Annotated in this window: 50 protein-coding genes, 1 tRNA gene and 1 other RNA gene; 39 read left to right on the top strand and 13 right to left on the bottom strand. The window is 64.6% G+C overall.

Annotation, left to right across the window (positions count from 1 at the left end; genetic code table 11):
• Positions 1–40: 40 nt before the first annotated feature.
• Genes G015_RS0111535 through G015_RS0111525 form a run of 3 tightly spaced genes read left to right on the top strand, consistent with a single transcriptional unit; the run spans position 41 to position 3577 of the window.
• On the top strand, positions 41–1171 hold the full coding sequence (locus tag G015_RS0111535; protein WP_018139699.1) for a ChaN family lipoprotein: 1131 nt from the start codon (positions 41–43) through the stop codon (positions 1169–1171).
• Between the two features lie 13 nt (positions 1172–1184).
• Entirely contained in the window at positions 1185–3161 is a 1977-nt protein-coding gene (locus tag G015_RS0111530; protein ID WP_020146758.1) for a M1 family metallopeptidase, read from the top strand.
• The gene (locus tag G015_RS0111525; protein ID WP_020146757.1) at positions 3158–3577 is read left to right on the top strand and encodes an HIT domain-containing protein; all 420 of its coding nucleotides are present in this window, start codon (positions 3158–3160) and stop codon (positions 3575–3577) included. Before G015_RS0111530 ends, G015_RS0111525 begins: the two co-directional genes overlap by 4 nt.
• 6 nt (positions 3578–3583) lie before the next feature.
• Here G015_RS0111525 and G015_RS0111520 read toward each other — a convergent pair whose 3' ends face one another.
• Positions 3584–4234, bottom strand: a complete 651-nt coding sequence (locus tag G015_RS0111520) for an OmpW family protein (RefSeq protein WP_018139702.1) — start codon at positions 4232–4234, stop codon at positions 3584–3586.
• 92 nt (positions 4235–4326) lie between these two features.
• Complete coding sequence (locus G015_RS0111515) at positions 4327–5031, bottom strand: SDR family NAD(P)-dependent oxidoreductase (protein ID WP_020146756.1); 705 nt, start codon at positions 5029–5031, stop codon at positions 4327–4329.
• 60 nt (positions 5032–5091) lie between these two features.
• Between G015_RS0111515 and G015_RS0111510 the strand changes: the two genes are divergently transcribed.
• The 4 genes from G015_RS0111510 to G015_RS0111495 all read left to right on the top strand — a co-directional run bounded on the left by G015_RS0111510 (position 5092) and on the right by G015_RS0111495 (position 8705).
• Positions 5092–6612, top strand: a complete 1521-nt coding sequence (locus tag G015_RS0111510) for a DUF1538 domain-containing protein (RefSeq protein WP_018173906.1) — start codon at positions 5092–5094, stop codon at positions 6610–6612.
• Positions 6609–6956 (top strand): hypothetical protein, encoded by a 348-nt coding sequence (locus G015_RS0111505; RefSeq protein WP_018173905.1) that lies wholly within the window; start codon positions 6609–6611, stop codon positions 6954–6956. Before G015_RS0111510 ends, G015_RS0111505 begins: the two co-directional genes overlap by 4 nt.
• Before the next feature lie 13 nt (positions 6957–6969).
• Entirely contained in the window at positions 6970–7362 is a 393-nt protein-coding gene (locus tag G015_RS0111500; protein WP_018995311.1) for a CBS domain-containing protein, read from the top strand.
• A gap of 68 nt (positions 7363–7430) precedes the next feature.
• The gene (locus tag G015_RS0111495) at positions 7431–8705 is read left to right on the top strand and encodes a sensor domain-containing diguanylate cyclase (protein WP_018649555.1); all 1275 of its coding nucleotides are present in this window, start codon (positions 7431–7433) and stop codon (positions 8703–8705) included.
• A 78-nt stretch (positions 8706–8783) separates the two neighbouring features.
• Here the strand turns inward: G015_RS0111495 and G015_RS0111490 are convergent, their stop codons facing one another.
• Positions 8784–9545 carry a class I SAM-dependent methyltransferase gene (locus G015_RS0111490; protein WP_026182236.1) on the bottom strand — a complete coding sequence of 254 codons (762 nt, stop codon included), beginning with the start codon at positions 9543–9545 and terminating at the stop codon, positions 8784–8786.
• 183 nt (positions 9546–9728) lie between these two features.
• On the opposite strand from G015_RS0111490, the gene G015_RS0111485 reads away from it, so the two are divergent.
• Together G015_RS0111485 and G015_RS0111480 are read left to right on the top strand one after the other, a co-directional pair.
• Entirely contained in the window at positions 9729–11075 is a 1347-nt protein-coding gene (locus G015_RS0111485; RefSeq protein ID WP_020146755.1) for a phosphomannomutase/phosphoglucomutase, read from the top strand.
• A 5-nt stretch (positions 11076–11080) separates the two neighbouring features.
• Entirely contained in the window at positions 11081–12511 is a 1431-nt protein-coding gene (locus G015_RS0111480) for a mannose-1-phosphate guanylyltransferase/mannose-6-phosphate isomerase (RefSeq protein ID WP_018994314.1), read from the top strand.
• 21 nt (positions 12512–12532) lie between these two features.
• Here the strand turns inward: G015_RS0111480 and G015_RS0111475 are convergent, their stop codons facing one another.
• Positions 12533–15667 (bottom strand): error-prone DNA polymerase, encoded by a 3135-nt coding sequence (locus tag G015_RS0111475; protein ID WP_020146754.1) that lies wholly within the window; start codon positions 15665–15667, stop codon positions 12533–12535.
• Positions 15668–15780: 113 nt separating this feature from the next.
• Between G015_RS0111475 and G015_RS0111470 the strand changes: the two genes are divergently transcribed.
• Positions 15781–16392 (top strand): bifunctional 2-polyprenyl-6-hydroxyphenol methylase/3-demethylubiquinol 3-O-methyltransferase UbiG, encoded by a 612-nt coding sequence (locus G015_RS0111470; RefSeq protein WP_020146753.1) that lies wholly within the window; start codon positions 15781–15783, stop codon positions 16390–16392.
• A 297-nt stretch (positions 16393–16689) separates the two neighbouring features.
• On the opposite strand, the gene G015_RS0111465 is transcribed toward G015_RS0111470, so the two are convergent.
• Positions 16690–17868 (bottom strand): trypsin-like peptidase domain-containing protein, encoded by a 1179-nt coding sequence (locus G015_RS0111465; RefSeq protein WP_020146752.1) that lies wholly within the window; start codon positions 17866–17868, stop codon positions 16690–16692.
• Positions 17869–18907: 1039 nt separating this feature from the next.
• Between G015_RS0111465 and G015_RS0111460 the strand changes: the two genes are divergently transcribed.
• Complete coding sequence (locus tag G015_RS0111460) at positions 18908–19507, top strand: hypothetical protein (protein ID WP_083925137.1); 600 nt, start codon at positions 18908–18910, stop codon at positions 19505–19507.
• A 96-nt stretch (positions 19508–19603) separates the two neighbouring features.
• On the opposite strand, the gene ubiG is transcribed toward G015_RS0111460, so the two are convergent.
• The 3 genes from ubiG to G015_RS0111445 form a co-directional block, all read right to left on the bottom strand.
• A complete protein-coding gene (gene ubiG / locus G015_RS0111455; RefSeq protein WP_018173895.1) occupies positions 19604–20362 on the bottom strand; it encodes a bifunctional 2-polyprenyl-6-hydroxyphenol methylase/3-demethylubiquinol 3-O-methyltransferase UbiG in 759 nt (252 codons plus the stop codon).
• A 392-nt stretch (positions 20363–20754) separates the two neighbouring features.
• Positions 20755–21108: a hypothetical protein gene (locus G015_RS14480; RefSeq protein WP_020146750.1), complete on the bottom strand. Its 354-nt coding sequence runs from the start codon at positions 21106–21108 to the stop codon at positions 20755–20757.
• A 607-nt stretch (positions 21109–21715) separates the two neighbouring features.
• Positions 21716–24007, bottom strand: a complete 2292-nt coding sequence (locus G015_RS0111445; RefSeq protein WP_020146749.1) for an EAL domain-containing protein — start codon at positions 24005–24007, stop codon at positions 21716–21718.
• A gap of 453 nt (positions 24008–24460) precedes the next feature.
• Here G015_RS0111445 and G015_RS0111440 point away from each other — a divergent pair, with 453 nt between their 5' ends.
• The 4 genes from G015_RS0111440 to G015_RS14145 all read left to right on the top strand — a co-directional run bounded on the left by G015_RS0111440 (position 24461) and on the right by G015_RS14145 (position 25882).
• The gene (locus G015_RS0111440; protein WP_020146748.1) at positions 24461–24742 is read left to right on the top strand and encodes a type II toxin-antitoxin system RelE/ParE family toxin; all 282 of its coding nucleotides are present in this window, start codon (positions 24461–24463) and stop codon (positions 24740–24742) included.
• Between the two features lie 12 nt (positions 24743–24754).
• Positions 24755–25069, top strand: coding sequence for a HigA family addiction module antitoxin (locus G015_RS0111435; RefSeq protein WP_018173892.1), 315 nt, complete (start codon positions 24755–24757; stop codon positions 25067–25069).
• A 290-nt stretch (positions 25070–25359) separates the two neighbouring features.
• A complete protein-coding gene (locus G015_RS0111430) occupies positions 25360–25638 on the top strand; it encodes a type II toxin-antitoxin system Phd/YefM family antitoxin (RefSeq protein WP_018139190.1) in 279 nt (92 codons plus the stop codon).
• Positions 25613–25882 carry a Txe/YoeB family addiction module toxin gene (locus tag G015_RS14145; RefSeq protein WP_019024210.1) on the top strand — a complete coding sequence of 90 codons (270 nt, stop codon included), beginning with the start codon at positions 25613–25615 and terminating at the stop codon, positions 25880–25882. The genes G015_RS0111430 and G015_RS14145 overlap by 26 nt, the downstream gene beginning before the upstream one ends.
• A gap of 37 nt (positions 25883–25919) precedes the next feature.
• Here G015_RS14145 and G015_RS0111420 read toward each other — a convergent pair whose 3' ends face one another.
• The 4 genes from G015_RS0111420 to G015_RS0111405 form a co-directional block, all read right to left on the bottom strand.
• Complete coding sequence (locus G015_RS0111420; RefSeq protein WP_020146746.1) at positions 25920–26870, bottom strand: PDC sensor domain-containing protein; 951 nt, start codon at positions 26868–26870, stop codon at positions 25920–25922.
• A gap of 466 nt (positions 26871–27336) precedes the next feature.
• A complete protein-coding gene (locus G015_RS0111415) occupies positions 27337–27600 on the bottom strand; it encodes a Txe/YoeB family addiction module toxin (protein ID WP_018994998.1) in 264 nt (87 codons plus the stop codon).
• Positions 27597–27839, bottom strand: a complete 243-nt coding sequence (locus tag G015_RS0111410; RefSeq protein WP_018139194.1) for a type II toxin-antitoxin system Phd/YefM family antitoxin — start codon at positions 27837–27839, stop codon at positions 27597–27599. Before G015_RS0111410 ends, G015_RS0111415 begins: the two co-directional genes overlap by 4 nt.
• Positions 27840–28239: 400 nt before the next feature.
• On the bottom strand, positions 28240–29142 hold the full coding sequence (locus tag G015_RS0111405) for a complex I NDUFA9 subunit family protein (protein WP_020146745.1): 903 nt from the start codon (positions 29140–29142) through the stop codon (positions 28240–28242).
• A 234-nt stretch (positions 29143–29376) separates the two neighbouring features.
• Here G015_RS0111405 and G015_RS0111400 point away from each other — a divergent pair, with 234 nt between their 5' ends.
• The 24 genes from G015_RS0111400 (at position 29377) to G015_RS0111290 (ending at position 56474) form a co-directional block, all read left to right on the top strand.
• Positions 29377–30162: an HNH endonuclease gene (locus G015_RS0111400; protein WP_018994996.1), complete on the top strand. Its 786-nt coding sequence runs from the start codon at positions 29377–29379 to the stop codon at positions 30160–30162.
• A 177-nt stretch (positions 30163–30339) separates the two neighbouring features.
• Positions 30340–32319: a class I SAM-dependent DNA methyltransferase gene (locus G015_RS0111395; protein ID WP_020146744.1), complete on the top strand. Its 1980-nt coding sequence runs from the start codon at positions 30340–30342 to the stop codon at positions 32317–32319.
• A 197-nt stretch (positions 32320–32516) separates the two neighbouring features.
• Complete coding sequence (locus G015_RS0111390) at positions 32517–33422, top strand: Abi family protein (protein WP_020146743.1); 906 nt, start codon at positions 32517–32519, stop codon at positions 33420–33422.
• Between the two features lie 11 nt (positions 33423–33433).
• A complete protein-coding gene (locus G015_RS0111385) occupies positions 33434–34786 on the top strand; it encodes a restriction endonuclease subunit S (protein ID WP_020146742.1) in 1353 nt (450 codons plus the stop codon).
• Complete coding sequence (locus G015_RS0111380; protein ID WP_020146741.1) at positions 34783–35733, top strand: GIY-YIG nuclease family protein; 951 nt, start codon at positions 34783–34785, stop codon at positions 35731–35733. Before G015_RS0111385 ends, G015_RS0111380 begins: the two co-directional genes overlap by 4 nt.
• A 149-nt stretch (positions 35734–35882) precedes the next feature.
• Positions 35883–36146, top strand: coding sequence for a BrnT family toxin (locus G015_RS0111375; RefSeq protein WP_020146740.1), 264 nt, complete (start codon positions 35883–35885; stop codon positions 36144–36146).
• Complete coding sequence (brnA, locus tag G015_RS0111370; protein WP_018139201.1) at positions 36136–36405, top strand: type II toxin-antitoxin system BrnA family antitoxin; 270 nt, start codon at positions 36136–36138, stop codon at positions 36403–36405. The genes G015_RS0111375 and brnA overlap by 11 nt, the downstream gene beginning before the upstream one ends.
• Positions 36406–36552: 147 nt before the next feature.
• Positions 36553–39747, top strand: a complete 3195-nt coding sequence (locus tag G015_RS0111365; protein ID WP_020146739.1) for a type I restriction endonuclease subunit R — start codon at positions 36553–36555, stop codon at positions 39745–39747.
• Positions 39748–39971: 224 nt separating this feature from the next.
• Positions 39972–40769, top strand: a complete 798-nt coding sequence (locus G015_RS0111360; RefSeq protein WP_020146738.1) for a hypothetical protein — start codon at positions 39972–39974, stop codon at positions 40767–40769.
• A 470-nt stretch (positions 40770–41239) separates the two neighbouring features.
• Entirely contained in the window at positions 41240–42472 is a 1233-nt protein-coding gene (locus tag G015_RS0111355; RefSeq protein WP_020146737.1) for a DUF6361 family protein, read from the top strand.
• Entirely contained in the window at positions 42472–44274 is a 1803-nt protein-coding gene (locus G015_RS0111350; protein ID WP_020146736.1) for a phospholipase D family protein, read from the top strand. Before G015_RS0111355 ends, G015_RS0111350 begins: the two co-directional genes overlap by 1 nt.
• Positions 44261–47401 carry a helicase-related protein gene (locus tag G015_RS0111345; protein ID WP_020146735.1) on the top strand — a complete coding sequence of 1047 codons (3141 nt, stop codon included), beginning with the start codon at positions 44261–44263 and terminating at the stop codon, positions 47399–47401. Before G015_RS0111350 ends, G015_RS0111345 begins: the two co-directional genes overlap by 14 nt.
• A 172-nt stretch (positions 47402–47573) precedes the next feature.
• A tRNA-Val gene (locus tag G015_RS0111340) sits at positions 47574–47650 on the top strand.
• 136 nt (positions 47651–47786) lie between these two features.
• A complete protein-coding gene (locus G015_RS0111335; RefSeq protein WP_020146734.1) occupies positions 47787–49349 on the top strand; it encodes a phospholipase D family protein in 1563 nt (520 codons plus the stop codon).
• 37 nt (positions 49350–49386) lie between these two features.
• On the top strand, positions 49387–49857 hold the full coding sequence (locus tag G015_RS0111330) for an SgcJ/EcaC family oxidoreductase (RefSeq protein ID WP_019592541.1): 471 nt from the start codon (positions 49387–49389) through the stop codon (positions 49855–49857).
• Positions 49858–49880: 23 nt separating this feature from the next.
• Entirely contained in the window at positions 49881–50438 is a 558-nt protein-coding gene (locus G015_RS0111325; protein ID WP_020146733.1) for an RDD family protein, read from the top strand.
• Positions 50439–50574: 136 nt separating this feature from the next.
• A complete protein-coding gene (locus tag G015_RS0111320; protein ID WP_018139212.1) occupies positions 50575–51579 on the top strand; it encodes a class I fructose-bisphosphate aldolase in 1005 nt (334 codons plus the stop codon).
• A 475-nt stretch (positions 51580–52054) separates the two neighbouring features.
• Positions 52055–53788 (top strand): thiosulfohydrolase SoxB, encoded by a 1734-nt coding sequence (soxB, locus tag G015_RS0111315; protein WP_020146732.1) that lies wholly within the window; start codon positions 52055–52057, stop codon positions 53786–53788.
• A 96-nt stretch (positions 53789–53884) separates the two neighbouring features.
• Positions 53885–54979: a 23S rRNA (cytidine(2498)-2'-O)-methyltransferase RlmM gene (gene rlmM, locus G015_RS0111310; RefSeq protein ID WP_020146731.1), complete on the top strand. Its 1095-nt coding sequence runs from the start codon at positions 53885–53887 to the stop codon at positions 54977–54979.
• Between the two features lie 18 nt (positions 54980–54997).
• Positions 54998–55358, top strand: a transfer-messenger RNA (tmRNA) gene (gene ssrA / locus G015_RS14135).
• A gap of 118 nt (positions 55359–55476) precedes the next feature.
• On the top strand, positions 55477–55722 hold the full coding sequence (locus G015_RS0111305; protein WP_020146730.1) for a hypothetical protein: 246 nt from the start codon (positions 55477–55479) through the stop codon (positions 55720–55722).
• A 32-nt stretch (positions 55723–55754) separates the two neighbouring features.
• A complete protein-coding gene (locus G015_RS0111300; protein ID WP_020146729.1) occupies positions 55755–55967 on the top strand; it encodes a hypothetical protein in 213 nt (70 codons plus the stop codon).
• Between the two features lie 91 nt (positions 55968–56058).
• Positions 56059–56283, top strand: a complete 225-nt coding sequence (locus G015_RS14130; RefSeq protein WP_083925135.1) for a carbon storage regulator — start codon at positions 56059–56061, stop codon at positions 56281–56283.
• A complete protein-coding gene (locus G015_RS0111290) occupies positions 56280–56474 on the top strand; it encodes a hypothetical protein (RefSeq protein ID WP_020146727.1) in 195 nt (64 codons plus the stop codon). The genes G015_RS14130 and G015_RS0111290 overlap by 4 nt, the downstream gene beginning before the upstream one ends.
• A 473-nt stretch (positions 56475–56947) precedes the next feature.
• On the opposite strand, the gene G015_RS0111280 is transcribed toward G015_RS0111290, so the two are convergent.
• Positions 56948–57671, bottom strand: a 724-nt coding sequence (locus G015_RS0111280; RefSeq protein ID WP_020146725.1) for a phage major capsid protein, incomplete at its 5' end; no start/stop codon positions are given.

The raw sequence follows: 57671 nt of genomic DNA, 5'->3' as shown, positions 1-57671 counted from the left end.
GGAGAATTGCATGCAAGGCAGAGTAATCCGACGGCATGGCATGGGCGTGATGCTGGCCGCGATGCTGGCCGCGCCACTGGTGCCCGGTGTGGCCAGCGCGGCGTGTCCGGCCCCGGGGCAATGGGCCACGCCGGCCGGCGAGGAGCTGGATCGCGCGGAGCTGTTCGCCGAGTTGGCGCAGGCGGATGCGGTGCTCCTGGGCGAGCGCCACGATCGCATGGATCACCATCGCTGGCAGCTGGGAACACTGGCTGCCCTGCACGGGCAGCGCCCGGACATGGTTATCGGCCTCGAGATGCTGCCGCGCTCCGTGCAACCGGTGCTGGATCAGTGGGTGGCCGGCGAACTGGACGCGGATGCATTTCTGCGCGACAGCGACTGGTATACCCACTGGGGCTTCGATCCGGAGCTGTACTGGCCGATTCTCCATTTCGCCCGTGTACATGACGTCCCGCTGGTGGCGCTGAACGCAGAACGTGCGCTGGTGCAGCGGCTCGGGCAGGAAGGCTGGGACGCGGTACCGGAGGACGAGCGCTACGGCGTCAGCCAACCGGCTGATCCGCCCGAGGCCTACCGCGAGTATCTGGTGGAGGTGATGGAACGCCATCCGGCGGGCATGGAGCGCGACTCCGACCGGTTCATCGGGTCGCAGCTGGCGTGGGACCGCATGATGGCCGCCGGCATCGCCGAGGTCCTGGAGGCTTCGGACGAGCCGCCGCTGGTGGTCGGGATCATCGGTTCCGGCCACCTGCAATATGGCCATGGCGTGCCGCATCAGCTGGCCGATCTGGGCTATGAACAGGCCCCGGTCCTGCTGCCCCGCGAGTACCGGGAGGACTGTTCCGCGGCCGATCCGGGCCTGGCCCGGGCGGTATTCGGCATCACGGATGGAGATCGCTTTGACCGCGCTTCACCGATGCTCGGCGTGCAGCTGCGCGGCGACGAGGACGGCGGCGTGACCATCCAGGGTGTGCAGTCGGGCTCCGTGGGTGAGGCCGCGGGCCTGGAGGGGGGCGACCGAGTCCTTCGTGCCGGCGACCAGCCAGTGGAGCGCCCGTCGGATCTGCAACGGATCGTCCAGCGTGTGACACCGGGCACCTGGCTGCCGCTGGAGATCGAGCGCAACGGCGAGGCCGAAGAGCGCGTAGCCCGATTCCCGTACGCCGATTAAACGAGGGGGCAATATGCGCGCGGCATGGTGGATCTCGATGGGCCTTCTGGCGTTGCTGGGCTTCCCGGTCGCTTCGACGGCCGGTAACGATTACGTCGAACCCGATTCCGACTTCCCGCTCGGCCTGAGCGTGCACCTGCACCCGGGCGAATCGACCTTCGACGGGCGTCTGGCGCTGGATCTGGAGCTCCTGGACCGGGACCCGCCGAGCCGATTGCGCCTCGATCCCGCCATGGGAGTGGATGCCGTGACCCTGGATGGTGACTCCATCGAACACGAGCTGACCGAGTCGGGCTGGCTGGAACTGGGGAGCGCGCTGTCCGATCGCGATGCCGGGCTCCTGGTGATCGCGTATGGCGCTCGGTTGTCGCGGCCTGATCAGGCGCGTCCCGGCTCGGGATTCCTGGGCGAGGAAGCCGGGTTTCTGCCAGCGGGGGCGGGCTGGTATCCCGCGCTGGAGGACGAGCCCGTGCCCATGCGGATTCAACTGACGGTGGACGGTGGCCAGAAGGCCGTGGTCTCCGGCTCGCTGATCGATGACACGCGCGAGGGCGAGCGCTATCAGGCCCGTTACGAACACCCCGCTGCGCGCCACCTGGCGCTCGCCTCCGGCATTTGGGAGTTGGGCGTGATCGAGGGCGACGGGTGGCAGGTGCGTACCCTGTTCCCGCAGTCGCTACATGAGGCCTTTGGCGAGACCTACCGCGAGAAGACCGTCGAGTACATCGAGCGTTTCGAATCCGAGATCGGACCGTATCCGTACAGCAGCCTGACCGTGGCGGCCTCGCCGCAGCCGGTGGGGCTGGCGTTCTCCGGTTTTACGCTCTTGGGCGAACAAGTCATCCCGCTCCCGTTCATTCCGCATACCTCGCTGGGGCACGAGGTCCTGCACATGTGGTGGGGCACGGGGGTCTATGTCGATCGCTCGGGCGGCAACTGGTCGGAGGGGCTGACCACCTACATGGCGGACTACCAGTTCAAGCGTGAGGCGGGTGAGGGGCGCGAGGAGCGAGCCCAGTGGCTGCGCGACTACGCGGCACTCCCGGCGGACGAGGGTCGCGCCCATGGGGAGTACCAGGGCGGCAACCAGGGCGCGTTGCGCATCGCCGGCTATCACCGGGGCGCGATGATCTGGCGGATGCTGGAGGACTGGATCGGGCGCGAGGCGTTTCTGGAAGGTGCTCGCACGCTCTACAACGACTGGAAGGGGCGTGAGGCGGACTGGGATGCGCTGATCGCGGCCTTCGATTCCGCCACCGACGAGGATCTGGAACCGTTCTTCCGCCAGTGGGTTGATCGGCGCGGTGCGTCGGCACTTGAACTGGCCGATCTTGCCGTCGAACAGGAGACGAATGGGTGGACGCTGTCGGGTACGTTGCGTCAGTCCCGTGATGACGACCCCTGGGATCTGCGTGTACCCCTCGTGGTCGAGACCGAACAGGGGGCGGAGACGTTCTGGATTGCGCTGGCCGACCGTGAAAAGGCGTTCGAGGTGGATCTGGATGCCAAGCCGCTGCGCGTCGCCGCCGATCCCGACTGGCGGCTATTTCGCCATCTGGCCGAAGGCGAATCCCCGGCGATCCTGCGCCGCGCCGCACTAGACCCGGACACACAGGTGATCGCACTGGGCTCGGCGCGGCCGGTCGAGGTGGCGCCCTGGCTGGGGCGCGCACCCGAGCAGAGCCAAAACATGGAAGGGACCCGCATCGTGCTCGGCGAGCCGGACTCGGTCCGCGACTGGCTGCGCGCCCGCGACTGGCCGGAATCGCCGGCGGCGATCGACAGCGACCTGCCAGAGTCCCCGGACGCCGCAGCCTGGGCCGTGCCCGGCGAGGATGTGATCGTGATTGCGGGCTCGGATGCGCAGCAACGCCGTGCGCTGGCGGGCGAGCTGCGCCACCGGGCGCATTACAGCTATGTCCTGCTGGAAGGCGAAGAGCGCCGCACGGGGCACTGGGCCACGCCGGGGATCTGGAAGGAACTGCAATGACGGCGGCGTTCGAGCTGGATGCGCGCCTGCACGCGGATACCTGGTTCGTCGCGGACTGGCCCCTGTCGACGCTGCTGATGATGGATCATGCGGCAATCCCGTGGTTCATCCTGGTCCCGCGCCGTGCGGACCTGCGCGAGCTGCATGACCTTGGGTCCGACGATGCGGCAATGCTGGCACGGGAGTCTTTGGTCCTGGCGCGGGCGATGCAAGCGGCCTTCGAGCCGCAGACGCTGAATGTGGCCAAGCTGGGCAATATCGTCGGGCAGCTGCACCTGCACCATGTCGCCCGTCAGCCGGGCGACCCGGCCTGGCCGGGCCCGGTCTGGGGTGTCCCCGCCGAGCGGGGCCTGGAAAAGAACGAGGCCGAGGACCGCATGCAGCGGGTCCTCGGCCTCGTGGAACGACTGGGCTAGGCCGGCTTAGAAGCGGTAGCCGACGTTCATCCCGAAGGTCCACGGGTCGATCTCGACCGTCCCGATACGCTGGCCGTCGAGACGCGCGGTGCTCTCGATGTCGATCCAGCGCACCTCGGTGTTCAGGAACCAGTTGTCATCCAGCGCGATGTCGATCCCGGCTTGCAGGGCGACACCCCAAGAGTCGTCGAGCCGCAGGCGGCTGTCGGACAGCGCACCGCGGGTGGTCGTGTCAAAGAAGTGGGTGTAGTTCACGCCCGCCCCCAGGTACGGGCGGAACGCCGAGCCGGTGTTGAAGTGGTACTGCAGGCTCAGGGTCGGCGGCAGGTGTCGGGTGTAGCCGACGTTGCCCAGACCTTCCAACGCGATGTCGTGCTTGAACGGGATCCCGACCAGCAGCTCCAGACCCAGGTTGTCAGTGAGCATGTAGGTCGCAGTGCCGGTCGGGCGCGTGCTGGAACCGACGTCCACGCTCAGGTCATCTCCCGTCAGTTCGCCGTTGTCGGACTTCGGCGAGATGTAGGTCAGGCCGCCGCGCAGCAGCCAGTCGCCGGCGGAGACATCCGCGCTGGCGGCGGCCGCTTGGGCCGGGATGAGGGCCGCCGGGGCCAGCAGGCCGGCCAGGGCTAGGGCACGAAAGGTCAGGGTACGGCGCATGTTCGGTTCCTCCGACAATGTGATGGTTCAGAGGTACTATTGCCCGCCTGGTATTAGCACTTGTTGATGCAGATCACGAGCGACAATAGTTTTCAGAACGGCAGCCGCTGGCCCTCGAAGTCGTAGAAGTTCCCGGAGTCCGATGCCTCCAGACGATCCAGCACCTTCAGGAGTTCGCCGGTGGCGTATTCCGGCGCGAGCACTTCCGGGGCGCGGGCCCGATAGGGCTCCGACAGGCGGGTCGCACAGGTCCCCGGCTGCAGGGCGATCACCGCGGCCTGGCGATGGCTGAAGCGCAGCTCCAGCGCCGTCGTGCGGACAATCTGGTTGAGAGCGGCCTTGGAAGCGCGGTAGCTCACCCATCCACCCAGCTGATTGTCCTCGATGGAGCCGACTCGGGCCGATAGGGTCGCCAGGATGCCCTTGCGCTGACGCGGCAACAAAGGTGCCAGGTGTTTGAACAGCAGGGCCGGGCCGATGGCATTGATGGCAAACGAGCGCGCCATGATCGCCGGATCGAGATCGCGCAGACGCTTCTCCGGGCCGTGGCCGTCGATGGTCAGGATGCCGGTGGCGTCCAGGATTAGATCCCATTCGGGCGCTTGTTTGCTTAGCCAGCCAGCGGCGCGTTCGATGCTGGTTTCGTCGAGGAGATCGACGGGCGGTTCGCTGTGGCGGCCAAGTGCCACTACGCACCCGCAGTTCGGGTCGTCTTCAAGATGCTCAACAAACGCGGCGCCGAGCCCGCCCGTGGCACCGACGACCACGGCGCGATAGGGTATCTGCAGGGATTCCATACTGCCTGCGACCACGGCGCGGGGAATTGATTCCGGGGCCATGCCTCGGCAAGGGAGCGCATGAACTTTCTCCACACGCTGGGCCATGCGGCGCGCAATCTTGCGCCCATCGTGATCGTGGTTGCGGTGTTCCAGGCGCTGGTGCTGCGTACGGTGCCGGATGGCCTGCTGTCCATGGTGATCGGGCTGGCCATCGTGGTCTTTGGCGTGGCACTGTTCCTGCAGGGCCTGGAGATGGGGATCTTCCCCATCGGCAAGAACCTGTCCAACGCGCTGGCCCGGCGCGGTTCGCTGCTCCTGCTGATGGCGTTCGGCTTTACCCTCGGCTTCGCTACCGTGATCGCGGAACCGGCCCTGATCGCTGTGGCGGAGCAGGCGGAGCTGATCAGCGAGGGACGGATCGAGGGCTTGGTCCTGCGCCTGATTGTCGCGTTGTCCGTGGGTGCCGTGGTGGCGCTGGGCATCCTGCGCACGGTCATGGGCCATCCGCTGCACTGGTACATTCTGAGCGGCTACGTGCTGGTGGTGCTGGTCACCTTCTTCGCCCCCGAGGAGATCGTCGGCCTGGCCTACGACTCGGGCGGGGTGACCACGAACATCGTGACCGTCCCGCTGGTCGCGGCGCTGGGCCTCGGCCTGGCGGCCTCGATCAGCGGGCGCAATCCACTGCGCGACGGCTTTGGCCTGGTGGCGCTTGCCGTGATGGTGCCAATGATCACGGTGCAGCTCTACGGAATCATTGTGTTCGCCGGCGCGGAGGTCGACGCCCCGGGCAATGGCGAGACCGCGGCCATGGATGCGGACACGGACCTTCCGGGTGCGGGCGAGGAACACTGGCTCTCCGCGATGGGGATGGACCTGCTACTGATGCTGCGCGATGTCGCACCGATCATCGCGGTGATTGTAGTGTTCCAGTACTTCGTGCTGCGCAAGCGCATCCCGTATCTGCCGCGGGTGATTTTCGGCTTCGTGCTGGTCGTGCTGGGCCTGTACGCCTTCGTGGTCGGGCTCAAGCTGGGCCTGTTCCCGATCGGCGAGAGCATGGCCGAGCAGTTGATCACCAACGAACTGTTCCTGTGGGTCTACCTGTTCGCGTTTTCCATCGGATTTGCGACCACGATGGCGGAGCCCGCGCTCATCGCGATTGGCCAGAAGGCCGAGGAGGCTGCGCGCGGTTCATTACGCGGCAATGTAATCCGCATCCTGGTGGCGCTGGGGGTCGCTATCGGTATCACCATTGGCGTGCACCGCATCCTGGCGGGCGACTCCATCCATCAATACATCATGGCTGGCTACCTGCTGGTGATCGTGCTGACGATCCTCGCACCCAAGCAGATCGTGGCGCTCGCCTTCGACTTGGGCGGGGTGACGACCTCCGAGGTGACCGTACCCCTGGTCACGGCCCTCGGGATCGGGCTGGCCACGCATCTGGAAGACCGTAATGTCCTGATCGACGGCTTCGGCCTGATCGCCTTCGCGTCGATCTTCCCCATCGTCACCGTGATGGTCTACGCCATCCTGGTGGATATCTACGAGCGCTGGACCGGCAGGGGCCGCGCACAACAGGAGGATTCGCCATGAGATTTTCGGCACTGATCGCCGTGCTTCCGGATGACCTCGAGCAGCGGGCCATCGAGACGGCCAAGGCCGCGGGCGCCGGCGGCGTCACGATCATGGATGCCCGCGGTATCGGCGCGGAGGCCCGCAAGACGTTTCTGGGCATGACCTACGAGGGCAGCCAGTCGGTGCTGATGTGGGTGCTGGAAAAGAAGGTCGCGCTGAACGTGCTCAAGGTCATCAGTCAGGACCTGGAACTCGAAGGAGACCCGCGCGGCGTTGCATTCACCGTGGATATTGCCCACCTGGCCGGGATCGGGCGCAAGCAGATCGAGCAGTTCCAGGAACACGTAAAGGAAGAGATCTGAGGAGGACTCGAGCATGCTGGTAAGCGACATCCTGAAGCCCAATGTGATTACCGTGTCGCCGCTCGCGCCGCTGCGCGAGGCGATGCAGCTGATGCGGCGGCACAACGTGAAGTCCCTGGTGGTGGACAAGCAGCACGATCACGACGCCTACGGGATCATCACCTACACAACAATCCTGAAGACCATCGTGGCGGAGGAGGGCGATATCGACCTCTCCAACGTCTACGATGTCTGTGCGAAGCCGGTGATCACCGTGCCGGCCGAGATGGACGTGAAGTACGTGGCGCGGCTGATGGTCAATCAGGGCATCCGGCGCCTGGTCGTGCTGCGGGGCAATACCCTGGAAGGAATCGTTACCACCAGCGATATCGTGGGCTCGATTCTCGAAATGGCGGATATGGAATGAACCTCCCCGCCGCGGGACACTCGGACCGGTAGTGCCGGTCCCAGGCTGATCCATTTCAAAGGAGTCCCGTGGCCACTGTCGCGTACATCGAGGGGTTCGAGAAACTCCGGCTGCTGGATGCAGCCATCGACCAGTCGAGCCACTCTGTTCTGATCACGGACGCGGACCTGGACGACGGGCCACGCATCGTCTACGTGAATGCCGGCTTCGAACAGATGACCGGGTACGCGGCCGACGAGGTGCTGGGCAAGACCCCGCGCCTGCTGCAGGGGCCGCGGACATCACGGGTAATCCTCGACCGCCTGCGCGCCGCGCTGGATGCGGGCGAGATGTTTGACGGCGAGGCGATCAACTATCGCAAGGATGGCAGTACCTACGTGGTGCGCTGGCATATCTCGCCCGTGTATGCCGACGATGCGCCGGAACGGATTACGCATTACGTATCACTGCAGCAGGACGTGACCGCCGAACGGGAACGCGACGAGCAGTTAAGACTGCTGTCGACCGCGCTGGAAGTGTCGGGTGATCCGGTCCTGATCACCGATCCTGAAGGTACGATTACCTACGTTAATGCCGCCTTCGAGGAGCTCATGGGCTATTCGCGCCGCGATGTCCTGGGCGCGAATCCGCGACGCTTCAGATCGGGCAGTCACGACGATGCCTTTTATCGCGGGATGTGGGAGTCGCTGGAGCGCGGCGAGACCTTCCGGGGCGAGTTCGTGAATCGGCGTCGCGATGGATCTCTGATCCATCTGGAGCAGACGATCACCCCGGTACTCGATGACCACGGCGAGATTTCGCATTACGTCGCCCTGGGCAAGGACGTGACCGACCGGGTGCGCATGGAGGACGAGATCCGGCGTGTGGCGCATACCGACTGGCTGACCGGCGTCGCGAATCGCCTGAGCCTCGGGAACACGCTGGAGGCGGAGATCGAGCGCAGCCAGCGCTATGGTCGTCCGCTGAGCCTGATCATGTTCGATCTGGATCACTTCAAGGCGGTGAATGACCGTTACGGCCACGATGCCGGCGACGAAGTCCTTAAAGCGCTGGCGAAGACCGTGAGTGCGGAACTGCGCGACGCGGATACCCTCGGTCGTTGGGGCGGAGAAGAGTTCATCATCTTGGTGCCCGAGACCCGGCTGGTGGGTGCGACGGCCATGGCCGAAAAGCTGCGCCAGGCGGTCGCTGCGATGAGCGTGCCCGGGGTGCCGGGCGTCACCGCCAGCTTCGGGGTCGCCGAACGGGCCTCCGGTGACAGCGCCAAGCTCCTCGCGCGGCGGGCTGACGAGGCGATGTACCAGGCCAAGCGGGCAGGGCGCGATCGTGTGGTCGCGCTCTAGGTATCCGGTGACGGAGACACAAAAAAGGCCGGCGAACGCCGGCCTTTTCCTTGATGCGCTGAAGGCGCCGGTAACGGCTTACCCGCGGCGACGCAGCACCCAGATTTCCAGCAGGGCCCAGTCTTCGCCGGGATAGTTTTCCTGCTCCAGCGGCGACATACGACGGTGACGGGTTGCAGTACTGCCGACAAAGTCCAGACGATCCAGCAACAAACGCTTGGTGGCGTCCGCTTTTTCTAGTGCGAAGGGGTTGAGAAAATTCACCAGCATGTAGCCTTCGCCCTTGCCGCGCGCGAAGGCGTCCACCAGGCTCTCGATGGCCGGCGGGTCTAGATAGACCAGCGATGCGGTGGAGATGACGATGTCTGCCTCTTCCATCGACTGCTCGATCGCGTTGCGCGTGTCGGCGTCGGCCTGGTTCAGGTCAGCCTCGAAGGTCTGGTCGAACAGACCCGAGCTCTTGCCGTAGGCGAGGGCGTTGCCGGAGATGTCGATTCCGGTCGTTTTGATGGGCAGACGGCGCGGGGCAGCAACCGTCTTGCAGGCCTGCTCGTCGGCCCAGTTGGCGCGGATTGCCTCGACATCCATGCCGTGGACGGCCGCCATGGTGGTGTTACCAAAGCAGCAGCACAGATCGACGTAATTCAGGGTCTTGCCTGCGTCAGCCTGTTGCTGCGCCCAGGGGAGAATCAGCCGGTCGAAGGTTTGCCGGTTGAAGTCGTCGGAGATGTAATCGAGCGCGTCGATGATGCGCTCCTTGAACGGCACCGGGGTCTCGGCGACGTAGATATCGTCGAAATGCTGCTTCTTCTCCTCGGTCTTCACTTGCGGCTCACTCATCGGCTTCTCCTCGTTGGATAAACCCACCATGTTCAGGGGCATGAGCCGCAAGCGTCAAGTAAACCTACTGAGGTCGTTGTAACCTCCGTCGCATCATGCTGCGGCTCTGCTATGTATCATGAGGAGAAAGGAGTGCGCGCTGCCGGCGGTGCCGGGAGTCGGAGGGGGCCGGAAGGGAACTGCATGAAGATCGATTGCTTCAAGGCGTACGACGTACGCGGCCGCGTGCCGGATCAACTCAACCCCGAGGTGGTATACGCCATCGGACGCGCCTTTGCCGAAGAGGTCCGGCCCGGCCGTACGGTGGTCGGACACGATATCCGCCTCTCCAGCCCGACACTGGCCCAGGCCCTGACCGAAGGACTCACCGCCGGCGGTAGCGACGTGGCCGATATCGGTCTGTGCGGGACCGAAGAGGTCTACTTTGCGACTGCGCACTACGGGGCTGGTGGCGGGGTGATGGTTACCGCGAGCCACAACCCACTGGATTACAACGGGCTCAAGCTCGTGCGCGGCGAGGCGCGACCGATCAGCGGGGACTCCGGGCTGCAGGCGATCCAGGCATGCGCAGAGCGCGGCGACTTCCGCCCCATGCCACAAGGCCAGGTACATCCGCTGGACCATCGGCCGGACTATATCGCCCGGCTGCTCGCATCGGTCGACCGAGAGGCGCTGCCGAAGCTGCGCGTAGTCGTAAACCCGGGCAATGGCGGTGCGGGCCCGGTGCTGGAGGCACTGGAGCCTCATCTGCCGTTCGAGCTGATCCGCGTGAATTTCGAGCCGGACGGACATTTCCCCAATGGCATCCCCAACCCGCTGTTGCCGGAGAACCGTGCGGCCACGGCCGACGCCGTGCGCAAGCATGGCGCGGATCTGGGTGTGGCCTGGGATGGCGACTTCGATCGCTGCTTCCTGTTCGATGCAGCGGGGAATTTCATCGAGGGCTACTACATTGTGGGGCTGCTGGCTCAGGCCTGCCTGGAAGGCGGGCAACCCGGCGAGCGGATCGTCCACGACCCGCGGCTGACCTGGAACACCATCGAGATGGTGCGAGCGGCGGGTGGCGAGCCCGTCCAGTCCAAGACCGGGCACGCATTCATGAAGGAGCGCCTGCGCCACGAGGACGCCATCTACGGCGGCGAGATGAGCGCGCATCACTACTTCCGGGACTTTTACTACTGCGATAGCGGGATGCTGCCGTGGCTGCGGGTCGCCGAGTTGATGGGGCGCCGAGGTCAGTCGCTGGGCGAAATGGTGGCCGAGCGCATGGCGCGCTACCCCTGCAGCGGCGAGCTGAACTTCGAGGTCGCGGACGTCGAAGCCGCCACGGATCGCGTTCTCGCGGCCCTTGAGGGTCAGGGTGGCGAGGAAGATCGCACCGACGGCGTCAGCCTCGAGTTCCCGGACTGGCGCTTCAACCTGCGCAGCTCCAACACCGAACCGCTGTTGCGGCTGAACGTCGAGACCCGCGCTGATCCGGCCCTGCTGGAGCGTCGCGTGGAAGAGCTTTCCCGCCTGATACGGGGATAACAACGATGGCGCCTGCCGATACCCAGAACCAGCTGCAACCGGTGATCCTGGCCGGCGGTACCGGCACGCGGCTGTGGCCGGTGTCGCGCAGCCATTACCCGAAGCAGTTCCTGCCCCTGACCGGCGACCAGACGCTGCTGCAGCAAACCGTCGCGCGCCTGGAGGGCCTGCATGCGGCGGCACCACTGGTGCTGGCCAACGTGGAGCACCGCTTCCTGGCCGCCGAGCAATTGCGCGCGATTGGTGTCGAACAGGCGCGCATCCTGCTGGAACCAGAGGGGCGCAACACAGCCCCGGCGATTGCCCTGGCGGCGCTGCAGGCCCGCGCGGAAGGCGACGACCCGTTGCTGCTGGTCCTGGCCGCGGATCACCACATCGGCGATGGCGATGCTTTCAAGGCTGCCGTGGGCCGCGCCGTGGCGCTGGCGGAGGCCGGCTATCTGGTCACCTTTGGGATCGTGCCGGTGACGCCGGAGACCGGTTATGGCTATATCCAGCAGGGCGAGTCGCTGGGCGAGGCCGGTGCGCGGGTCGCGCGTTTTGTCGAAAAGCCCGATGCTGCCACGGCGCGCGAGTACCTGAGCCAGGGGGGCTATCTCTGGAACAGCGGCATGTTCGTATTCCGTGCCTCGCAGTATATGCAGGAGCTGGAGCGCTTCGAGCCCGAGATCGTTACGGCCTGTCAGGCCGCGCTGGAGGGGGCGCGCGAGGACCTCGATTTCCTGCGCGTAGCCCCGGAGGCGTTTGCCCGGGCCCCGAACATCTCGGTGGACTACGCCGTGATGGAGCGCACCGACCGCGCGGCGGTCACGCCCCTGGCCGCGGGCTGGAGCGATATCGGGTCCTGGTCCGCGCTGGCTGGGGTGCGCGGCACCGACGCGCAGGGCAATACCCTGCGCGGCGATTGCCTGCTGGAGGACAGCGAGGGCTGCGTGGTCGATGCCGACGGCCTGCTGGTTGCGGGGATCGGCCTGCGCAACCTCGCGGTGGTCGCCACCCGCGATGCAGTGCTGGTGGCGGACCGCGACCGCGTGCAGGACGTCAAGCGCATCGTCGAGCGGCTGAAGTCGGACAACCGCAGCGAGCATGTGGACCACCCGGCGGTGTATCGCCCCTGGGGCTGCTACGAGTGTGTCGACGTCGGGCGGCGCTATCAGGTCAAGCGCATTACCGTAAAACCCGGGGCGAAGCTCTCGCTGCAGATGCATCACCACCGCGCGGAACACTGGGTGGTCGTCAGCGGCACCGCGCGGGTGCGCAACGGCGAAGAGACCTATCTGGTGACGGAGAACCAGTCCACCTATGTGCCGATCGGGCAGATCCATTCGCTGGAGAACCCGGGCGCGATCCCGCTGGAGCTGATCGAAATCCAGTCCGGCAGCTATTTGGGCGAGGACGACATCGTGCGGCTGGAGGACCTCTACGGCCGCGTCTGAGCGTCGCCCGAGGCGCAATCCCTATCCGAAGTCGCGGGAGCGGGTAGTCAGTTCGCCCAGCCAGGCGCTGCGGTCGATCAGGCGCTGCACGATCAGGTGGCCGACGCCCTCGCTGTACTGCCATTCCCCGTGGGCCTCCAGCAGGCGGCCGTGCAGGACCTCGGCGCGAAAGCGCTCCACCCGGTCCGGCCAGACGATCAGGTTCAGTGTGCCGCTCTCATCCTCCAGGGTCAGGAACACCGTGCCGTTGGCCGATCCCGGCCGCTGGCGGGTGATCACGAGACCGGCATAGCGGGCGCCCGGGTGCCCGGGGCGCTCCAGTAGCCGGGCGGCGGTGGGTAAACGTCTTTGCTCCAGGAACGGGCGCATCAGCGCCAGCGGGTGCGGGCCCAGGCTCAGGCCCTGGGTGGCGTAGTCCTGCACCAGGTCATCCACCGCATCCGGGCGCGGCAGCAGCGGGGTCACGTCGGCCTCGCGCACCGTCTCCGCCGGGGCGTCGGCGAACAGGGGCAGGGGTTCCTCCACCGCCTCGGTCGCCCAGCGTGCCTGGTGGCGGTTGCCGGCCAGGCCCTTCAGGGCATCGGCGCGGGCGAGGCGGTTCGCCTGGGCGCGGGTCAGGGCGGCGCGGGCCACCAGATCCGGAACGTCCGTGAACGGGCGCTCGGCGCGCGCGGCGACAACACGCTCGGCCACAGCCTGCGCGAGCCCGCCGACCCGGTTCAGGCCCAGGCGCAGGGCCAGCGCGCCGCTGCCGGTCAGCGGTTCCACCGTGCAGTCCCAGTCACTGCAGCGCACGTCCACCGGGTGCACCTCCACGCCGTGGCGGCGCGCGTCGGCGACGATCTGTGCCGGGGCGTAGAAGCCCATCGGCTGGCTGTTCAGCAGCGCGCAGGCAAAGATCGCCGGTTCATGGCACTTGAGCCAGGACGAGACATAGGTAATCAGCGCAAAGCTGGCCGAGTGCGACTCGGGGAAGCCGTACTCGCCAAAGCCAAGGATCTGCTTGTACAGCTGCTCGGCGAACTTCTCCGGATAGCCGCGTTGCCGCATCCCGTCCATCAGGCGCTCGCGGTAGCGCGCAAGCTGGCCGGTACGGCGCCAGGCCCCGATCGCGCGGCGCAGCCCGTCCGCCTCGCCGGCGGAGAAGCCGGCCGCGACCATCGCCAGCTCGATCACCTGCTCCTGGAAGATCGGCACCCCCAGGGTGCGCCCCAGCACCCGCCGGATCTCGGGATTCGGATAACGCACCCGCTCCGGGTGGGCACGGCGCTTCAGATATGGGTGCACCATCTCGCCCTGGATCGGGCCGGGGCGCACGATGGCGATCTCGATCACCAGGTCGTAGAAGTTCGCCGGCTTCAGGCGCGGCAGCATGCTCATCTGCGCGCGCGACTCGATCTGGAACACGCCCAGGGTGTCGGCCTTCTGCAGCATGTGGTAGACCGCCGGATCCTCGGCGGGGATGTCGGCCAGGCCCCAGTCGCGGCCCCGGTGGCGCGCCATCAGCTCCAGCGCGCGGCGCACGCAGGAGAGCATCCCCAGCGCCAGCACGTCGATCTTCAACAGCCCCACCGCGTCGAGGTCGTCCTTGTCCCACTGGATCACCGAGCGCTCCGGCATCGCCGCGTTCTCGATCGGCACCAGCTCGTCCAGCCGGCCCTCGGCGATCACGAAGCCGCCGGTGTGCTGCGACAGGTGGCGGGGGAAGCCCAGCAGCTCGGCGGTCAGCGCCTGCCACTGCCGGGCCAGGGCGCCATCCGGGTCCAGCCCGACCTCGCGCAGGCGCTCGGCGGGGATGCCGTCGTCCCACCAGGCGAGGTTGGCGGTCAGCGCATCCAGCCGCGCGCGCGAGATGCCCAGCGCGCGGCCGACGTCGCGCAGGGCGCTGCGCCGGCGGTAGCGGATCACCGTGCAGGCCAGCGCCGCGCGCTCGCGGCCGTAGCGCTGGTAGATGTACTGGATCACCTCCTCGCGGCGCTCGTGCTCGAAGTCGACATCGATATCCGGCGGCTCGCCACGCTCGGCGGAGATGAAGCGCTCGAACAGCATGCTGGAGCGCGAGGGGTCCACCGCCGTGATCCCGAGCGCATAACAAACGGCGGAGTTCGCCGCCGAGCCGCGCCCCTGGCACAGGATCCCGCGGCCGCGAGCAAAGCGCACAATGTCGTAGACCGTCAGGAAGTAGGGCTCGTAGCCAAGCTGCGCGATGATCCCGAGCTCGCGTTCGATTTGTTCGGACACCTTCGGCGGGATGCCGTCGGGCCAGCGCCCGCGCGCGCCCTTCAGGGTCTCCTTGCGCAGGTAGGCGGCCGGGCTCGTGTCCCGGGGCAGGGGATCGGTCGGGTAGCGATAGGTGACCGCGTCCAGCGAGAAGTCGCAGTCCTGCGCGATCCGCACACTGGCCGCGAGCCAGGCGGCGGGATACAGCGTGGCCAGGTCGTCGCGCGGGCGCAGGCAGCGCTCGCCGTTGGGGAAGCGCGCCGGGGCCGCCTCGGCAACCGTGGTGTGCAGGCGCAGCGCGGTCAGCACGTCCTGCAGGGCACGCCGGCCGCGAGAATGCATGTGCACATCGCCGCAAGCGACGATCGGGAGTCCCGTCGTGTCGGCGAGCTGCCGTGCGCGGGTCGTGAGCGTGGCATCTTGCGGCGTGCGCAGCTGGCTGACCGCCAGATGGGCCTGCCCCGGCGCGGCCCACCCGGCCAGCCAGCGGGCCGCTTCGGCGAGCGTCGGCTCCGCGATCTCGGGCTCGATACGCAGCAAGACGTGCCAGCCGGCACGCGCCTCGGCGGGCAGGGCGTCGAGGTCCGCCTGTGTCAGGTGGTAGTGCCCCTTGTCCGCCGCCCCGCGTGCATGGGTGATCAGCCGGCACAGCGCGGCATAGCCCGCCGCATTGCGCACCAGCAGGGTCAGGGCGGGGCCGTGTGCCAGCTGGAAGGTCGCCCCCAGGATCAGGTGCAACCCGCAGTCCTTCGCCGCCGCGTGCGCGCGGACCACGCCGGCCAGCGAGGCGATATCGGTCAGCGCCAGCGCGCGATAGCCCAGCGCTCGGGCCCGCTCCACCAGCTCCTCCGGGTGCGAGGCCCCGCGCAGGAACGAGAAGTTGCTGACGGCCGTCAGCTCGGCGTACTCCGGTGGTTCGGGGGTAGTGGCATCCATATACTGTTTATATAAACAGTATTCCGGGCTGGCAAGAAACCCTGGCTTCGAGCCGGTGCGCCGGCTCCGGTATGGTAGGTCCGCTACCGGCCGATCCCAGTGACGAATCCCCTATGCGCAGCGCCCTTTACAACCTGCTGATCCTGCGTCTTACCTCGCAGTGGTATGCCGAGGTAATGCGGCGGCTGCCGGACGGGGCGGCTCTGCTGGACGTAGGCATCGGCACCGCCGGCGCGCTGCTCGCCAATGCCGCCACGGCACGCGCGAAGGGGCTCGTCATCACGGGGGTCGATATCGATGCCGACTACATCCAGCACGCCCGGCGAGCCCTGCGCGACTCGTCCCTGGCCGATCATGCCGAGGCCCGACTCGAATCCATCTACGACCACACGGGTGGCCCGTACGACGCGATCTACTTCTCCGCCAGCTTCATGCTCCTGCCGGACCCCGAGGGCGCTCTGCGCCACTGCCGCAGCCTGCTGAAGCCGGAGGGGAAGGTCTTCTTCACCCAGACCTTCCAGACCCGCCCCTCCCGCTGGATGGAACGCTTCAAGCCGCTGCTCAGACGCATCACCACCATCGATTTCGGTCGCGTGACCTACGAAGAAGCGTTTCGGGAACAGGTGGCGGGGGCCGGGTTTGTGATCGACGAGTTCACCACACTCGGACGCCACGGGACGCGCGCCTCCGTCCTTGCCATCGCCCGACCCGCCAGCTCCGCCTGAAAGCAAGCCGGTTCGCCGCCGAGGCTGGGGTCTACCCACTGTAGGAGGCGAGCCCCCTCGCCGATTGGGCATGTCCAGCGCCCCATCGCCCAGAGGGCTGGGCTCCTACGAGGGAAGGGGCGCGTGCGGCATGTGGCACGCTGGTTCGCCGCCGAGGCTGGGACCTACCACTGTAGGAGGCGAGCCCCCTCGCCGATCGGGCATGTCCAGCCTCCATCGCCCAGAGGGCTGGGCTCCTGCCGGAGAGCGCACGCCAGAGGCGTCAGACCAAGGGTGCGGCGGTTCCCGCCTTCGGGCTCAATCCTCGCCCAGGGGAACGATCTCCAGTGCGACCTCCACCTCGCGCTCAGTGCCGTCGCGCCATACCCGCAGCGTCACCACGTCGCCCTCCTCGCGCCCCAGAATCACGCGCTGGATGTCGATCGGCCGCGTCACGCGCTGTCCGTCGATATGGGTGATCACGTCGATATCCACCGGAAACGCGCGCCCGTTTACCAGCACCACGTTCTCCGGCCGCCGGATGCCGGCGCGTTCGGCCGGCCCGTCGGCCGAGATGTCGGTCACCACCACGCCATGCTCTGGCAGCCCCAGCTCCGCGCGCAGGCCGCGCGGGTAATCCACCACCCGCAGCGCCACCTCCATGCCCATGCGCGGGCGTTCCGGCAGCTGCGCCGCCGCGGCCGCCAGGCCGGAAAAACCGCCCGCGCGCAGTTCCGCCATCGCCTCGGCGACCAGGTTGCTCGGCACCGCCAGACCGATGCCCGCGAAGGTTCCGGCCGGCGCCAGGATGGCATTGTTCACCCCCACCGCCTCGCCACTGGAATCGAGCAGCGGCCCGCCGGAATTGCCGGGGTTGATCGCAGCATCGGTCTGGATGTACGGGATCTCGATCCCCACCAGCCCCGGACGCTCGCGCTCCAGCGCCGACACGATCCCGGCGGTGACCGTCGAATGCAGGCCGAACGGATTGCCGATCGCGATCGCCTTCTGGCCGACCTGCAACCGGTCGGAATCGCCCAGCGGGATCGGGCCGGGGTCGGGCGCCGCCGCCGGGTCCACTAGCTCCAGTAGCGCCAGATCCACGTCCGGGTTGGCACCGACCACCCGCACATCGTGCTCCACCTCCGGCGTCCCGAGGAACGACACCGTTAGCGTCGCCCCTGGTGCCAGATCGATGCGGTCCTCCTTCGCCTCGCCAACCGTGGCCGCGATCACGTGGAAGTTGGTGATGATCTGGCCCTCGTCGTTTACCACGAAGCCACTGCCACCGATCACCTCGGTCATCTCGTCGGGGCCCGCGTCGTCCTCTTCTGCTGTTCTCGACACCCGCACCGAAACTACGCTCGGCCCCGCCTCGCGCGCCACCGCGATCGTGTTTCGCTCGTCATCCAGGCCTTCCGTCGGCTGGCTGATGGCACAGCCTGCGGCCGATACGACTGCCAGCAGAACAAGCACCAACCCGGCCCCATGCAGCATCCGATATGGCCCCGCCATAATGCCCCTCTCTTTTCGCCAGCATCCCGCGGGTCCGCTCGGCACCGAACCCATGTCCCTTCGATCATAGACCGCGCTCCGCAGCCGACGCAGGGCGCAAGCACACCCATGCCAAAACGGGGGACTGCGGCGTACGGCGATGGTGGATTCCCGGACGTGCCAAAAGGTGGATGTCCCGTTAGTTTTCCTCAGCGAAACGGCGATACCGCCTCGAAGCGCTTGCATTTGGAGCGATACACGAACGGGACTGTCGATCCTGACGGTAGATAACCTGGAGCTCCAATGCAGCCGGAAAGGCAGCGTGGAGCCGGAGGAGGGTGGGTTGCCGCATTCTCACGTCGCCGAGGCTGGGGCCTACCCACTGTAGGAGGCGAGCCCTCTCGCCGATCGGGCATGTCCAGGGCCCTATCGCCCAGAGGGCTGGGCTCCTACGAGAGAAGGGGGCGTGTGCGGCATCTGGCACGCTGGTTCGCCGCCGAGGCTGGGGCCTACCCACTGTAGGAGGTGAGCCCTCTCGCCGATCGGGCATGTCCAGGGCCCTATCGCCCAGAGGGCTGGGCTCCTACGAGAGAAGGGGGCGTGTGCGGCATCTGGCACGCCGGTTCGTCGCCGAGGCTGGGGCCTACCCACTGTAGGAGGCGAGCCCTCTCGCCGATCGGGCATGTCCAGCGCCCTATCGCCCAGAGGGCTGGGCTCCTACGAGAGAAAGCGGCTGTGGCGGCGGGTGAACAATATGGGTGTCCTTTATCTTGCTTCACCTTCAGAAAAGTACATCTGTGCCCGTCCTCTTCGCTGCTTGACCCATTGGCTGTTATTTCGCAGGCTCGATGTCCATGTCTCGCGCGGTCGGACCGCAAGGAACTGCGTGGGCTTTCAGTCGTGGGGGTGCTGGCCCGGGTTCGAGCGGAGTGTAGACAGGCGCCGTTCGCGAATGCTTTTGTGCAAGGGTCTCACGGGCGCTCGCTGCTCGGGATATCGCCCGGCCGAGCGACCAACCGCGTGACGCCCGCCAGGACAGTGCATGACAGAGATGATCTCGCGTAAAGAGGAGGTAACAATGAAGCACTCTTTTGGCTTCGCACTAGTCGCAACGATCTCGTTGATCTCCGGCTCGGCGGCTGCGGAAGATGTCGTGGTGGTCGATCAATCGATTCTGAAGCAAGACGTCCTGGCGGCTCAGGACGCTTGGTGCGAGGCGCTTGTCGATATCAGTACCACCTATGCGGAAAGCGGGCATGAAGCCGCCAAGGCGCTCGCCGCAGACATCATCGACGAAGCATATGCCTACCAGATGGGCACGGTTCTCTTCAAACCCACGCTGGCGCAGAAACCGGACACGTTCCGCATGACCCGGGAAGGTGCATTGTCGTACTTCGTGGGGGGCGATTCCTCTTTTCCTGACGACTCCGGGTTTGCTCTCGAGGCCTGGAAGGAGTGCGAACCACAGAATGCCGGAATCTTCATCGATGGCAAGAGCGCGATCACGATGGGGAAGGTGCATTTCACGGACCAGGATGGAGAGGTTACAACCGTCGACAAGACCTGGGGTTTTGTGCGCGATGACGCCGGTGCATTGCGCATCAATCTGCATCACTCGTCGCTGGAGTATCAGCCGGATTAAGGGACTACTGGCCCGATGGAAAAGTGGGTGTCCTCTTTCATGATCGTGTAGCCCGGATGAGGGATCAGCGGAATCGGCATACAGCGAACCCGTCCTTCAGGCTTCGGGCTTCCGTGCCAGCAACATGTAGTTGACGCTCATGGAGCGCGACAGCCACATCCGGCGGGAAAGCGGATTCACCTTGACTCCCGTCTGCGCCACGGGCTCCAGGCCGTCCCGCGCGAGCAGCGCCCTCGTTTCCCGCGGTGTGACAAAGCGCTTCCACTGATGGGTGCCCCGGGGCAGGATGCGGAACAGGTACTCGGCACCGACAATCGCCACCACGAACGAGACCGGATTGCGATTGATCGTGGCCACGAAGGTGTGGCCGCCGGCGCGCAGCATGCGGTTGACGCTCGCCATGAACGCGGGCAGGTCCGCCACATGCTCCACCACCTCCATGTTCAGGATCACGTCGAAGGTCTCGCCTCGTGCCGCGAGGGCTTCCGCGGTGTTCACTTCGTACTCGATATCCAGGCCCTGCTCCGCGGCATGAAGCCGAGCCGCGGCGATGTTCCGGTCGACGACGTCCACGCCCAGTACATTCGCGCCCAGGCGGGCCATGGCCTCGCTCAGCAGCCCGCCGCCACAGCCAATATCGAGGATGCGCAGGCCGTCCAGGGGGCGCTCGGCCTCCGCGTCCCGCCCGAGCGAGTGGCAGAGTTGGTCGCGGATGTAGTCACTGCGCAGGCCGTTCAGCACGTGCAGGGGCCAGAGTCTTCCATCCGGTTCCCACCACATCTCGGCCAGGGCGCGGTAGCGTTCCACCTCGGCGGGATCAACGGTTCGGTCGTGTTCCACATTCGGAGAAGTCATGGGCTGGGTCGCTCGCCATCGGCACAAAGGTCTCTATCCGACCACACGCCGCCAGTTTCGATCGCAGCGGCGGGCGCACCGAACGATCATGTACCCCTGATCACTCGCCATAGGCCTGAGCGATTCTGGGCCCGGTAGGCGCCTGCAAGCAGGCTCCCTCAGGATGCTTTTGGTGTCCCGGGGCGACCGGCAACCGCGCAGCGGTAAACGGCCCTTGGAAACAGGCGAGGTGACGTCAGAGAGTCCGGCTCTCCGCGGTCGTATTGGCCGGTTACCGGGGTCCAACCCTGTCATTGATCAGCACAACGGTCGGAACTTGCTGTGCCGTCGGGTCAACCAACGAGTTGAGGAAATCGCCATGGTCACCTAAAACACGGGTTAGGTGCGATCGCTCAACAGGTTGTCCAGCAGGAGAAAGCGTCATGAGTTGCCAGGAACATCCGAATCACGATCATGAACACGGACCCGGCTGCGGACACACCGCGGTGGAGCACAACGGACACGTGGATTACCTGCATGATGGTCATCTCCACCATCCGCATGGCGACCATGTTGACGAGCATGTCATCGAGGTGAGCGAAACGAACCCCGATCACTGCACCCCGGACCATCAGTGCCAAGGTCACGACCCGAATCACGTGCACGGTCCCGGCTGCGGCCACGAGCCCGTTCCGCACGGGGACCACGTGGACTACCTGGTAGACGGCCACCTGCATCACCCCCATGGTGACCACTGCGACGACCACGGACCCCTCAAGGTCGTCGCATCGGGGACCTGACTCGCGCCATCCCGGCCACCTTCGCGATGCGGCACCGCGTCGCCGTGCATGCGTTTGACCTTACCTTGGTCCGGCCCCGTCATGCCCGCGATATTCTGTCATTGCGAGGTCTCGCAGAGACCGCGGCAATCTGCCGGACCGTTCCGAGAGGTAGCTGTTCGCTCGGTACCGTAGGTGGCCCTTGTGACCGACCGCAATGATCGACGAGCCAAGGCACAAGGTCAGATCCTGGTTTTCGTCCCCGTGTGGCCGGAAGAGAGCCCCTCGGAATCAGAGCCCCCCTTTGCGCCAAAGTTGGCCGGGCAGGGCAACAGGCAAGGTCTGACCCCGTGTCCGCGCCGGTTCGTCGCCGAGGCTGGGGCCTGCCCACAGTAGGAGGCGAGCCCTCTCGCCGATCGGGTGTGTCCGGCTCACCATCGCCCAGAGGGCTGGGCTCCTACAAGAAAAACAAGAAAAAGGGGGTGGGGCGGTGTGCGCGCAAGATGGGCGACCTCTTCCGCTAACGCGGCGGTCTGCTCAATCTGAAGGCAGACCCCGGGCCCTCCTGCGACTGAAGACACCACCGCACCGTGCGCTAGAACTCGATGTCGTAGCGCAGCTCTTCGTCCGGCTGACGCAGGAAGTTGCCCTGCACCAGGTCGATTTGCGACTGCCACAGCAGGGCCAGGCCGTCCACATCCTCCACATAGGCCGCCATGGTGCGTGCGCCGCTGGCCCGGGCGATGTTCAGCAGCGGCTCCAGGCGCGCGAGCTTGTCGGCGGCATCGTGCAGCCCGTGGGTCAGTGGACGCGCGACCTTCACGTAGTCGGGCTGCAGGCTGCGCAGTAGCTGCGCCGGCTGTTCGCTGGAGAGTCCGAAGTGCTCCACGGCCACTCCGACATGGATATCGCGCAGTGTCCCAATGACCCGTTCGGCCTGCTGCAGGTCCGCCACGATGTCTTCCTCCGCCAGCTGCAGCACCAGCGCTCGGGCTGGCAAGGCCGCCTGGGCGAGGATGCGCCCGAGCCAACCTGCCAGGTCCTTGTCGCGCAGCGACCCGCGCGACAGTTTGACGAAGAACACCGAGTCCGGATGGGTGCGCAGTCGTGCGCCCAGGATGTCCACTGCGTTGGCCAGCACCCAGCGGTCCAGCGCCCGGTCGAGGTCCAGGTGTCCGGCCATGTTGACGAACGGGCCGGGTAATTGGGTGTGGCCTTCCGGATCGCGAATCCGGAGCAGGACTTCGTAGCGCTCCGTGTTGTCGGAGCCGGCGATGTTGGCGATCGGCTGATACACCAGAAAAAGGCGGTGCTCGTGAATCGCCCGAGTGATCACCTGGCGCCAGTGCTGCTGCTGGGCGGCACCGCACTCCGGCGTGATCAGCGCCGGGTCCAGCTGGATACGGTTTCCGCCCTCCCGGCGGGCCTGCGCACAAAGCGCCAGAGACTGGTCCACCGCATCTGCCGCGGGAATGTCGGCCAGTGCCGTGATCCCGATGCTCAGGCCCGGGTACGGCGCGTGGCTCGGGGCACCATGCGGCGCCGGGACCTTCGCATAAAGGGCATCGCCCCAGCCTGACAGGGCTTCCGCGTCGGCTCGGTTCAGCAGCACGAGGGTCGCGTTCTCGCTGAATCGGGTGATGCGCTCGCCCGCGGCCAGGCCTGACGCGATTCGCCCCAGCAGGCGACGCTGAAGCAGCGAGAAACCGGCCACTCCCTGTTCCCGGATCAGACTTGAGGCCTCGTCCCATTCGACGCAGGCAAGGGCGACGATTCCGGGCTGAGTGGCCAGCCCCGCTCGCCAGTGGTCCAGCAGGGGCGCCAGGTCGCCGGAGCGCAGGGTGGCGGGGGCCCGCCCGGCCCGACGACGTCGGCGGCAGAGGCGCGCCTCGGAGCGGACACGCGCGGGCGCCGCCTCCGGCGATATGTGCGCAAGCCGAGGGCCCGGCTCGGCTCCAGGGCCTTCTGGTGGCGTCAGCAGAACGCGCGGGATGTCGAACAGCGATGGGTCCTGATCAAGGGAGCGGGACAGGGCCGCGGCCTGGCCGGGCGTGATGTCCACGTCGATCACAATGGCCTCGGGCAGGCTCTCCAGGGCTTGGCCCGGCACATCGTCCTCCGGCAAGAGACGCTGGATGTCGAGTGCCGGGGCCTCCTGCAGGGCGCGGGTCGGGGAGACCGACTGCCCGGTGGTGACCAGCATGATCCGCAGCGGATCCCATGGGCTGGAGTCGACCAGGCCCTCCAGTGTCGCGGCGATCTCGGAGGGAATCGTGGGCATCGACAGGACCGCGTCCCAGTCATCGATCGTGGTTGGCTGTTCCCCGCCCTGGGAAGCTTGCAGGATCAGGATATTGGGCAACGCTGCATCGTCATCCGGTGTTGGCGGGCCCGGCGGCGCCGCCAGGACGACGCGTGCATGAGGCGTCGCTGTCGATTCGGCATGCACCGCCTCCTGCAGGCTGGCGAAGGCGTCCACCCGAAAGCCACAGGCCACCAGTTGCAGTGCCAGTTCGTCGCGTTCCGCGCCGGCCGGCCCGAGCAACTGGACCCGCAGTCGGTCGGGAACCGGAGTCGGCATACTGTCGGGCTCCGGAGCCGCCGGGAGCCCCTCCGACGCGGCGAGATCGTCCGGAAGCGTCCCCTGCAGGCGCAGGATCAGGGCGCCAATGGTCTCCTGCTCGTTGGAGTTGGGAGGCAGCGGGCTTTGCAGATGCTGGGCCACACGCTCGTCAATGCGCCGTGCGGTGTTCAGCGCCTCCTTCAGCGCCGTCCCGGCCAGCCCTCCGGCGATCACCCGGGTCAGCGCGCGGATCTCCCCCAGGTCCACATGGCGGCAGCCACGCTGCCGGATCATGTACCACCGGTCGGCCAGGTCGGCGACCATCCGTGGCAGGCCCCGGACAAACTCCCGGCTGGTGGTGTTATCGGATGGAGTTGGAGAGGACTTCGCCTGCGGGGTGCTGCCGGAAACATCGGCCATGTGATTCGAAGTCCTCTTGGAATGTGTCTTGTGAACTATAGACAACCCTTCCACGCATGGTTGAGTTTTTTGGTACTGCCTCGACCCATTAGCGGCCTGCGCCGGAATCCAGCCTCCAGCGAAACGGCGATACCGCCCCAAAGCGCTTGCGCCTGTGCGTCATCGAGGCTGGAGCTTACCCACTGTAGGAGGCGAGCCCTCTCGCCGAGCGGGCGTGTCCAGTGCCGCATCGCCCAGAGGGCTGAGCTACTACGAGAGAAAGGGGCTGTGGCGGAATGTGAACAAGATGGCACTCCGCTTTCTCGCCGCGTTAGCTAGCAGATTGACACGTGTCACGTGATACGAGACATTGGTGCCGTGATCAAGACGTTCGCGGATCGGCGTACGCAAGAGTTGTACGCGACAGGGAAGTCGAAGCGGATCCCGCCAGATGTTGCCAGAAGGGCGGTCCGCAAGCTGGACTATCTCTCGGTAGCCGAGCAGATTGATGACTTGCGGGTTCCTCCCGGCAATCGGCTGCACGCGCTGGAAGGAGATCGCAAGGGTCAGTATGCAATCTCCGTCAATGACCAGTGGCGGCTCTGCTTCCGGTTCGAGGATGGCGACGCCTTCGATGTCGAAATCACGGATTATCACTAGGAGGCAATAGTGATGAGCATCTCCAACACCACCGGCCTGAAGCGGCGGCCGACCCATCCGGGTGAAATGCTGCGCGAGGACTTTCTTCCGGATTTTGGCCTGAGCACCGCGGAGTTGGCCAAGGCGGCAGGCGTATCGCGCCAGTCCATCAACGAACTGCTGCGCGAACGTCGAGCTCTAAGTCCGGAGATGGCACTGCGGCTCGCACGGCTGTTCGGGACTACCCCGGAGTATTGGATGAATGCTCAACGTGCCGTGGACCTCTGGGACGCCGCCCAGGCCATTCAGGACGACATAAACCGCATCCACCCACTAGACGCCGCCTGACCCAGCGCCCCAAGGGGCATGTCCGTAGCCTGTAGCAACGGAATCACCCCACGCCCGTTCCCTGGTGAGGCTGGGTCCTACCACTGTAGGAGGCGAGCCCTCTCGCCGATCGGGCGTGTCCAGTGCCCCATCGCCCAGAGGGCTGGGCTCCTACGAGAGAAAGGGGCTGTGGCGGCATGTGAACAAGATGGGTGTCCACTTTCGCATGCTTCCAGCCATGTTTGGCGATTGAATCACCCCCAATAATTGGTCTATTCTCGTACTGAATTTCCGTACGGTTCGGAGCGGCCATGGAAACAGTAAGCGTCAACCGGTTTCGTGAGAACCTGAAGGCCTTTGTCGAGGAAGCGGTATCCACGCACACCCCGCTCAAGGTGACGCGGCGCGCGGGTGAAGCCTTCGTAGTGATGAGCGCGGATGACTGGGAGCGGGAGCAGGAAACGCTCTATGTGCTTCAGAACTCCAGCTTGATGCAGCAGATTGCGGACTCCGCCGCCACCCATCGGAAGGGAGACGGTTATCGACCCACGGAAGGGGAGATCGATGAGATCACTGGTATTCGAGGGTAATACCTGGGCCGCGTACGAAACGCTCCGGGAGCGCGACCCAAAGCTGCATCGAGCCCTGCGCCGGATCCTGAAGGAAATGCTCCGGAACGACCCGGCCACCGGAACCGGGAAGCCGGAACCCCTCCGGCATTCGCTCTCCGGCTTCTGGTCCCGACGTCTCTCCGCCCGGGACCGACTGATCTACCACTTCGACGATCAAGCCATCTATATCTTCGCGATCGGGGGCCATTACGACGCGTTGTGATTCTTGCCCAGGTTGCCCTTCCCCGGACGCCGAGGGATTACGGGTGTTCGTGCTCTTCTCCGGGGCCCAGCCAGAAGTCCAGGCGTTTGGCGAGAAACTCCTGCCCGCTCATGTAGTGGGACCCATCACAGGAGAAGTTGAGGCCAACCATGCCGTTGAAGATATTGAGGGAGCCGGAGCGCAGGTAGATCGTGTCGTCCATGAAGCGCAGCTCACGGAAGGTACGGAACACCGCGGCTACCTGCTCCGTGGAGAGTAATGCCTCCTCGGGGTAGGCCCGCTGGGGATAGGCGAGACAGATCCCGGGATCCGTGAGGTCCTCGTAGTCCAGCAAGCGGTAGCGGAATGGGTCGTCGCGCAGCCACAAGGTGGCCCGGGAGCTGGAGAAATGCAGCTTGCCGTGGAATACGCCGTGGGCGGCCACCAGCTCGGTCAAGAGGTCCAGTACCTCGTCGATACGGGTGTCGAGCGGGCTGTCCACCCGATGCTGGTTGAACAGGCCCCCGCGGATCGCTGGATCCCCCTTGAGCTGCATCCATTGGTCCGGCTGCTGATAGAGGTTGCGGGTCAGGGGCAGCTCCCGCAGGTCGAAGTCCGCCCCCAGGAACCCCAGCAATGTGCCATCGCTTTGGGTCAGCCGTTGCACGGCGGTCAGGGTAGGGCGGCGCCGATTGCGGCTGATATAGGCCGACGACATGGAAAACTCGGCACCGGCCAGGGCATCGGCCAGGTAGGGCCGGGTGCTGCGATCCCGTCCGGCCTGGTCTGGCAAGGGGCCTTCTGGGGATACGTTGGCGGTCACCTGGTGAGCGCGATGATCGAGCACATAGAGGTACTTGCAGGACGGCAGCGCGCCCAGAGCCACCGCGAGTCGCTGCTCCAGGGCCTCGCGATCACCCCATCTCTCGGCACAGGGGGTCACCAGCCGCGCCAGTGCGGTCGACAGTTGCCCCTGGAGCAGCAGTCGCTGCCGGGCCACCGCCGTCATTGTCGCTTCACTCATGGCCTTCGCTCGGAGGATACCGTTGGGAACGCGCCCGCCAGGCGCGGAAGTCTCGCGAGGGTGCCGCAGGACCGGCGGTGGCGCAACAACCGACTCGATGCATCCTGTGGTCGGATAGCGCCAGGCCGTTGGGTGTGTCGCCATTACGGCCTTTCAGTGGCGTCTTGATGGGAATGCTCGTCGAGACAGCTACCACAACGCGGCGCGCGTTCAACAGCTCCAGGCCCGCCCTCTGGCCGAGACAGCGGCAAAAGACAAGCGCTGACCCTATGGACAAAAGGCAAGGCCTGACCGCGGAGCCCCTTGTAGGAGGCGAGCCCCCTCGCCGATCAGACGTGCCCAATGCCCCATCGCCCAGAGGGCTGGGCTCCTACGAGAGAAGCGGCTGTGGAGGCATTTGAACAAGGCGGGTGTCCTCTTTTCCTGGCGGCTGCGGGATCGTGTAGCCGGGTTACTCGTAGTGGCTCCATAAACGAATCACCTTGACGACTCCCTCGTCTTCAAGCACCTGGTACACCAACCGGTGTTGAATATTGATGCGCCGCGAGTACGCGCCGGAGAGATCACCCACCAGCTTCTCGAATGGTGGGGGCTTTCGATACGGATCTTCCGCAATCAGGGTCAGCAGTTCCTGTGCTTTCGGCTTCAGGCCGCTGGCCGCCAGCTTCTTCGCATCCTTTTGAGCCTGCCGGGTGTAGACCCACTTCCATGTCACCAATCCAGCTCCTCGTGGCATTCATCCGCCGGAGTATCCATCCCCTCGCGGATCGACTCGCGCATACCCGGCACCGATAGCAGGTACAGGGTCTCCTGAATGGCCGACCAGTCCGACTCGGATAGCAGGACCGCGTTGTTCCGCTTGCCGGTGATCACAATCGGCTCGTGGGATTCCGCCGTTTCGTCGATCAGCCGGTAGAGGTTGCTGCGCGCCTCTGTAGCCGTAATTCCCGTCATGGCGCACCTCGTAAGTGTGTGGGCTTCGACCAAGAGTACGCCTTGGCGTACGTTCCGTAAACCGTACGGGTATTCCGTCACCGCCAGACACCGCAGAAACTGCGGCAACCGTTCGGATCGTTCCAGGAATTGTCCTTTCGCCCAGCCTGGAAGGTCATCCCGGAAACCGCGCAGCGGTTATCCGGGATTTCGGGCGCCGAGGCAGGAGCGGACGCCGGAGATCCCGGCTCTCCCCTTCGCTCCGGCCGGGATGACCGTTTGCCGCCAGGGAGAAGCTGGGTGTCCTCTTTCTCGCTCTTTCTCTTGGGAGATCCGGGCTCTTCGCTTCGCTGCGGCCGGGATGACGAGGGGCTCCCACAGGGGGAGACGGGCAACAGTGGAGTGATGTATTCGGGTGGGGTTAGTGGGTTGGGAGGCAGTCGGGCAGGGATTGTTCGAACGAGTGAGGGGTGATGCCGAGGTCGGCGAAGGCGCCGAGGGTGGGGTTGGCGATGTTGTCCTGTTGCATCAGGTAGAGCTGATCGCCCGTCAGGGGTGGGTTGGGGAGTAGCGATCCCACGGCGGCCAGGGCGTGCCAGAGGATGAATGGAATGGGCAGCATGGGGCGTTTGCGGCCCAGGTGAGTGAGGACCAGGCGCACGATCTGGCGATAGTTGAGGATGTCCGGGCCGCCGAGTTCGTAGATGGGGTGTGTGGGCGGCTCGTCTGCGCACAGGCGGGCGAGGGCGCGGGCGATGTCGCTGACGTGTACCGGTTGCAGGCGGGTGGTGCCGCGGCCGAACAGGGGTATTACGGGCAGGGGCGCGAGGCCGGCGAGGTTGCGCACAAAGGCGTCGCCCGGGCCGAAGAGGACACTGGGGCGCACGACGATGGCGTTGGGGAATTCGCGGAGGACGGCGGCTTCGCCTTGCGCTCGGGCGCGGATGTACGACGAGGGCGAGCGGCTGTCGGCGCCGATGCCGGAGACCTGCACGACGCGCTCCAGGGCCGCGTTCCGGGCGGCACGGGCGAGGCGCGCGGCGCCTTCGACGTGGATGGTGGTGAAGCGCAGGTCGCGTTGCTCCACATACAGGCTGACGGCGTTGACGACGCCCCGGGCGCCTTCCACGGCGCGGGCGACATCGGCATCGTCCCGGATGTCGGCGCGGCAGTGTTCGAGCCGGGTGTGGTCTTGCAGGGAGGCGGGTAGCGCCGGGTGGCGCGACGCAATGCGCACGGGGTGCCCGGCGTTGAGCAGTTCGTGCACGGTTGCGCGGCCGAGGAAGCCGGTGCCGCCGAATACCGTGATCAGGTTCGGGCGCATGATGAGCCCCCTCCAGGCAAATCCGATCGTTACGGGGTGTGGATGCTTGTCGATCCGACTGACAGATGGCCTATAGGTAAGACTGGCGTGTAGGGAGAATGATCCCGGTGGGGTATGGAAGAAGAGGGGTGTCCTCTTTCCTGTTCAAGAGCCTTCTGCTCACCCCCGGAAGTCAGGTTCGCTTACCCATACGCTGGTGTTGGTCCGCACACTGCAGGAGTAGGGAGTGACTGGATGAAGACGATTCTTTTTGCCTGGAACCCAAGAAAGTGGGTCTGGGATGAGCTTCCCCGGGCGGTTGTTCGGGCGAACCAGGAAGGTTCTTACAGAGATGAATGGAGCTGTGGAGTAACCAAGAACGTTCAGCCTGGAGACCGCGCGTTTCTGATTCGGCTGGGTGAGCCACCCAAGGGTTTGATCGGCTCGGGTATCGTGCTGTCGAGTCCGCGCGAAAGGCATCATTGGGATGCAGAGCGGCGTGCGAAAGGCGATACCGCCAACGTTGTGGAGATCGAGTTTGATGTTCTGAGTGAACAGCCTGTGGTGGACGAGGCTGAACTCCGCTCAAAACCGCTTGATGCTCAGGACTGGTTTCCCCAGGCCTCCGGCGTGACGATAGCGAGCGACGTGGCTGAGGTGCTGGAAGCTCGCTGGGCAGAGCGCGCGCAGCGCCCTGCATATTCGGCATCGATGGGCGTGGTGGAAGGGAAGAGGCTATTGACCGTGGCGACGCGGTACGAGCGTAACCCAGAAGCGCGGCGGAAATGTCTGGAGCACTATGGGCTGACTTGCCAGGCCTGTGGGATGTCCTTCGAAGAGCGATATGGGCCCATCGCAAAGGACCTAATTGAGGTTCACCACAACGTTCGCCTGTCCGACATCGGGAAGGAATATACCGTCGATCCTGTCCATGACCTCATTCCGCTGTGCCCTAACTGTCACGCGGTGGTGCATAGGCAAGTACCGCCGCTTCCCGTGGACGAACTGAAGAAGCTCATCAAGGCGCGGATGGGTGCGTAGCCTGACGGGCGCTCTTGGGCCTGCGGCCGCAATTGTTACCGTCACATAGCAGGGTTGTGGGTGGCCGATAAGGCGGCTGTCGTTCCTCTGTTCGCCGCGTGCCTTCGTTTGCTGCAACAATGTCCCCATCACTGGGGCTTGGTGCCCGGCATGGAAGAACGAACAGGGGAGCAGGGCTTGAACACGGAGAATCATTCAGAGACCGCCGCGTGGATCTGGTCGGTGGCGGATCTGCTGCGCGGTGACTTCAAGCAGTCGCAGTACGGGCGGGTGATCCTGCCGTTCACGCTGCTGCGACGGCTGGAATGCGTGCTGGAGCCGACCAAGGATGGCGTGCTGGCTGCTGCCAAGGAGCACGAGAACAAGTCGGAGACGGTCCGCGAGCAGTTTCTGCTGCGCGAGGCGGATCAGCCGTTTTTCAACACCTCGCCGCTGTCGCTCGCGAGTCTGTCGGACACGCAGACGGCCGAGGACCTGATGAGCTACATCGAGTCCTTCAGCAAGGACGCCCGCGAGATCTTCGACCACTTCCACTTCGAGGACTACGTCGAGCAGCTCGCCAGCAACAACCTGCTGTACCAGGTGGTGCAACGCTTCTCCGCCATCGACCTGCGCCCGGCTCGGATCTCCAACTTCGGTATGGGGCTGGTGTTCGAGGAGCTGATCCGCAAGTTCGCGGAGAGCTCCAACGAGACCGCCGGGGAGCATTTCACCCCGCGTGACGTGGTTCACCTGACCACCTCGCTGGTGCTCACCGGGCAGGACCACAAGCTCCAGCCGCACGGCATTGTCACCGTGTACGACCCGACCTGCGGCACCGGCGGATTCCTGTCCGAGAGCGAGGAGTACATCCAGCAGATCAGCCAGGATGTCAGCGTGTCCCTGCACGGGCAGGAGCTGAACCCCGAGTCCTATGCCATCTGCAAGGCGGACATGCTGATCAAGGGCCAGGACGTCGAGAACATCAAGCTCGGCAACACCCTGTCGGACGACCAGCACGCGGACGAGCACTTCGACTACATGCTCGCCAATCCGCCGTTCGGCGTGGAGTGGAAGAAGGTCCAGAAGCAGGTGGTGGACGAGCACCAGCACAAGGGCTTCAACGGCCGCTTCGGCCCCGGCCTGCCGCGCGTGTCCGACGGTTCGCTGCTGTTCCTGCTGCACCTGGTCAGCAAGATGCGGGACCCGCGCGAGGGTGGCTCGCGCATCGGCATCATCCTCAACGGCTCTCCGCTGTTCACCGGCGGGGCCGGTAGTGGCGAGTCCGAGATCCGCCGCTACCTGCTGCAGCACGACATGGTGGAGGCCATCATCGGTCTGCCCACCGACATGTTCTACAACACCGGCATCGCCACCTACATCTGGGTGCTGAACAACAACAAGCCGGCCGAGCGCCGCGGCCGCGTACAGCTCATCGACGCCACCGAGCGCTACGCCAAGATGCGCAAGTCGCTCGGCTCCAAACGCCAGTTCATCGACGACGCCAATATCGACGCCATCGTGCGCAGCTACGGCGCCTTCGAAGAGAGCGACAAGAGCAAGATCTTCCCGAACGAGGCCTTCGGCTACCGCCGCATTACGGTCGAACGACCGCTGCGCCTGAACTTCCAGGCCAGCCCCGAGCGCATCGAACGCATGCTGGCCGAAAAGCCGATCCAGAAGCTGGACGCGACCACCCGCCTGGGCCTGCAAGCCGCCTGCGAGCGGCTGGACGCCGAGCGCGTGTACACCCACCGCGAGACCTTCCTGACCGACCTGCAGGCCCGGTTGAAGGCGCTGGACGTGAAGCTGCCCGCCGCCGCGCTGAAGGCCGTGTGGAACGGTCTGAGCGAACGCGACCCGGAAGCCGACATCTGCACCGACAAGAAGGGCAACCCGGAACCGGACAGCGACCTGCGCGACACCGAGAACGTCCCGCTGGGCGAGGACGTGTTCGAGTACTTCGAGCGCGAGGTGAAGCCGCATGTCCCGGACGCCTGGATCGACCAGGACAAGCGCGACGAACAGGACGGCGAGATCGGCATCGTCGGCTTCGAGATCCCGTTCAATCGCCACTTCTACGTGTTCCAGCCCCCACGCCCGCTGGAAGAGATCGACGCCGACCTGAAGGCCGTCACTACCCGCATCAAGCAGATGATCGGGGAGCTGTCGGCGTGAAACGGGCCACGCGCATCGCTGTTCGCCGAACGCTGATGCAGCCCTGGGGTACTAGTGGCGTGGTGGCGGTTCCAAGGGGGCGAGAGGTTGTCCGCTGGGGCATCACAACCTATAATACAAAGCAACAATACCCGCCAAGGCTATGCTCCTCGGAGTACCCTCAAACCGGCGGGTTACTTGTTTCTGGGAAGGCGTGAATGGATTTCACCAAGCCTGCCAGGACGCACCAGGAACAGCTCGAACTGCTCCAGTCCCGCGGCCTGCACATCGAAGACCGTGACCGGGCGCTGCACTATCTGCGGCACCTGAACTACTACCGCCTAACCGCGTACTGGTTGCCCTTCGAGGCCGATCACGAAACGCACCGCTTCCGGCAGGGCGCGTCCTTCGATGCGATCCTGAACCTCTACGTATTCGACCGCGAATTCCGCCTGTTGCTGCTGGATGCCATCGAGCGTGTAGAGGTGTCCCTGCGTGCCGGATGGGCCTATCACATGGCGCATCAGCATGGCCCCCACGCCTACCTGGATGCCTCGCTGTCCGTGCGTGGCGACTGGCACGCACGGCATCTGGCGAAGCTCGAAGCGGAAGTTTCACGCTCCGACGAGACCTTCGTAGCGCACTACCGCAATACCTATTGCCGGCCCGCCACGCCTCCCGTCTGGGCGGTTTGTGAAGTGATGTCCCTCGGGCTGCTTTCGCGCTGGATCACCCACCTGCGTCCGCACGATCGCGAGGCGATCGCAAAACCCTACGGCCTGAACCAGGTAGTCCTGCAGGCATTTATTCGTCATCTCACCTATGTGCGCAACCTCTGCGCCCATCACAGTCGGGTGTGGAACCGGCGGCTCACGATCACCATGAAGCTGCCGCAAAAACCAAAGGCCTTGGCCGAGGTTATCAACACCAATGAACCCCGCCGCCTCTACAACACCCTGGTCATGCTCGGATACCTGCTCGATCTGATCAGCCCGAACCACCACTGGAAACAGCGGCTGCATGACCTCATGCGGACGCATGGCATCGATGCCACCCTGATGGGCTTCCCCACGAACTGGGAAGACCGCGATTTCTGGGCAATGGCTGTCGAAACGGACGGCTAGGAGACTTCGCAATGACCTTCCCGAAGTATCCCGAGTACAAGGACTCCGGTGTCGAGTGGCTGGGCGAGGTGCCGGCGCATTGGGAGGTCCTCAAAATTAAGCGAATTTGTCATCTGCAAAGCGGTGAATTTATCTCGCCGGACCAAATTATTGAAGAAGGCGACTTCCCGGTTTATGGAGGAAATGGCAAGCGGGGTTACGCCTCCCACTACACCCATGAGGGGCTTCATCCAATTGTCGGGCGGCAAGGCGCCCTATGCGGGAACATTAATTACGCCACCGGAAGGTTTTGGGCGTCAGAGCATGCGGTTGTGGCAAGGACAGAAAACGGTGTGCATCCATTTTGGTTGGGTGAGCTTCTGCGCTCAATGGACCTTAATCAATACTCTGTATCTGCCGCTCAACCCGGACTTGCCGTGGATAGAATCAGAAACCTTATGACGGGTTTGCCACCGACTGAAGAACAGGAAGTTATAGCCGCCTTCCTCGACCACGAGACCGGGAAGATCGATGCGCTGATCGAGGAGCAGCGGCGGCTGATCGAGTTGCTGAAGGAGAAGCGGCAGGCGGTGATCTCCCACACCGTCACCAAGGGCCTCGACCCCAACGTGCCCATGAAGGACTCCGGCGTCGAATGGCTCGGTGAGGTGCCGGCGCATTGGGCTGTTGCTGCGTTGCGTTGGTACGCAACTGTTCAGGGTGGAGTTGCCAAGGGCAAGAAATATGGGCCGGACGAACCGGTGGTCCTGCGTCCCTACCTTCGCGTCGCAAATGTCCAGGATGGGCACCTGGACCTGTCTGAAGTTTACGACGTTCCTGTCAGTTTAACTGAGCTGAATCGTTATGAACTTCGAGAAGGCGATGTCTTGATGAACGAAGGCGGGGATAGCGACAAGCTTGGGCGTGGCGCAGTGTGGCAGGGGCAGATTGAAGGTTGTTTGCATCAAAATCACGTTTTCGCCATTCGGCCAAGCAGGGGGTTGTCTGCAAACTGGCTGTCAATGTTTACGCGGAGCGACTCCGCGAGAGCGTACTTCTACCTATACTCGAAGCAAAGCACCAATCTTGCATCCATTTCATCCCGGAACGTGATGTCTTGCCTTGTTCCGATCCCTTCGCCCAAAGAGCAATCCGAAATTCTGGAGCAGTTATCTGAGGCTTTAGTTCGCATTGATGAATTGGTTAGCAAGACAGACCGTGCGATCGCTCTCCTTCTGGAAAGGAGATCGGCCCTGATCTCCGCCGCCGTCACCGGCAAGATCGACGTGCGCGCCTGGTCGCGTGGGTCTGAGGCGGAAAAGCCGGGGCTGGCGATGGTCGCCGAGGCGTCGGCCGGGTATTCGGCGCAAGGCGGTGCCCAATGACCCAGGGCCGCAGCATCCGCCTGTTCCTGGTCGACGGCACGCCGCACGGGCTGCTGACGGCGGAGATCATGAACTGGACCGGGCATGTGCTTACCGGGCCGCGGGGCAAGCTGAGCGAGCTGGTGCAGCGCCCGGAGTGCGGGCGCACCGGCGTGTACTTTCTGGTCGGCCCGGATGCGGAGAACAGCGCCCGCCCGCAGGTGTACATCGGCGAGTCGGATGATGTCGGCAAGCGACTCAAGCAGCACAACCGGACCGAGGAGCAGGGCGGCAAGGACTTCTGGGAAAAGGTCTGCCTGATCACCAGCAAGGATCAGAACCTGACCAAGGCCCACGTGAAGTACCTGGAGAGCCTGCTGATCCAGCAGGCTCAGCGAGTGGGCCGCTGCACTCTGGTCAACGGGACCCGCCACGACTACATCGGCCTGCCCGAGGCCGACCAGGCCGACATGGCCTTCTTCCTGGAGCAGATCCGCACCGTCCTCCCTGTACTCGGCTTCGAGTTCCTGCGCGATGCCAGCCGGCCGCCTTCCCACGATCTGAAGACGGGCGCGGCAGCAAGTGCTTCCGATGTTTCGGAATCGCCTCGGTTCCGCCTGTCCCTGCCCAAGCACGGCATCACCGCCTTCGGGCAGGAGGCGGAGGGCGAGTTCTTCGTGCTGGAAGGCTCGCATGCGCGGTCAGAGTGGGGGGGCCCCGCTCACGGTTATCAGCGCCTGCACCTGCAATTGTGCGAGGAGGGTGTGGTGGCCGATGGTGGTGGTGACCTTTTGCGGTTCACGCGTGACTACGCGTTCTCCAGTCCCAGTGCGGCGGCGGCCATTGTAGTGGGAAGAGCGGCCAACGGGCGCACCGAATGGAAGCACGAAGAGACAGGCCAGACCTACGGCGAATGGCAGGAGCAGTTGGTCAGCGAAGCCGCTGAAAGCAGAGCTGAAGTGCTCTGATCCGACGCTGCAGGAAATGCGACCGATCGATTTCGCACGCGATTGGCGAGTTTCTGCTCCCGGCTGAACACGCGCGATCCGATGACGGCCAGTGTTGTCGCGCATCCCCCGTTCCTTCTGGAGGAGTAAAAAAGGTATAATTAAAGCTCATGGATGAGTTTCAGTTTGACGAGGCCAAAAGCAGGGCCAATCTGGAAAAGCACGGTATCGATTTCGAGACCGCCCAGGCGCTGTGGGAAGACCCGAACCTGCTGGAGATCCGGGCAAGGTCCGAGGGCGAGCCGCGATTCCTGCTGATCGGGAAGATTGCTGGAAGACACTGGTCGGCTGTCGTCACCTACAGGGAAGGCCGTACTCGCCTGATCTCCGTCAGGCGCTCCCGCAGGAAGGAGGTGGAGCTCTATGAAAGCTAAAGACTTCGACAAGAAATTCGACGAAGGGCAGGAAGATATCGTTGGCGATCTCGACCTCTCGTCGGCGCGCCGCGTCAATCAGGAACAGAAGCGCATCAACGTCGACTTTCCCGCCTGGGTGGTGGAGTCGCTGGACCGCGAGGCGGCGCGCATCGGCGTGACCCGTCAGTCCATCATCAAGGTGTGGCTGGTCGAGCGCCTCCAGGAAGAAGCCACCAGGAACCCGCTGAAGGGTGACGCCGCAGGCGGTGCGCATTAGCCAGGCGCCGGGCGCGTTTTGGAACCGCATTACCGTTCTCCATAAGGACTCTGGGGCGGGCCACGGGAATGGCGGTTTGCCGTTGCGCGCATAACCCTGCAAATTGGGAGCCATCGGAGGCCGTAACCACCAGGAAGGGAAGCATTGATGGCGGATAGCAGGGAAGCCCAGTTTCAGCAGGACATCATCGAAGCGATGACCGCCGATGGCTGGCTGACCGGTCCGGCCAGCGGGTATGACGCCGCCAACGCCCTGTACACCGAGGATCTGGTCGCCTACCTGCAGGAGGCCTGGCCGGAGCGCTGGGAGAAGTTCGCCGCGAAGAACGCGCAGGACCCGCAGAAGGCCCTGGTGCGCGCGGTCACCCGCGAGCTGGAGCACGACGGCACGCTGGAAGTGCTGCGCCACGGGGTGAAGACCCCGGGTGTAAAGCTGGATCTGTGCAGCTTCAGGCCCGACCACGAGATGAACCCCGAGTCCCTGGCGCGCTACCGCGCCAACCGCCTGCGGGTGGTGCCGGAGGTCTCGTACTCGCCGCATGCGCGCAGCGGCGAGTACAACCCCCGGCTGGATCTGGTGCTGTTCGTCAACGGCATCCCCACCGCCACGCTGGAGCTGAAGAGCGAGTTCAAGCAGTCGGTGGAGAACGCCAAGCGCCAGTACCGGCGCGACCGCCCGCTGAAGGACCCGGTCACCCGCAAGCCCGAGCCGCTTTTGACCTTCAAGCGCGGGGCGCTGGTGCACTTTGCCGTTAGCCAGGACCAGGTGGCGATGACCACGCGCCTGAACGGCAAGGACACCTTCTTCCTGCCCTTCAACCAGGGCACCGAGGAGGGCGGCGCCGGCAACCCCGCACCCCCGGACCCGGACAGCTACGCCACCGGCTACCTCTGGCAACGCGTGTTCCAGCCGGATGCCTGGCTGAAGATCATCGGCCGTTTCCTGCACCTGGAGGACAAACCGGAGGAAGACTTTCACGGAAAACGGCGCAAGAAGGAGTCGCTGATCTTCCCGCGCTTCCACCAGTGGGACGTGGTGAACCGCCTGATCGAGGCGACGCGCGAGGAAGGCGCGGGGCAGCGCTACCTGATCCAGCACAGCGCCGGCTCCGGCAAGTCCAACTCCATAGGCTGGATCGCCCACCAGCTTTCTGCGTTATACGACGATGCGGGCGACAAGCTGTTCAACTCCGTGATCGTGGTCACCGACCGCACGGTGCTGGACAGTCAACTCCAGAAGACTATTTTCGACTTCGAGCACGCGCATGGGGTGGTGCGGCCGATCACCCGCGATGTCGGCAGCCAGAGCAAGTCGGAGCAACTGGCCGAGGCGCTGGCCGAGCAGACCCGCATCATTATCGTGACCATCCAGACCTTCCCGGCGCTGTTCGACGCGCTGGACAAGCGCCCGGACCTGGCCGCCGGGCGCTACGCGGTGATCGCCGACGAGGCGCATTCCTCGCAGACCGGCTCCTCCGCCACCAAGCTGAAGGCGATTCTCGGAACGGACAAGCCGGAGGACGAGGAGATCAGCGCCGAGGAGCTGCTGGACGCGGCCGTGGCCGCGCGCAAACCCGCCGAGGGCATCAGCTACTACGCCTTTACCGCCACCCCCAAGGCGAAGACTCTGGAGCTGTTCGGCCGCCCGCCGAATCCGGAACTGCCGGCATCACAGGACAATAAGCCCGAGCCCTTCCACCTCTACTCCATGCGCCAGGCCATCGAGGAAGGCTTCATCCTCGACGTGCTGAAGAACTACACCACGTACTCCACCGCCTGGAAGCTGGCGCACCCGCACGCCGACGAGCAGGAGGTGGAGTCGCGCAAGGCCTCGACCAAGATCGCCCGCTGGGTGCGCCTGCACCCGTACAACATCTCGCAGAGGGTGGAGGTGATCGTCGAGCACTTCCGCGCCAACGTGCGCCACCTGCTGGACGGCCAGGCCAAGGCCATGGTGGTGACCGGCAGCCGCCAGGAGGCGGTGCGCTACGCGCTGGCCATGCGCGCGTACATCCAGCACAAGGGCTACACCGACGTGCACGCGCTGGTCGCCTTCTCCGGCTCCGTTCTGCCGGACGAGGTGATCCCCGAGGAGGTGACCGAGACCAGCTCGCTGCTGAACCCGGGGCTGAAGGGCCGCGACCTGGCCGAGGCGTTCAAGACCGACGAATACAACGTGATGATCGTCGCCAACAAGTTCCAGACCGGGTTCGACCAGCCCAAGCTCTGCGCCATGTACGTGGACAAGAAGCTGCAGGGCGTGGAGTGCGTGCAGACCCTCTCGCGCCTGAACCGCACCTTCCCGGGCAAGGAGGCCACCTTCGTCCTCGACTTCTTCAATGACGCCGAAGACATCCTCGAGGCCTTCCGCCCGTACTACAACAAGGCCGAGCTGGCCGACGTCTCCGACCACCAGATCGTCTACGACCTGCAAAAGAGCCTGGACGCCGCCGGGATCTACCACTGGGACGAGGTCGAGAACTTCGCCCGCGCCTTCTTCGATCCGAAGGCCGGCGCCAGCCAGCTCAGCTACTACTGCCAGCCCGCGAAGGAGCGCTACCACACCCGCTACAAGGCGGTGCTGGAGCAGATCCAGACCTGGAAGGCCGCCCATGCCGAAGCCGAGCGCAACGGCGACAAGGCCGGCCTGCACCGCGCCGAGCAGGAGCTGAAGGACGCCCACACCACCCGTGACGACCTCGACCTGTTCCGCAAGAACCTGCAGAGCTTCGTGCGCAGCTACGAGTTCCTGTCACAGATCGTCGACTTCGAGGACCGCGAGCTGGAACAGCTCAACGTCTACGCCCGCGCCCTGCACCCGCTGCTGCGCATCGAAAACATCGAAGAAGACGCCATCGACGTCGACGAGCTGGAGCTGACCCACTACCGCCTGAACAAGCGCGCGGAGCAGCGCCTGAGCCTGGAAGAGGAGGGCGCCGACTACGAAGGCCTCAAACCCGTCTCCGACGTCGGCTCCGGCAAGCCCCACGACCCGGAAAAGAAACGCCTCTCCGAGATCATCGACCAGCTCAACGAACTGTTTGGCGCCGAGGTAAGCGACGAAGACAAGCTCCAGTTCGCCAACGGAATCGCCGACCGCATCCGCCGCGACGACGCCGTGATGGCCCAGGTCGAGAACCACAGCCCCGACCAGGTGATGCACGGCCTGTTCCCCAAACGCGTCACCGACACCGTCCTCGACGCCATGACCGACCACGAGAAACTCTCCATGCAGGTCCTGGACGACCCGGAGCGGCAACGCGACTTCGCCCTCTTGATCCTGCGCCTGCTGACCGGTGGTGCAGGCGAACAACGAACCGCGACCACCAGGCCCGGCCAATGAACAAGTGCTTCAGTACATCGTGGCGCCCCTCGTCAACAGGAAAGCGAAAGCCACAATGCTGCCATGCCGTCATTCGGTTTCACCCCCCGTCTCGCATGTGCGTGTTGCCAACCGAACTGGATGGAACCTCACTCGCGGGATATCACAGTTATATCGGTGTTATCCAGAATCTGAATAAAGCCAATATCCCAGATTCTGTCTAATATACTGTTAGAAGGAAAACAATGGCATCTGAGATAGAGAAGCGACGTCGTCGCAAGGCAGCACTTCAGACCTTGGAGGATTTGGGCCGAAAGGAAGAACACGTTCTTTTGGTTCACTACTCTTGCGAAAGCTTTTACGATCGCCCCGAAGGTCAGACGCCAAGGGTTACGTCTATTGCTGTCAGAAATTATCTGTCAGCGCAAACAGTTTCCTTCTCGATCCATAAGATTGCCGAGGTCGAGCGCGTAGATGTTTCAGATATTGAGAACAACTACGATCGCCTGGAGAAGGAGATGCTCGAAGAGTTCTTTAACTTCCTCCGGGAGCGAAAGACTCACATTTGGGTTCATTGGAATATGCGCGACATAAATTATGGGTTCCCCGCTCTTGAGCATCGTTTTCGGGTGCTGGGCGGGAAGCCCGAGATCCTTGAAGACTCTCAGAAAGTCGACTTGGCTCGCCTTCTCATTGCGCTGTATGGAGCTCGATACACCGGGCATCCAAGGTTGGAAAGTTTAATGAAGAAAAACGGGATGACTGATTTGAATTTTCTGACGGGCAAAGAAGAAGCCGATGCGTTCGAAAACAAGGAATATGTGAAGCTCCATCAGTCGACGCTTCGAAAAGTTGATGTGTTCTCAAATATTCTCGGTAGAACTCTGGATGGCAGCCTTAAGACCAATGCTCGATGGTTCGATATTCACGGGATGAACCCCAACCTATGGGCCGAAGTGGCAGCGCAGCACTGGGTCGTTGTTCTAATTGGCTTGGCTGCAAGTGTCCTCTCAATCGGGTTGGCAATTGCGAACATCTTCTAACCAGGCGCTGTTGCCGGACAATTTTTCCACCGCTTCGCGGTTCCAAAATTGCCGCAAAGCTTCGCGTTAGGCAGAAAAAACGTTGGAAGCCATGGGTGAATATAACCTAGTCTTTGCGGAAGCTATGGCTGAGGCCAGCGTTCTGATTCTTCGTAGGGGCCAGCGATGGGGTCAGCCCTTGCCTTTTGCCTCCTTGCAGGTGTAGGCCTTCCGACCCGATAAAGTCGATACGGAAGACCCTGTGTCAAACACCAGAGGCGCCGTTTTGATAGCTTCCAAGGGTAATTTCGCATGTAGTTAATAAGCAAGTTGGGGTCGGGTCTCGGTAAGTGGCCGAGAGTAAAAGGGTTAACGGGTTTGCAGCCGCTGCTATGGAGCTTAGAGGCGCGGTTTTGAGGCGGAAACGGCCGTCTGGGGCTGTGGTTTGGGTTTGCATCTGGTGAAGCCGCCGCAGGGGGGAGGGAAAGCGAATGCTCCAGTCCAGAATTGCCTGGCTTGATCACGATGCGGAGGCGCGCGATCGCAGTATGCGTGTGCTGGCGATGTTTGGAGAGCGCGATACGCGCGATGAGCTGGGGCTTGGGGCGGTTCGGGACAACCTGGCGGATTTGCTGTTTCCGGGCACGAGTACGATCCAGACGCGCCTGCGTTACATGCTGTTGGTGGCGTGGGTGTACCAGCAGGTGGAGTCGGAGCTGGCGCTGGGCGCGCTTGGGTCGGAGAAGGTGCCGGCGCGGGCGGCCGATCTGGAGTTTCGCATTGTGGATGTGCTGCGCGAGGCGGACGACCGGGCGGGGGTATTCGGGATTGGATCCGGGCGGACACTGCAGCGATTACCCAGCTCGGTGTACTGGGCGGGACTGGCATCCTGGGGCATTCGGGAGGTGCCGCTTTCGCAGGAGCGCTACCACCGCAGTGTGGCCGGGCTGGTGGAACGGCGGCGCGAGGGTGTGGCTCGGGCGGGCGAGGGTGAATCGGACGAGAGCGGTTCGGAATATCGCACCTGGCATGCCGGCCTGCCGGAAGCGCCGGAGCGGTTCCCGGCAGATGTGTCGCTGGCGTTGGACCGTGCGGAGGGGGCATTCATCCGGGACCGGGTGCGAGAGTGTCATCCGACGAGCCTGTTGGCCCATCTGTTCGAGCGCTGTGCGCCGGCGGACGTGGAATACCCCTGGGAGCACCCGGATCGGGCGGGGTTCAGCGACCGGCAGCAGGCGCTGCTGGATCAGGCGGAGAAGCTTGCGGTGCTCGCACAGGGGGCGTTCCTGCTCTACAACCTGGCGCTGTCCGAGCGGCGCGAACGCGAGGACTGGGTCGAGCACTACGAACAGCGGATGGATGACTGGACCGAATCGGCCCGGGCACTGCCGTTGGCGGAGTGGAACCTGGACGATCTGTTTGCGCTGACGGAGGTGGGAACGCTGCGGGTACAGCAGAGGGCGCGCGACTTCCTGCGCGACTGGCGCGAGCGGGTATTGGCCTGTGGGAGCGACGGGGCGCGGCTGCGGGCGGACGAGGCGGCGCGTGATCTGGTGCGTCGGCGCGAATCGCTGCTGAAGAAGGCGCGTTCGCGTTTCACCAACCCGCAGGCGCTGACACAATGGAGCGGCCAGTCGGGCGCTTCTCGCTACAACTATCGCTGGCCGACGGTGAGCCGATTCCACCGTGACCTGTACGCGGCGTTGCAGGGGGAGGACGGGTAATGCTCGACCCCAATGGCCGCAGCCTGTACACGAGCCTGCTCACGCCACCGCCCGGATACTCGCTGGACCAGGCGCTGGGCACGACCTTCTCGCTGGATATCCCGACGCTGTTGACCATTCCCGTGCATCTGTCGTTGCTGGGGGCGGAGCGGCGGGATGACGGGATTGCGGTGTACGAGTCGGTCCGCCGCACGATGGATCGAGTAACGCTCTATCTCCAGCGCGGCCAGATGCGCGCGCCGAAAGACGGCGAACCCCTTTTCGGGCTGCTGGAGCCGTGCATGGTGGAGGTGGAGCCGCCCGGGGACGGGGTGTTTCATCCCAAGGTCTGGGTGCTGCGCTTCCGCCCGGACGAGGGGGTGCCCGAACCGCCGCTGCTACGGGTGGCGATCCTGTCGCGGAACGTGACCGATGATCGCTCCTGGGATCTCTCGCTGCAGCTCGATGGCGAGCTGGGTGAGGAAAGCATCGAGGCGAACCGGCCGCTGGCGCGGCTGCTGGAGAGCCTGCCGGGACTGGCCACGCGCGAGGTCGATGCGGACCGGCGGGCGCAGGCTCGGGGGCTGGCGCGGGATCTGATGGCTTGCAAGTTCGCGTTGCCCCCTGGTGCCGAGAGCCTCGAGTTTGCGGTTCCGGGCCTGCCGGGCATGCGCTGGGAACCGGAGGCGAGCGATCGCCTGGCGGTGATCTCGCCGTTTCTGAAGGATGCCGCGCTCGGCCGGCTGGCCGGCGCCAGTGGCGGTCCGGTGGCGCTGATTTCGCGTCCGGAGGAGCTGGAGCAGGTTTCGCCGGATGTCTGCGGCGGCTTCGGTGGCTGTTACGTGCTGCACGAGGCGGCCGAGACCGAGGACAACGAGGGCGAGATCGACCACGACACCCACGGGCTGCACGCCAAGGCATGGATCAGCGAACGGGGTACTCGCACGTCGATCACGCTGGGATCGGCCAACGTGACGGATGCGGCGTTGCTGGCGCAGCACAACCTGGAGGTGATTGCGACCCTGAAAGGCCCTCGGCGCAAACTGGGTGGCATCGACGACCTGCTGGGCGAAAAGGGCCTGGGCGGCGTGTTGCAGCGCTGGGAACCTGGGGAGCGAGCGGAGCCCGAGGCTGCAGAACTCGTGAGGGCGCGCGAGCGGCTGGAGCGGGCGCGTACCGAGCTTGCGCGGGGTGGGTTGCGGGTGGTTTGCGAGGCCGGTAATTCGGAGGATATGTGGCGGTGGTGGCTGGTCGGGCAGGTGGAGCTGCCGGAGTCGGTGAATTGCCGCGTTTGGCCGGTGAGCCGGTCACCCAGTGATGCGGTAGCGCTTGGGGAGGGCGGTGACACAGGGAGAAGCGAGTTGCCATATGGCGGCGTGGCCTACCTGACCGGGGTCATTGCCTTTGAGCTTACGGATCCGGCGGCGGACCACGCGCTGCGCTTTGCACTGAACCTGCCGATCGAGGGCTTGCCGGTAGAGGAGCGCGAGGCGGCCATCCTGCGTGCCGTGGTAGAGAATCGCGACGGGTTCCTGCGGTATCTGATGCTGCTACTGGCAAATGACGATGCCGCCGCTGGCGCCTTTATCCCGATGGCGGGAAGTGGACACGGGCACTGGCAAAGGGTGGTGCTGGACGAACTGCCGCTTCTGGAAGAGATGACCCGCTGCTACAGCCGCGAACCGGAGCGCCTGCGGGATATCGCGGAAATGATCGAGCGCCTGCAGGGGCGCCTCGGCACCTCTGACCTGGTGCCGCCGGAGTTCGAGGCGTTGTGGCGGACGTATCAGGAAGCGATGGAGCACCGCGATGGCCGGGATTGAGGGTTTCGATGCCCAGCCGGTGCTGGACGGGCTCAAGCCCTTTCAGCGCCGCACCGTGGATTACGCCTTCCAGCGGCTGTTCGACCCGGCCGGCAGCGGGCGCTTTCTGGTGGCCGACGAGGTTGGGCTGGGCAAGACGCTGGTGGCTCGGGGGGTGATCGCGCGCAGTCTGGAGGCGCTGAGCGGACAGGGCGAGCGCGTCGACATCATCTACGTGTGCTCGAACGCGGCGATTGCGCAGCAGAACATCCGCCGGATGAATGTGCTCGAGGACAACGAGTTTGCGCTGGCCAGCCGCTTGACCCTGTTGCCCGAGACGGTTCATCAGCTCAACCGGAATCCGGTCAATTTCATCAGCCTGACCCCGGGGACCACCTTCAACCTTCGCTCCAGCACGGGGATCGCGCGGGAGCGGGTGCTGCTGTTCCATCTGCTCGATGGGCTGGAAGGTCTGAGCTCGGCCGGTCTGAGCAAGGTGCTCCAGTGCAACGTCGGGGAACGCTGGCCGCAACTACTGAAAGAGGGGCCGGAGGAGATCGAGGCCGACCTGGCAGCCGCGTTTCTGGAGGATATGCGCCAGCAGACGGAATTGCTCGGAGAGCTGCGGCGACTGTGCGAGGTCTTTGAGGTACCAGAATCCGAGCGGCCGGCGGAGACGAATGCCGAGCGCAATGCCCTGGTGGGTCGGCTGCGCCGCAGGCTTGCTCGCGTCTGTCTGGATGCGCTGCGCCCATCGCTGGTGATCCTGGACGAGTTCCAGCGGTTTTCCGACCTGCTGAACGGGGAGACAGAAGAAGCCGAACTGGCCAATGACCTGTTCTCGCTGGAGGGTGCGCGGCTCCTGCTGCTGTCGGCAACTCCGTACCGGATGCTGAGCATGCACGGAGAGTCGGACGAAGATCATCACCAGAACTTCCTGGATACGGTGGGGTTCCTGTACGGCGACGAGCACGAGGTGGACGGCCTGCGTTGGGCACTGGAGACCTATCGCCGCGGCTGCCGGCAACTGGCAGAGGGCGATCACGAGGGTATTCAGCAGGCGCGTGAGGGTCTTCAATCGCGGTTGCTACGGGTGATGTGCAGAACGGAGCGCGTGGGCTTGACGCGCCGGCGCGATGCCATGCTTTCCGGGGACGAGCGCACCGTGGATCTGGCGCCCCTGGATCTCGAATACGCCCGGAACATCGATTCCACGGCGCATGCGGCGGGGTTGCCGGATGTCATCGAGTACTGGAAGTCGGTGCCGTACATGCTCAGCTACATGCGCGGCTATCAGATGCGCCGGGAGCTGGATGCCATTGCGACCAAGCCACCAAAGAAGCTTCGGCGGGCGATCGCGCGGGGGAAGGGGCTCAGTACGATCGACGTCAATCGCATTGAGGCCTATGAGCCGTTGGATATTCCGCACGCACGGATGCGCGGATTCATCGACGAAACCGTGGGTGCTGGTCTGTGGGAGCTTCTGTGGTTACCGCCTTCGCTGCCTTATACGAAGCTGGCTGGGCCTTGGGCGCGGGCAGGGGAGGTCACCAAACAGCTCGTGTTCTCGGCCTGGAATGCCGTGCCGGATGCGATTGCCACGCTGTGCTCGTACGAGGCGCAGGCGAGGGCGTTTGGCCAGGTGGGCGGGGATGTCGGGTACAGCAATACCTACGAGCGGGTCCGGCCACTGCTGCGATTTCAGACGGACGCGGATGGGCGCCTGACGGGAATGCCAGCCCTGGCCCGCATCATGCCGGCGCCTCGCCTGGCTCGCGAGGTGGATCCTTTGCATCTAGCCATCGCCTTTGGCAATGGTGAACCACCGGCCCTCGGCGTACTCCTTGTGGAGGCCACGCGGCGCTGTCGTGACCTGCTCGACGAACTGCCACAGGGGGACGAGTACGGGCGGGTCGACGAGCGCTGGTACTGGGCCGCGATCGCGATGCTGGAACGGGATGCGGGCCTGATCGAGTGGATGCAGGCGGCGAGTGGCTGGCCCGAGGCCATCCCCGAACAGGAAGGGGGCGAGCACTTTCGCGCCCATCGCGACCAGATGATCCAGGCCATGCGGGGGGAACTGGACCTGGGGCGGCGCCCGTCAGACCTTGCAGAAGTGCTGGCCCGGTTCGCGCTTGGAGGCCCCGGGGTTTGCGCGCTACGTGCACTGCGGCGGGTGGCTACGGATGTCGATTGGAACGATCCGGCATTGTTGCTGGGGGCCGCGCGGGTGGCCAACGGCTTTCGTACGCTGTTCAATCTGCCCGAGAGCGTGGTGCTGATCCAGAACCGGGATGAACAGCCCTACTGGCGGCAGGCACTGGACTATGCGGTGGAGGGCAATCTGCAGGCCGTCCTGGACGAACAGGTGCATGTGCTGCCGGAGCAACTGGGGAGGGTAGAGGCCCCCGCCGCCGAGCGCATCGATGCGGTTGCGCGCGCCGTGACGGAATCCTTATCCATGCGTTCGGCGCAGCTCAAGGTCGACGACGTGCGAGTGAATAAGCGCCGGGTGGAGGTTGCGGATCTCTCCATGCGTTGCAGGTTCGCACTGCGGTTTGGCGATATGCGCGATGACACTGGCGGCGCTGTCGCCCGTGCCGACTCCGTGCGGGCGGCGTTCAATTCGCCCTTTCGACCTTTTGTGCTGGCCAGCACCTCGGTCGGGCAGGAAGGCCTGGACTTCCATACCTGGTGTCACTCGGTGGTGCACTGGAACCTCCCGTCGAATCCGGTGGACATGGAACAGCGCGAGGGGCGCGTTCATCGCTACAAGGGCCACGCGGTGAGGAGGAACGTCGCCCAGCACATCGGCCTGGCCGCGCTTGCGGACTGGCAGGGGGAAGGAGACCCGTGGGCCCGTCTGTTCGAGTGCGCTGAAGCGACGGAGTTTGGCCAGCAATCCGACCTGGCACCGTGGTGGATCTACGAGGCCGGGGACGCACGCATCATGCGGCGGGTCCTGCTGTTGCCGCTGAGCCGAGACGTGGGGCGCCTCAAGCGCATGAAACGTCAGCTCGCGCTCTACCGCATGGTATTCGGTCAGCCGCGACAGGAAGACCTGATCGCCTATCTGGATCATGCCCTGCCGGAGGATGCGCCTGAGGACTGGCAGATTTCTTTGCTCCCGCCTGCTCTGCCAGGTTGAACCCGTGCGCATGCGTTTTGGGAAAGCGGATCAATGGACACCCTGACGTTGGCACCTCAGGTTCTCCCAGGCAAAGCGTGTCTTGCTACGGATAGAGCGGCGGCGAGCGCCGCGTTACAAAGGGCTTTGACAGGGGGCGGGGAGCGCGTAGAATACGCGGCTCGAAGACGACAGGCGCGTAGCTCAGTTGGTTAGAGCACCACCTTGACATGGTGGGGGTCGTTGGTTCGAGTCCAATCGCGCCTACCAGTATTTTGAGAAAGCGAGCCAGGGTCTCCCGGCTCGCTTTTTTGTTTTGGGGATACGGACCATGGAAAGGTTCGCAGGGTGGGTACATGCTTGCGGTATGGGTGCTTCGTTGGGGGCGGGTGTCGGACATCTGCGAATGAACGCGCGTACGTTGCTTCAGCCGCTGGTCGCGGCGTTGCTGCTGGCGTTTCTGGCGGCGTGTACACCGATGCAGCCGGCGTCGGACCGGGTGGACCGTACCCCGCAGGCGCCAGCGGTACAGGGCGAGCTGGCGACCTGGCTGGATACGCTGCCGGCGGTCGAGGAAGGGCAGACGGGGTTCCGGCTGCTGGATACCGGGGCGGAGGCCTTTCAGTGGCGGGTGCAGAGTGCGCGCAAGGCGCAGGAACGCATCCATATCCAGTACTACATCTGGCGCGATGACGTGGCCGGTCGCACGCTGCTCGGGGAGCTGCTGGATGCGGCGGACCGGGGCGTGGCGGTGTCGCTGTTGCTGGACGACATGGATTTGCGCGGCAGTGATGACCTGCTGGCCGCGGTCAATCAGCATCCCAATATCGAGGTTCGCGTGTTCAACCCGTTTCGTACGCGCCGGGGTGCTGTGCGCGCGGGGGTGGAGTTTGTTTTTCGTGGCAGCGACCTGAATCGCCGTATGCACAACAAGGCCTGGGTGGTCGACGGGCACCTGGCGATCATCGGCGGGCGCAACATCGGCGACGAGTACTTCGAAGTCAGCCCGTATTACAACTTCACGGATCTGGATCTGGTGATGGTCGGCCCGCTGGCGACGGAGGTCGATCATTCGTTCGTGGAGTACTGGAACAGCCGCGCGGCGATCGATCTGCGGCGGATGCGTCGGGTGGAGCAGGACCCGGAGAAGCTCGCGCGCCACCGGGATAAGCTCGACGCCTGGCTGGCCGAGCACCAGGAACATCCGCTGCTGACACTGGAGCCACTGAATGGTGTGCCTCTCGCCGAGCCGATTGATGATGCCGGGGCTTACACCTGGACGGACCAGGCCAAGCTGGTCGTGGATGACGTTGGCAAGGCCAAGGGCTACGAGCATATCCGGGACGGGGTCGCCGAGGCGGTGGCACGGCGACTGGATGCGGTCGAGCACGAGTTGTTGATGATATCGCCGTATTTTGTGCCGCGGCGGGATGGCACGGCGCAGCTGATCGCGATGCGTGAGCGGGGCGTGCGGGTGAGTGTGCTGACAAACTCCCTGGCGGCGAACGACGTGGCCTTTACCCACAGCGGCTACTCGCGCCGCCGTCCCGCATTGCTGGAGGCCGGGGTGGAGCTACACGAGTTGCGCCCGACTGCGCTGCCGCCACGCGCAGCCGCGGATCGCGAGATGGGGATTGGCTCCTCGCATGCGAGCCTGCATACCAAGGCGCTGATCATCGATCGCGAGGAGGGGTTTGTCGGCTCGTTCAATCTGGACCCGCGCTCGCGCTATACCAACACCGAACTGGGCGTGTTCCTGCGCGAGCCGGAGATCGTGCAGGAGCTGCTGGAGCTGTACGAGCACAGCACCCGGCCGGAGCTGGCGTATCAGGTTCGGCTGGACGACGAGGGCTGGCCGATCTGGACGGACGACGAGGGCACGCTTTACCGCACGGATCCGAAGGCGGGCATCTGGCGGCGCTTCTTGTCCGGGATTACGCGACTGGCGCCAGTGGAGCCGCTCCTGTAAACAGGGGCCTGTCTTGCCGTTCACTATAGGAGTTGTCATGTCCAGAAAAGCACTCTCGCTTCTCGCCCTGCCGTTGGCCGCGCTGATCTCCACCGCCGGCGCCGATGAAGGCGAAATCCAGCGCATCCTGGAGGCCAAGGAGGCGGCCTGGGAGGCCGGTGATGGCGAGGCCTGGGCGCGGGACTATCAGGAAGACGCGGGGCTCGTGAACCTGTTCGGTACGCGCTTTGATGATCGTGCGACGAATGCCAAGCGGCATACCGAGGTCCTGCAAGGGCCGTTTGCCGGTACCTCGTTAAGCGTGGATGTCGAGGATATTTCGATGCTGAGCGAAGACACGGCGTTTGCCGAGGCCGTGCTGCGGGTATCGGACATCGAATCCATGCCGGCCGGGCTGCCGGATCGCGGCGATGGCGTGCTGTACACCCGCATGAGCTTTCTGCTCGAGCGGGATGATCACCACGGCTGGCAGATCCGGTTCGGGCATAACACGGTCGTGCATCCGTAGGGCTGTAGTGTCAGGGGGGTTACATGGAATGTAAGGCATGCGGGCGGGACAACCCGCCCGAGGCGCGCTACTGCAATGGCTGTGGAGCGGATCTGGTCGAGGTGGCTGCAGCGTCGCCGGCGCACGCCGGGCCGCCGGAGGATCGCGCCGCCTTTGGCGGGTTCTGGCGGCGTGTGCTGGCCACCCTGGTCGACATGGTGGTGATCGGGGTGCCGCAGATCGTGGCGCAGATGGTGATCAGCCCGGAGACGATGGCACCCAAGGGGCCGGAGCCCGAGCTGATGGCGGCCGATATCGTCTGGATGCTGATCAACATCCTGGTGGCCTGGCTGTACTGGGCGGGGATGCACAGCTCCCGCTACCAGGCGACGGTCGGCAAGATGGCGGTGGGGCTGCGTGTGGTCGACTATCACGGCGAGCGCATTACCTTCATGCGCGCGACAGGACGCTATCTCGCGGAGATCCTTTCGGGCCTGCTGTTCGGCATCGGCTACCTGATGGTGGCGTTTACTCGCCGCCGCCAGGGGCTGCACGACCTGATCGCGGAGACGTTCGTCGTGCGCAAGGAGTGGCTGAACTAGGCCACCGCTGCGGTTGTAACGGCAGCGACGGTTTGTGAACCGCTCCCGGGCGTTGGGAGTCCGTATGGAAGAACCCCGAGTGGGGAACTAGTCTCCAACGGAAATCCATACGGGTACCCCCGCCCAAGGAGCAGAGATGAAAATCGACACACTGATCGAGACGGCCGAGGCCATGGTGGCCCCCGGCAAGGGCATTATTGCCATCGACGAATCCACCAGCACGATTGCCAAGCGATTCGAAGCGGTGGGCGTGGAGAACACCGAGGAGAATCGCCGAACCTACCGCGAGCTCCTGCTCACCACACCGAAGCTGAACGAATACATCTCCGGCGCCATCCTCTACGACGAGACCCTTCGCCAGTCCACGCGCGACGGCAAGCCGTTTGTGGATGTGATGCGCGAGGCGGGCATCCTGCCCGGCATCAAGGTGGATACGGGCGCCAAGGACCTGGCGGGGTTCCCCGGCGAGAAGGTTACCGAGGGCCTGGACGGGCTGCGCGAGCGCCTGCAGGAATACGCGCGGATGGGTGCGAAGTTCGCCAAGTGGCGCGCCGTGATCACTATCGGCGAGACCATGCCCACCGATACCTGCATCGAGGCCAATGCGCATGCGCTGGCCCGGTATGCGGCGCTTTGCCAGGAGCAGGGGCTGGTGCCGATCGTGGAGCCCGAGGTGCTGATGGACGGCGATCACGACATCGAGACCTGCTATGGCGTAACAGAGGCAACGCAGCGGGCGGTGTTCAGCGCGCTGTACGAGCATCACGTGTTGCTGGAAGGCACGATCCTGAAGGCCAGCATGGTGATCCCCGGCAAGGACTGCCCGGAGCAGGTGGGTGTGGACGATGTCGCCCACGCAACGCTTCGCTGCCTTGCCTCCGCGGTGCCCGCAATCCTCCCCGGTATTGTGTTCCTGTCGGGCGGGCAGAGCGACGCGGATGCAACTGCGCACCTGGATGCAATGAATCGCATTGGGGGCACGCCCTGGCCGCTCTCGTTCTCCTACGGCCGCGGCATGCAGCAGGCCGCGATGAAGCTGTGGGGCGAGGACATGCAGGCGAATTTCGAGAGCGCGCAGAAGACGGTATACGAGCGTGCCCGCGACAATGGCCTGGCCGCGGAGGGCAAGTACGCGGCCTAGGGCGTGCGGGTCACGATGGGCGGGTGCAACCTGGAACCTGCGGCGTAGTTGATCTGAATCAATTCCCGCCGGGTTCCAGGTTCATAGACTGTAGCTGCCGGGCATGGGTCGGTCGGCGAGGGCACAAGGATCAGCGCTGTCGGCGCCGTGCCCCCGTATCGATTCCTCCGGCGGTGTATGTCGCGTCTTGGCCTGTTACCCCCAGGGTGACAGGCCTTTTTTGTGACCTGCGTTGTGGCTCTGGCAGGCTCCCGGAGCATTTTTTTGTCAGCGCAGATCGGATTGGAATGGGTTCGATTTTTATACGATCCCGCGCGAACTCGCGGTAACTCCGGTAGGCTGCGCACCCGATGACGACCAGGCCGATGGAACAAAATTGGCCAAAGCACGTCCGGAATAACCGGGAAGAGGACCGGAACAGGTCCAGCTAGAAATTGCGGTTTATCCAATTCAAACCACCAATAGGAGCCAGTCAATGAATCTGACTCGGAGAGAATTCCTGCAGGCCATGGCCGTGGCGAGCGCCGCCGGCTTCTCGATGAATGCCTGGGCCGGCGAGAAGGGATCGTGGAAGCCCCTGAGCAGCGAGATGTACGACATCCCGAAATTCGGCAATGTCTCGTTCATGCACTACACCGACTGCCACGCGCAGCTGAAGCCGATCTACTTCCGCGAGCCGAACGTGAACATTGGCGTGGGCGACATGAAGGGCAAGCCGCCGGTGCTGGTGGGCAACGAGCTGCTCGAGTGGTTCGGTATCAAGCCCGGTACGCCGATGGCGCATGCCATCACCCATCTCGACTACGTTGACGCGGCGGAGAAGTACGGCCGCATGGGTGGTTTCTCGCACCTTTCCACGCTGGTCAAGAAGTTGCGCGCTGACCGGCCGAACTCGTTGATGCTGGACGGCGGCGATACCTGGCATGGTTCTGCGGTGTCCCTGTGGGATGACGGTCAGGACATGGTCGATGCCCAGAAGCTGCTGGGTGTGGACATCATGGTCGGCCACTGGGAGTTCACCTTCGGTGACGAGCGCGTGATGGAGATCGTCGAGAACGACTTCAAGCCGAACGGCATCGACTTCTTGGCGCAGAACATCGAGGACCGCGACTGGGGCGACCCGGTGTTCGAGCCCTACACCATCCGCGAGATGAACGGTGTGCCGGTGGCGGTGATTGGTCAGGCCTTCCCGTACACCTCGGTGGCCAACCCGAGCTACATGTTCCCGGACTGGAGCTTCGGCATCCGCGACGAGCACATGCAGCGCATGATCAACGAGTGCCGCGAGAAGGGCGCGAAGGTGGTCGCGATCCTGTCGCACAACGGCATGGTCACGGACATGGAAATGGCCCGCAACCTGGAAGGCGTGGACGTGATCATGGGTGGTCATACCCACGACCCGATCCCCGGTGCGGTCGAGATCGAAAACGCCGGTGGCGACATCACGCTGGTGACCAACGCTGGTTCGAACGGCAAGTTCCTGGGCCTGCTGGACCTGGATGTCGGCGAGAGCGGCGTGCGCGACTACAAGTTCCACATGCTGCCGGTGTTCTCCAACCTGCTGGACGCCGATCCAGAGATGGAAGAGCACGTGAAGAAGGTTCACGAGCCTTACCAGGACAAGCTGAACGAAGAGCTCGCGGTGACCGACGGCGTGCTGTACCGCCGTGGCAACTTCAACGGGACCTTTGACGAGGTGATCCTGGATGCACTGCGCGAGAAGCTGGATGCCGAGGTGGCCCTGTCGCCGGGCTTCCGCTGGGGTGTGAGTGTCCTGCCGGGTCAGCCGATCACCTTCGAGGAGGTGATGAGCCAGACCGTGACCACGTACTCCGAGGTCCAGCGTAACGAGATGACCGGCGAACAGCTGAAGAACACGCTGGAAGACGTGGCCAACTCGATCTTCAACCAGAACCCGTATCACCACCGCGGTGGCGACATGGTCCGTACGGGCGGGATCAAGTACACGATTGATCCGCACGAGTCCATGGGTTCGCGTATCAGCGACCTGGAGATCAATGGCGAACCGATCGACATGGACAAGAACTATGTCGTGGCCGGCTGGGCGAACGTGCACGAGCCCCTGGATTCCGAGCCGGTCTGGGAACTGGTCGCGGACTATCTGCGCGAGAAGGGTACGGTCGAGGTCAGCAAGCCCTATCTGCCGAAGATGAAGAACGTCGAAGGCGATCCGGGCCTGGAGGTCTAAACCCGACCGTGGATTGGTGACCCGGATGTTCGGTCCGGTTACCCTCGAAGCCGCCTCACCCCTCTCGGGTGTGGCGGCTTTTTTCATGGAGGAGACATGGTGGCGATCGAGGCGACGGCGTCCGAACTGCTGTTTTACTGCCGTCCGGGTTTCGAGCCCGACCTGATTGCCGAGCTGACGGAGCGGGCGTCGGAGGCGGGTATGGCCGCCTATCCGCGCGCGAAGCCCGATACCGGATTTGTACGCTTTGTCCCGGCGGATGGCGATCTTGTGGGGCTGGCCGCGGCACTGCCGCTGGATGAATTGATTTTTGCCCGGCAGCGGCTGGTGGCGCTGCACCCACTGGAACGGCTGAGCCGAGAGGATCGAGTGACGCCGATCCTGGATCAGCTGCAGTTGACGGGGATCTGTTTCGACTCGCTGTGGCACGAGTGCCCGGACACCAACGACGGCCAGTCACTGGTTCGGCTGGCGCGCGCCCTGGATCGACCCTTGCAGGCCGTGTTGCGCAAGCGCGGCCTGCTGGTCCCGGATGCGGCCGGGTTGCGGGCGCACCTGTTCTGGTCCGCTGGCGACCGGGTACAGATTGCGTTCTCCCGGCCGGGAGAACGCAGCGACTGGCCGGAGGGCAAGCCGCGCCTGCGGGCGGCATCCGATGCGCCCAGCCGCTCCGCGCTGAAGCTGGAAGAGGCCTGGCACACATTTATCCCGGCGGAGCAGTGGCCGGAGCGACTGGCCGAGGGCATGCAGGCCGCGGATCTGGGGGCCGCTCCGGGCGGCTGGACCTGGCAGCTGGTGCGGCGCGGGATGCATGTGCATGCCGTGGACAACGGACCGATGGACGAGCGGCTGATGGCGACGACCCAGGTGGAGCATCACCGCGAGGATGCCTTTGTCTGGGAACCGCCGAATCCGGTGATCTGGCTGGTCTGCGATATCGTGGACAAGCCGGCACGTGTTGCGGCCCGCATGGGGGACTGGCTGGAAAGACAGTGGTGCCGCGAGGCGATCTTCAACCTGAAACTGCCGATGAAGAAACGCTGGCAGACCGTGCGGGACTGTCTGGAACACCTGGATGAACGGCTGAGCGACGCGGGGCTGGCTTATGAGGTCCGGGCACGACAGCTGTATCACGATCGGGAGGAGGTCACCGTGCATATTCGTCTGGTCGGGGAACCCTTGGCGCGGTAGACTGTCTGTGTACTGTAAGGGGGCGACTTGGATTCGACGCGGGTCGCGAAACCTGAGGTGCATGCCGAGGATGTGGTGAGCCTCGTAAAAATCACTGCAAAAAAATAGTTGCCAACGACGACAACTACGCACTCGCCGCTTAAAAACCGGTAGATGCCGTCCGACTGGAGCCGTGCTTGTGCGTCCAGTATCGGGCGTCGACTCTCACAAGCTCGTGGTGACGCGCGCCCGGCGTGGATCCATTAAAACTAAACCGGGATCGCCAGTTGTTTTCCCTGCCTGTCGGGTAGCGGCTGGTTAAACTCAAAGACAGAATAAGCATGTAGAGCCGAAGGCGGAGGGCCTGCGGACGCGGGTTCGATTCCCGCCGCCTCCACCAGACAAGCAAGAAAATCAGGTAGTTAGGCGCGCAATAGGGCGCTGTCTACCTACCTGACTACCTTCCCCAGAAGTGCCATCCTTCGGTCTTCCCTGTTCCCAACGACAGGAGAAAGACCATGAACAACTTCAACTCGCAGACCTTCGCCAGAACCCCGCCCGAGTTCGACCGCTTCTATGTCGTCCAGGACCGCGACTTGCCCGATGGGCGCCGTTTGCTCGGTGATATCGTGGCCGGCCCATTTCCCACGCGAGACCAGGCCAAGGCCGCGCTGAGGGATCGTCGCGAGTCGGGCGCCTACGTCGCCCGCTGGACGGATGAAAGGGCCCCGCTCTCGATTGAGGAACGCCGCAGCCTGCGGTGATCGCCCGTTTCACAGGCCACAGGAGACAGACCATGACCGAAAACACCCCAATGACCGCCCAGGAGCTCAGCGAACTGGCGGACGATACCATCCGCCGGATCGACTCCATGCGCTCGCTTTGCACGAAGATCATCGTCGAAGGCGAACAGGACAACCCCGATATCCCGCTGTGGGATCTGGTGTCCGAGAGTTTCGACATGACCAAGAAGACGGTGGCCGCGCTGCAGAACGGCATCGGGACGTAAACGGAACCGTCATCGACACCACGCCCGGCCATGCGCCGGGCTTTCTTTTGCTAGGCTCTAGGTTTGCGCCTACGCACAAGGAAGTGCCGCCATGCCCTCATTTGTCCGCAGGCTGAACGAATCCCTACGGGTCGGAAACGAGGTGCGCGTCGTGATCCTCGAGACGAACGGGAAACAGGTCCGCATCGGAATCGAAGCGCCCCGGGATACGCAGATCCTGCGCGCCGAACTGGCTCCACCTGCCGACCATGTAGCGCCGGAAAGCTCTGCTACCCTCGAACCTGTATCACCACGGACGCCAGGAGGGCGCGAGTGACACCCAAGCACCTCAAGATACAAACGCTGCTCGCTTTCCTGCTCACGCTCTACGGCATCCTGCATCTGTGGTCCGTCGAACCCGATCCGGTGATGGGCGGTTACTCGCTGTTCGACGTGTGGCCGGTTCTGGTTGGCGGGGTGTGGCTCATTGGGGCACTGTTCGCGGTGTGGTGGAAAGCCGGTAGGTAGGCGGTCCCAGCGCGGTACAATGCCCGCATGGTCGAGGGAAACGTCAAAGACACGCGCATCGTCCTGGATCAGTGGGGGCACTGGTGGCGTGCCCGCGAGGCCCGCGAGTCGAATACGCACCCATCACGCCAGTCGATCGCAGCCGAAGCCATGCAGATCGCCCGGGTAGGCGCTCGCGTTCACGCGACACGCGGGAAAGACGCTGACAGCATCCAACCCCCGTTCTGGATCGCAGAAATCGACCAGGCCGTCGACCAGCTCCCCCAGGCCCAACGGGCCGCCTTGGTCGCCTTCTATCTCCGACGCACCATGCGCAGACGAAATCCGGCCCTCCTACGGGCTGAAATGGCCCTCAGCACGTAAAACGCCCCCGCAGATCGTCTGCAGGGGCGCACCGACCACGCCAGCGCTCGTTCTGGCCGCCGGGTCTGGGTTTGGGCAGGAAGCCCGGCCCCAGCACCACGGGTGGTGGATTACTCGCCGAACGAACCCTTCACCAGAGCGGAAGGCCGCACCACGGTGACCGTGGATCGCATTTCCGCGCGGACCGTGACCAGGTTGCGTTGCACGTTGTCTTCGTCCTGCTCGAACATCTCGACAGCCGGAGACATGCGGTCCCACAGAATCGCGGCGGCGGTAAAGTCGCCCACCAGGAACTCGCCAGACGGCATGCTGTTGGTCGGGACCACCGGCACCCCCCAAAGCTGCGGCGGGGTCGCGGCGCGCGGGCTGGTGAACAGGTAGCGGCTCTCGTCATCCTTCAGCCGCACGATCTCGGACCAGTCCCCCGGGTTCATCAGGATCGCGGTAGCCGACCAGTCGGCCAGCTCGAGCTGTTCTATCGCCCGGCGGATCACATCCGTTTTCGGGGCGCCCGTTACGTCCAGGTTGAAGCTGGTGGCGTTCTCCAGGAGACCGCTCATGTTCGAGCCCGAGCCGTTGCCGGTCACGATCTGCGATTCCTCGGCCAGCTGGACGCCGTAGCGCAGGCGCCGGTCCAGGAACTTGGTCAGGGCCGGCTGGTCGTCCAGCACCTGCTTGGACACTTTCTGCCAGTGCGCCACCGTCACCACGCTGGCCTCGACCAGATCGAAGGTCAGATCGGTTTCCGCCTTCTCGGCACCTTCACCGGCCTGCGGGGCCGCGTTGTTGGTGAACGCGAGCTCGCGCGTGACTTCGATGCGGTTCGAGGTCGTG

The sequence above is a fragment of the Thioalkalivibrio sp. ALJ15 genome (assembly GCF_000383695.1).
In the GTDB taxonomy this organism is placed as follows: Bacteria; Pseudomonadota; Gammaproteobacteria; order Ectothiorhodospirales; family Ectothiorhodospiraceae; genus Thioalkalivibrio.
The sequence above is the reverse complement of the archived record's forward strand: the minus strand, read 5'-3'. Positions and strand labels throughout refer to the sequence as shown.

Bases quoted from the DNA above. Each gene is read 5' to 3' on its own strand.
- G015_RS0111535 (WP_018139699.1), top strand. From the start codon at position 41: ATGGGCGTGATGCTGGCCGCGATGCTGGCCGCGCCACTGGTGCCCGGT.
- G015_RS0111530 (WP_020146758.1), top strand. From the start codon at position 1,185: ATGCGCGCGGCATGGTGGATCTCGATGGGCCTTCTGGCGTTGCTGGGC.
- G015_RS0111525 (WP_020146757.1), top strand. From the start codon at position 3,158: ATGACGGCGGCGTTCGAGCTGGATGCGCGCCTGCACGCGGATACCTGG.
- G015_RS0111520 (WP_018139702.1), bottom strand. From the start codon at position 4,234: ATGCGCCGTACCCTGACCTTTCGTGCCCTAGCCCTGGCCGGCCTGCTG.
- G015_RS0111515 (WP_020146756.1), bottom strand. From the start codon at position 5,031: ATGGAATCCCTGCAGATACCCTATCGCGCCGTGGTCGTCGGTGCCACG.
- G015_RS0111510 (WP_018173906.1), top strand. From the start codon at position 5,092: ATGAACTTTCTCCACACGCTGGGCCATGCGGCGCGCAATCTTGCGCCC.
- G015_RS0111505 (WP_018173905.1), top strand. From the start codon at position 6,609: ATGAGATTTTCGGCACTGATCGCCGTGCTTCCGGATGACCTCGAGCAG.
- G015_RS0111500 (WP_018995311.1), top strand. From the start codon at position 6,970: ATGCTGGTAAGCGACATCCTGAAGCCCAATGTGATTACCGTGTCGCCG.
- G015_RS0111490 (WP_026182236.1), bottom strand. From the start codon at position 9,545: ATGAGTGAGCCGCAAGTGAAGACCGAGGAGAAGAAGCAGCATTTCGAC.
- G015_RS0111485 (WP_020146755.1), top strand. From the start codon at position 9,729: ATGAAGATCGATTGCTTCAAGGCGTACGACGTACGCGGCCGCGTGCCG.
- G015_RS0111480 (WP_018994314.1), top strand. From the start codon at position 11,081: ATGGCGCCTGCCGATACCCAGAACCAGCTGCAACCGGTGATCCTGGCC.
- G015_RS0111475 (WP_020146754.1), bottom strand. From the start codon at position 15,667: ATGGATGCCACTACCCCCGAACCACCGGAGTACGCCGAGCTGACGGCC.
- G015_RS0111470 (WP_020146753.1), top strand. From the start codon at position 15,781: ATGCGCAGCGCCCTTTACAACCTGCTGATCCTGCGTCTTACCTCGCAG.
- G015_RS0111465 (WP_020146752.1), bottom strand. From the start codon at position 17,868: ATGCTGCATGGGGCCGGGTTGGTGCTTGTTCTGCTGGCAGTCGTATCG.
- G015_RS0111460 (WP_083925137.1), top strand. From the start codon at position 18,908: ATGACAGAGATGATCTCGCGTAAAGAGGAGGTAACAATGAAGCACTCT.
- ubiG (WP_018173895.1), bottom strand. From the start codon at position 20,362: ATGACTTCTCCGAATGTGGAACACGACCGAACCGTTGATCCCGCCGAG.
- G015_RS0111445 (WP_020146749.1), bottom strand. From the start codon at position 24,007: ATGGTCGCCGACCTGGCCGACCGGTGGTACATGATCCGGCAGCGTGGC.
- G015_RS0111435 (WP_018173892.1), top strand. From the start codon at position 24,755: ATGAGCATCTCCAACACCACCGGCCTGAAGCGGCGGCCGACCCATCCG.
- G015_RS0111430 (WP_018139190.1), top strand. From the start codon at position 25,360: ATGGAAACAGTAAGCGTCAACCGGTTTCGTGAGAACCTGAAGGCCTTT.
- G015_RS14145 (WP_019024210.1), top strand. From the start codon at position 25,613: ATGAGATCACTGGTATTCGAGGGTAATACCTGGGCCGCGTACGAAACG.
- G015_RS0111420 (WP_020146746.1), bottom strand. From the start codon at position 26,870: ATGACGGCGGTGGCCCGGCAGCGACTGCTGCTCCAGGGGCAACTGTCG.
- G015_RS0111410 (WP_018139194.1), bottom strand. From the start codon at position 27,839: ATGACGGGAATTACGGCTACAGAGGCGCGCAGCAACCTCTACCGGCTG.
- G015_RS0111405 (WP_020146745.1), bottom strand. From the start codon at position 29,142: ATGCGCCCGAACCTGATCACGGTATTCGGCGGCACCGGCTTCCTCGGC.
- G015_RS0111400 (WP_018994996.1), top strand. From the start codon at position 29,377: ATGAAGACGATTCTTTTTGCCTGGAACCCAAGAAAGTGGGTCTGGGAT.
- G015_RS0111390 (WP_020146743.1), top strand. From the start codon at position 32,517: ATGGATTTCACCAAGCCTGCCAGGACGCACCAGGAACAGCTCGAACTG.
- G015_RS0111385 (WP_020146742.1), top strand. From the start codon at position 33,434: ATGACCTTCCCGAAGTATCCCGAGTACAAGGACTCCGGTGTCGAGTGG.
- G015_RS0111380 (WP_020146741.1), top strand. From the start codon at position 34,783: ATGACCCAGGGCCGCAGCATCCGCCTGTTCCTGGTCGACGGCACGCCG.
- G015_RS0111375 (WP_020146740.1), top strand. From the start codon at position 35,883: ATGGATGAGTTTCAGTTTGACGAGGCCAAAAGCAGGGCCAATCTGGAA.
- brnA (WP_018139201.1), top strand. From the start codon at position 36,136: ATGAAAGCTAAAGACTTCGACAAGAAATTCGACGAAGGGCAGGAAGAT.
- G015_RS0111365 (WP_020146739.1), top strand. From the start codon at position 36,553: ATGGCGGATAGCAGGGAAGCCCAGTTTCAGCAGGACATCATCGAAGCG.
- G015_RS0111360 (WP_020146738.1), top strand. From the start codon at position 39,972: ATGGCATCTGAGATAGAGAAGCGACGTCGTCGCAAGGCAGCACTTCAG.
- G015_RS0111355 (WP_020146737.1), top strand. From the start codon at position 41,240: ATGCTCCAGTCCAGAATTGCCTGGCTTGATCACGATGCGGAGGCGCGC.
- G015_RS0111350 (WP_020146736.1), top strand. From the start codon at position 42,472: ATGCTCGACCCCAATGGCCGCAGCCTGTACACGAGCCTGCTCACGCCA.
- G015_RS0111345 (WP_020146735.1), top strand. From the start codon at position 44,261: ATGGCCGGGATTGAGGGTTTCGATGCCCAGCCGGTGCTGGACGGGCTC.
- G015_RS0111335 (WP_020146734.1), top strand. From the start codon at position 47,787: ATGAACGCGCGTACGTTGCTTCAGCCGCTGGTCGCGGCGTTGCTGCTG.
- G015_RS0111330 (WP_019592541.1), top strand. From the start codon at position 49,387: ATGTCCAGAAAAGCACTCTCGCTTCTCGCCCTGCCGTTGGCCGCGCTG.
- G015_RS0111325 (WP_020146733.1), top strand. From the start codon at position 49,881: ATGGAATGTAAGGCATGCGGGCGGGACAACCCGCCCGAGGCGCGCTAC.
- G015_RS0111320 (WP_018139212.1), top strand. From the start codon at position 50,575: ATGAAAATCGACACACTGATCGAGACGGCCGAGGCCATGGTGGCCCCC.
- soxB (WP_020146732.1), top strand. From the start codon at position 52,055: ATGAATCTGACTCGGAGAGAATTCCTGCAGGCCATGGCCGTGGCGAGC.
- rlmM (WP_020146731.1), top strand. From the start codon at position 53,885: ATGGTGGCGATCGAGGCGACGGCGTCCGAACTGCTGTTTTACTGCCGT.
- G015_RS0111305 (WP_020146730.1), top strand. From the start codon at position 55,477: ATGAACAACTTCAACTCGCAGACCTTCGCCAGAACCCCGCCCGAGTTC.
- G015_RS0111300 (WP_020146729.1), top strand. From the start codon at position 55,755: ATGACCGAAAACACCCCAATGACCGCCCAGGAGCTCAGCGAACTGGCG.
- G015_RS14130 (WP_083925135.1), top strand. From the start codon at position 56,059: ATGCCCTCATTTGTCCGCAGGCTGAACGAATCCCTACGGGTCGGAAAC.